Source organism: Thalassospira australica (assembly GCF_000763295.1).
Lineage (GTDB): Bacteria > Pseudomonadota > Alphaproteobacteria > Rhodospirillales > Thalassospiraceae > Thalassospira > Thalassospira australica.
The window spans coordinates 230,686-286,430 of sequence record NZ_JRJE01000006.1; the positions used below are offsets into that span (position 1 = coordinate 230,686).

The 55,745-nt window shown below is 53.5% G+C and carries 52 protein-coding genes and 1 tRNA gene; 32 read left to right on the forward strand and 21 right to left on the reverse strand.

Annotated features, from left to right (window positions below):
- Window positions 1-24: 24 nt before the first annotated feature.
- Entirely contained in the window at window positions 25-510 is a 486-nt protein-coding gene (locus JF44_RS0106480; protein WP_033068124.1) for a F0F1 ATP synthase subunit B family protein, read from the forward strand.
- A 4-nt stretch (window positions 511-514) separates the two neighbouring features.
- A complete protein-coding gene (locus tag JF44_RS0106485; RefSeq protein ID WP_033068125.1) occupies window positions 515-1,018 on the forward strand; it encodes a F0F1 ATP synthase subunit B family protein in 504 nt (167 codons plus the stop codon).
- Window positions 1,019-1,125: 107 nt separating this feature from the next.
- On the opposite strand, the gene JF44_RS0106490 is transcribed toward JF44_RS0106485, so the two are convergent.
- Window positions 1,126-2,076 (reverse strand): glutathione S-transferase family protein, encoded by a 951-nt coding sequence (locus JF44_RS0106490; protein WP_033068126.1) that lies wholly within the window; start codon window positions 2,074-2,076, stop codon window positions 1,126-1,128.
- A gap of 182 nt (window positions 2,077-2,258) precedes the next feature.
- Between JF44_RS0106490 and JF44_RS0106495 the strand changes: the two genes are divergently transcribed.
- The gene (locus JF44_RS0106495; RefSeq protein ID WP_033068127.1) at window positions 2,259-3,224 is read left to right on the forward strand and encodes a LysR family transcriptional regulator; all 966 of its coding nucleotides are present in this window, start codon (window positions 2,259-2,261) and stop codon (window positions 3,222-3,224) included.
- Here JF44_RS0106495 and JF44_RS0106500 read toward each other — a convergent pair whose 3' ends face one another.
- The 4 genes from JF44_RS0106500 to JF44_RS0106515 are packed head-to-tail and all read right to left on the reverse strand — an operon-like array spanning window position 3,225 to window position 10,005.
- Window positions 3,225-5,300, reverse strand: coding sequence for a hypothetical protein (locus tag JF44_RS0106500; protein WP_033068128.1), 2,076 nt, complete (start codon window positions 5,298-5,300; stop codon window positions 3,225-3,227).
- The gene (locus JF44_RS0106505; RefSeq protein WP_033068129.1) at window positions 5,297-8,014 is read right to left on the reverse strand and encodes a DUF4159 domain-containing protein; all 2,718 of its coding nucleotides are present in this window, start codon (window positions 8,012-8,014) and stop codon (window positions 5,297-5,299) included. Before JF44_RS0106505 ends, JF44_RS0106500 begins: the two co-directional genes overlap by 4 nt.
- The gene (locus JF44_RS0106510; protein WP_033068130.1) at window positions 8,011-8,964 is read right to left on the reverse strand and encodes a DUF58 domain-containing protein; all 954 of its coding nucleotides are present in this window, start codon (window positions 8,962-8,964) and stop codon (window positions 8,011-8,013) included. Before JF44_RS0106510 ends, JF44_RS0106505 begins: the two co-directional genes overlap by 4 nt.
- A complete protein-coding gene (locus JF44_RS0106515) occupies window positions 8,965-10,005 on the reverse strand; it encodes an AAA family ATPase (protein ID WP_033068131.1) in 1,041 nt (346 codons plus the stop codon). It lies immediately after the preceding gene.
- Between the two features lie 112 nt (window positions 10,006-10,117).
- Between JF44_RS0106515 and JF44_RS0106520 the strand changes: the two genes are divergently transcribed.
- The 5 genes from JF44_RS0106520 to JF44_RS0106540 all read left to right on the forward strand — a co-directional run bounded on the left by JF44_RS0106520 (window position 10,118) and on the right by JF44_RS0106540 (window position 13,711).
- Window positions 10,118-10,699, forward strand: coding sequence for a DUF1285 domain-containing protein (locus JF44_RS0106520; RefSeq protein ID WP_033068132.1), 582 nt, complete (start codon window positions 10,118-10,120; stop codon window positions 10,697-10,699).
- Window positions 10,696-11,340 (forward strand): CoA pyrophosphatase, encoded by a 645-nt coding sequence (locus JF44_RS0106525; RefSeq protein ID WP_052065520.1) that lies wholly within the window; start codon window positions 10,696-10,698, stop codon window positions 11,338-11,340. The genes JF44_RS0106520 and JF44_RS0106525 overlap by 4 nt, the downstream gene beginning before the upstream one ends.
- 23 nt (window positions 11,341-11,363) lie before the next feature.
- On the forward strand, window positions 11,364-11,651 hold the full coding sequence (locus JF44_RS0106530) for a hypothetical protein (protein ID WP_033068133.1): 288 nt from the start codon (window positions 11,364-11,366) through the stop codon (window positions 11,649-11,651).
- A gap of 69 nt (window positions 11,652-11,720) precedes the next feature.
- Entirely contained in the window at window positions 11,721-13,055 is a 1,335-nt protein-coding gene (locus tag JF44_RS0106535; RefSeq protein WP_033068134.1) for a CCA tRNA nucleotidyltransferase, read from the forward strand.
- Window positions 13,052-13,711 carry a DUF459 domain-containing protein gene (locus JF44_RS0106540; protein WP_033068135.1) on the forward strand — a complete coding sequence of 220 codons (660 nt, stop codon included), beginning with the start codon at window positions 13,052-13,054 and terminating at the stop codon, window positions 13,709-13,711. The genes JF44_RS0106535 and JF44_RS0106540 overlap by 4 nt, the downstream gene beginning before the upstream one ends.
- A gap of 3 nt (window positions 13,712-13,714) precedes the next feature.
- On the opposite strand, the gene JF44_RS0106545 is transcribed toward JF44_RS0106540, so the two are convergent.
- The 5 genes from JF44_RS0106545 to JF44_RS20555 form a co-directional block, all read right to left on the reverse strand.
- The gene (locus tag JF44_RS0106545; protein WP_033068136.1) at window positions 13,715-14,068 is read right to left on the reverse strand and encodes a hypothetical protein; all 354 of its coding nucleotides are present in this window, start codon (window positions 14,066-14,068) and stop codon (window positions 13,715-13,717) included.
- 127 nt (window positions 14,069-14,195) lie between these two features.
- The gene (locus JF44_RS0106550) at window positions 14,196-15,995 is read right to left on the reverse strand and encodes a GGDEF domain-containing protein (RefSeq protein ID WP_238318388.1); all 1,800 of its coding nucleotides are present in this window, start codon (window positions 15,993-15,995) and stop codon (window positions 14,196-14,198) included.
- A gap of 255 nt (window positions 15,996-16,250) precedes the next feature.
- Complete coding sequence (locus JF44_RS0106555; protein ID WP_033068138.1) at window positions 16,251-17,201, reverse strand: site-specific tyrosine recombinase XerD; 951 nt, start codon at window positions 17,199-17,201, stop codon at window positions 16,251-16,253.
- A 12-nt stretch (window positions 17,202-17,213) separates the two neighbouring features.
- Window positions 17,214-19,259 carry a hypothetical protein gene (locus JF44_RS0106560; protein WP_033068139.1) on the reverse strand — a complete coding sequence of 682 codons (2,046 nt, stop codon included), beginning with the start codon at window positions 19,257-19,259 and terminating at the stop codon, window positions 17,214-17,216.
- Between the two features lies 1 nt (window position 19,260).
- Window positions 19,261-19,398, reverse strand: coding sequence for a hypothetical protein (locus JF44_RS20555; RefSeq protein WP_202901484.1), 138 nt, complete (start codon window positions 19,396-19,398; stop codon window positions 19,261-19,263).
- 421 nt (window positions 19,399-19,819) lie between these two features.
- Here JF44_RS20555 and JF44_RS0106565 point away from each other — a divergent pair, with 421 nt between their 5' ends.
- The 6 genes from JF44_RS0106565 to JF44_RS0106590 all read left to right on the forward strand — a co-directional run bounded on the left by JF44_RS0106565 (window position 19,820) and on the right by JF44_RS0106590 (window position 25,864).
- Window positions 19,820-20,431, forward strand: a complete 612-nt coding sequence (locus tag JF44_RS0106565) for a shikimate kinase (RefSeq protein ID WP_052065522.1) — start codon at window positions 19,820-19,822, stop codon at window positions 20,429-20,431.
- A 4-nt stretch (window positions 20,432-20,435) separates the two neighbouring features.
- Entirely contained in the window at window positions 20,436-21,551 is a 1,116-nt protein-coding gene (gene aroB / locus JF44_RS0106570) for a 3-dehydroquinate synthase (RefSeq protein ID WP_033068140.1), read from the forward strand.
- 131 nt (window positions 21,552-21,682) lie between these two features.
- Window positions 21,683-22,957, forward strand: coding sequence for an HlyC/CorC family transporter (locus JF44_RS0106575; protein ID WP_033068141.1), 1,275 nt, complete (start codon window positions 21,683-21,685; stop codon window positions 22,955-22,957).
- Between the two features lie 228 nt (window positions 22,958-23,185).
- Window positions 23,186-23,635: a CBS domain-containing protein gene (locus JF44_RS0106580; protein ID WP_033068142.1), complete on the forward strand. Its 450-nt coding sequence runs from the start codon at window positions 23,186-23,188 to the stop codon at window positions 23,633-23,635.
- A 175-nt stretch (window positions 23,636-23,810) separates the two neighbouring features.
- Window positions 23,811-24,383, forward strand: coding sequence for a DUF2889 domain-containing protein (locus JF44_RS0106585; RefSeq protein ID WP_033068143.1), 573 nt, complete (start codon window positions 23,811-23,813; stop codon window positions 24,381-24,383).
- A gap of 218 nt (window positions 24,384-24,601) precedes the next feature.
- Window positions 24,602-25,864 (forward strand): transporter substrate-binding domain-containing protein, encoded by a 1,263-nt coding sequence (locus JF44_RS0106590; RefSeq protein ID WP_238318389.1) that lies wholly within the window; start codon window positions 24,602-24,604, stop codon window positions 25,862-25,864.
- Window positions 25,865-25,890: 26 nt separating this feature from the next.
- Here the strand turns inward: JF44_RS0106590 and JF44_RS0106595 are convergent, their stop codons facing one another.
- From JF44_RS0106595 to JF44_RS0106605, 3 genes are all read right to left on the reverse strand, one after another.
- Window positions 25,891-26,511, reverse strand: coding sequence for a c-type cytochrome (locus tag JF44_RS0106595; RefSeq protein WP_033068144.1), 621 nt, complete (start codon window positions 26,509-26,511; stop codon window positions 25,891-25,893).
- A complete protein-coding gene (locus tag JF44_RS0106600) occupies window positions 26,511-27,764 on the reverse strand; it encodes a PQQ-dependent sugar dehydrogenase (protein WP_033068217.1) in 1,254 nt (417 codons plus the stop codon). The genes JF44_RS0106595 and JF44_RS0106600 overlap by 1 nt, the downstream gene beginning before the upstream one ends.
- A gap of 140 nt (window positions 27,765-27,904) precedes the next feature.
- Entirely contained in the window at window positions 27,905-28,201 is a 297-nt protein-coding gene (locus JF44_RS0106605; RefSeq protein ID WP_033068145.1) for a BolA family protein, read from the reverse strand.
- A 160-nt stretch (window positions 28,202-28,361) separates the two neighbouring features.
- Between JF44_RS0106605 and JF44_RS0106610 the strand changes: the two genes are divergently transcribed.
- The 5 genes from JF44_RS0106610 (at window position 28,362) to JF44_RS0106630 (ending at window position 35,400) form a co-directional block, all read left to right on the forward strand.
- Complete coding sequence (locus JF44_RS0106610; RefSeq protein WP_033068146.1) at window positions 28,362-29,012, forward strand: DnaJ domain-containing protein; 651 nt, start codon at window positions 28,362-28,364, stop codon at window positions 29,010-29,012.
- 201 nt (window positions 29,013-29,213) lie between these two features.
- The gene (gene cobS, locus JF44_RS0106615) at window positions 29,214-30,221 is read left to right on the forward strand and encodes a cobaltochelatase subunit CobS (RefSeq protein ID WP_033068147.1); all 1,008 of its coding nucleotides are present in this window, start codon (window positions 29,214-29,216) and stop codon (window positions 30,219-30,221) included.
- Between the two features lie 51 nt (window positions 30,222-30,272).
- Complete coding sequence (gene cobT / locus JF44_RS0106620) at window positions 30,273-32,198, forward strand: cobaltochelatase subunit CobT (RefSeq protein WP_033068148.1); 1,926 nt, start codon at window positions 30,273-30,275, stop codon at window positions 32,196-32,198.
- 18 nt (window positions 32,199-32,216) lie between these two features.
- Complete coding sequence (gluQRS, locus tag JF44_RS0106625) at window positions 32,217-33,056, forward strand: tRNA glutamyl-Q(34) synthetase GluQRS (protein WP_033068149.1); 840 nt, start codon at window positions 32,217-32,219, stop codon at window positions 33,054-33,056.
- A gap of 274 nt (window positions 33,057-33,330) precedes the next feature.
- The gene (locus JF44_RS0106630; RefSeq protein ID WP_033068150.1) at window positions 33,331-35,400 is read left to right on the forward strand and encodes a putative bifunctional diguanylate cyclase/phosphodiesterase; all 2,070 of its coding nucleotides are present in this window, start codon (window positions 33,331-33,333) and stop codon (window positions 35,398-35,400) included.
- Between the two features lie 31 nt (window positions 35,401-35,431).
- Here the strand turns inward: JF44_RS0106630 and JF44_RS0106635 are convergent, their stop codons facing one another.
- Window positions 35,432-35,827, reverse strand: coding sequence for a winged helix-turn-helix transcriptional regulator (locus tag JF44_RS0106635; RefSeq protein ID WP_052065523.1), 396 nt, complete (start codon window positions 35,825-35,827; stop codon window positions 35,432-35,434).
- Window positions 35,828-35,949: 122 nt separating this feature from the next.
- Here JF44_RS0106635 and JF44_RS0106640 point away from each other — a divergent pair, with 122 nt between their 5' ends.
- Window positions 35,950-37,035: an NAD(P)H-dependent flavin oxidoreductase gene (locus tag JF44_RS0106640; RefSeq protein ID WP_052065525.1), complete on the forward strand. Its 1,086-nt coding sequence runs from the start codon at window positions 35,950-35,952 to the stop codon at window positions 37,033-37,035.
- A 36-nt stretch (window positions 37,036-37,071) separates the two neighbouring features.
- Entirely contained in the window at window positions 37,072-37,680 is a 609-nt protein-coding gene (gene gstA / locus JF44_RS0106645) for a glutathione transferase GstA (protein WP_033068151.1), read from the forward strand.
- Window positions 37,681-37,769: 89 nt separating this feature from the next.
- On the opposite strand, the gene JF44_RS0106650 is transcribed toward gstA, so the two are convergent.
- The gene (locus tag JF44_RS0106650; RefSeq protein WP_033068152.1) at window positions 37,770-37,958 is read right to left on the reverse strand and encodes a hypothetical protein; all 189 of its coding nucleotides are present in this window, start codon (window positions 37,956-37,958) and stop codon (window positions 37,770-37,772) included.
- A 417-nt stretch (window positions 37,959-38,375) separates the two neighbouring features.
- Here JF44_RS0106650 and rpmB point away from each other — a divergent pair, with 417 nt between their 5' ends.
- Window positions 38,376-38,669, forward strand: a complete 294-nt coding sequence (rpmB, locus tag JF44_RS0106655) for a 50S ribosomal protein L28 (protein ID WP_008889909.1) — start codon at window positions 38,376-38,378, stop codon at window positions 38,667-38,669.
- Window positions 38,670-39,042: 373 nt separating this feature from the next.
- Window positions 39,043-39,609, forward strand: coding sequence for an HNH endonuclease (locus JF44_RS0106660; protein ID WP_033068153.1), 567 nt, complete (start codon window positions 39,043-39,045; stop codon window positions 39,607-39,609).
- Between the two features lie 97 nt (window positions 39,610-39,706).
- Here JF44_RS0106660 and JF44_RS0106665 read toward each other — a convergent pair whose 3' ends face one another.
- A complete protein-coding gene (locus JF44_RS0106665) occupies window positions 39,707-40,624 on the reverse strand; it encodes an MBL fold metallo-hydrolase (RefSeq protein WP_033068220.1) in 918 nt (305 codons plus the stop codon).
- A gap of 219 nt (window positions 40,625-40,843) precedes the next feature.
- On the opposite strand from JF44_RS0106665, the gene JF44_RS0106670 reads away from it, so the two are divergent.
- Window positions 40,844-41,677, forward strand: a complete 834-nt coding sequence (locus tag JF44_RS0106670) for a helix-turn-helix domain-containing protein (protein WP_162181389.1) — start codon at window positions 40,844-40,846, stop codon at window positions 41,675-41,677.
- A gap of 41 nt (window positions 41,678-41,718) precedes the next feature.
- Here JF44_RS0106670 and JF44_RS0106675 read toward each other — a convergent pair whose 3' ends face one another.
- From JF44_RS0106675 to JF44_RS0106690, 4 genes are all read right to left on the reverse strand, one after another.
- Window positions 41,719-43,896, reverse strand: a complete 2,178-nt coding sequence (locus JF44_RS0106675; protein ID WP_033068155.1) for a TonB-dependent siderophore receptor — start codon at window positions 43,894-43,896, stop codon at window positions 41,719-41,721.
- 147 nt (window positions 43,897-44,043) lie between these two features.
- Entirely contained in the window at window positions 44,044-44,931 is an 888-nt protein-coding gene (locus JF44_RS0106680; protein WP_033068156.1) for a helix-turn-helix transcriptional regulator, read from the reverse strand.
- 235 nt (window positions 44,932-45,166) lie between these two features.
- On the reverse strand, window positions 45,167-45,673 hold the full coding sequence (locus JF44_RS0106685; RefSeq protein WP_033068157.1) for a disulfide bond formation protein B: 507 nt from the start codon (window positions 45,671-45,673) through the stop codon (window positions 45,167-45,169).
- Window positions 45,674-45,716: 43 nt separating this feature from the next.
- Window positions 45,717-46,304 (reverse strand): YqaA family protein, encoded by a 588-nt coding sequence (locus tag JF44_RS0106690; RefSeq protein WP_033068158.1) that lies wholly within the window; start codon window positions 46,302-46,304, stop codon window positions 45,717-45,719.
- A gap of 216 nt (window positions 46,305-46,520) precedes the next feature.
- Here JF44_RS0106690 and JF44_RS0106695 point away from each other — a divergent pair.
- Window positions 46,521-46,606, forward strand: a tRNA-Leu gene (locus JF44_RS0106695).
- Between the two features lie 152 nt (window positions 46,607-46,758).
- On the opposite strand, the gene JF44_RS0106700 is transcribed toward JF44_RS0106695, so the two are convergent.
- Window positions 46,759-47,799 (reverse strand): LacI family DNA-binding transcriptional regulator, encoded by a 1,041-nt coding sequence (locus JF44_RS0106700; protein ID WP_033068159.1) that lies wholly within the window; start codon window positions 47,797-47,799, stop codon window positions 46,759-46,761.
- A 184-nt stretch (window positions 47,800-47,983) separates the two neighbouring features.
- On the opposite strand from JF44_RS0106700, the gene JF44_RS0106705 reads away from it, so the two are divergent.
- From JF44_RS0106705 to JF44_RS0106735, 7 genes are all read left to right on the forward strand, one after another.
- Window positions 47,984-49,006 (forward strand): ABC transporter permease, encoded by a 1,023-nt coding sequence (locus JF44_RS0106705; protein ID WP_033068160.1) that lies wholly within the window; start codon window positions 47,984-47,986, stop codon window positions 49,004-49,006.
- A gap of 59 nt (window positions 49,007-49,065) precedes the next feature.
- A complete protein-coding gene (locus tag JF44_RS0106710; RefSeq protein WP_052065528.1) occupies window positions 49,066-50,076 on the forward strand; it encodes a substrate-binding domain-containing protein in 1,011 nt (336 codons plus the stop codon).
- Window positions 50,077-50,175: 99 nt separating this feature from the next.
- A complete protein-coding gene (locus JF44_RS0106715) occupies window positions 50,176-51,723 on the forward strand; it encodes a sugar ABC transporter ATP-binding protein (protein ID WP_033068161.1) in 1,548 nt (515 codons plus the stop codon).
- Window positions 51,720-52,784 (forward strand): ABC transporter permease, encoded by a 1,065-nt coding sequence (locus JF44_RS0106720; RefSeq protein ID WP_202901485.1) that lies wholly within the window; start codon window positions 51,720-51,722, stop codon window positions 52,782-52,784. The genes JF44_RS0106715 and JF44_RS0106720 overlap by 4 nt, the downstream gene beginning before the upstream one ends.
- A 10-nt stretch (window positions 52,785-52,794) precedes the next feature.
- A complete protein-coding gene (locus tag JF44_RS0106725; protein ID WP_033068162.1) occupies window positions 52,795-53,796 on the forward strand; it encodes a dihydroxyacetone kinase subunit DhaK in 1,002 nt (333 codons plus the stop codon).
- A 12-nt stretch (window positions 53,797-53,808) separates the two neighbouring features.
- Entirely contained in the window at window positions 53,809-54,444 is a 636-nt protein-coding gene (locus JF44_RS0106730; protein WP_033068163.1) for a dihydroxyacetone kinase subunit L, read from the forward strand.
- Window positions 54,445-54,545: 101 nt separating this feature from the next.
- Window positions 54,546-55,595 carry an aldo/keto reductase gene (locus JF44_RS0106735; protein ID WP_033068164.1) on the forward strand — a complete coding sequence of 350 codons (1,050 nt, stop codon included), beginning with the start codon at window positions 54,546-54,548 and terminating at the stop codon, window positions 55,593-55,595.
- Window positions 55,596-55,745: the final 150 nt, after the last annotated feature.

Below are 55,745 nucleotides of genomic sequence, written 5' to 3' on the forward strand. Positions count from 1 at the left end.
TGTCGTTGAATTCGGGAGTAGGCTATGCCGCAGTTTGATATTGCGACGTTCTCGGAACAGATCTTCTGGCTGTTCGTTATTTTCACCATCTTGTATTTCTTGATGTCGAAAATTGCGCTGCCGAAGGTCGGTGAAGTTCTCGAACGCCGTCAAAAAAACATCGAAGACAATCTTGGCAAGGCACGGGCGTTGAAAGACGAAACCGATGCCGCCATCGCGAAGTACGAGGCTGCCCTGGCAGAAGCTCGTGATGCCGCTCAGGCTGATATTCGCGAAGCGTCGGAAAAGGCTGCTGCAGAGCAGGCTAAGAAAACCGAAGCAATGGTCAAGAAGCTGTCTAAAAAGACATCTGATGCCGAGAAGGCTATTGCGGATGCAAAAACGGACGCAATGACGGGTGTTGCAGAAGCAGCATCGGAAATCGCCCGCGAAGCAACCGACAAACTTATCGGTGTCAAGGTTCAGGCCAAAACTGCCGACAAGGCTGTTTCGGCAATCGTAGGAGAGTAAGACAATGGCAACCCAAGAGGTTACTTTCCTTACCGATCCATACACCTGGACCACGCTTTCTTTCGTGCTGGTCGTTGGCTTTGGCGGTTTCAAAGCCGTTAAAGGTATCTCCGCTGCGCTTGATAAACGTGCAGAGAAGATTTCCAACGAACTGGACGAAGCACAGCGTCTTCGCGAGGAAGCCCAAGAGCTTCTGGCCAACTATCAGGCCAAACAACGTGAAGCGCTTAAGGAAGCTGACGAAATCCGTGCGCATGCCAAGGCTGAGGCCGACCGTATGCTCGAGAGCGCCCAGGCAGAGTTGAAAGCGGCCCTTAAACGCCGTGAACAACAGGCTCTGGATCGTATCTCCAATCTCGAAAGTCAGGCTATCGCTGAAGTTCGTGCGCATGTCGCCGAAATCGCAGCCAAGGCCACCACCGCTCTTGTTTCTGACAAGGTTTCCGGTGCAAAGGCAGACGAGTTGGTTAACAGCGCGATCGCGGAAATCAAAGTTCGTCTGAACTGATTTTTTCCGGTTTCCGGAAACGCGAAAACCCCGCAGCATTGCTGCGGGGTTTTTGTTTTTCTGTTTAATCGTCGCCCTTGTGGGTGACGGTCTGACGCCAAGTTGCGTTAACCACGATTATGCGCTCCATCCAGATCAAGGTCGGGGCCAACTGGAACAACGCCTGACGGGTTCACCGACGGGTGGCTTTGATAGTAATGGTTCTTGATGTGATCCATGTGGACTGTTTCCTTAACACTAGGGTGTTGATAAAGCGCCTTGGTGTAGTTCCATAAATTGGGATACTCGTGGAGCATCTGCCGATTGCATTTGAAATGCCCGTGATAAACCGGGTCAAAACGGACCAATGTCGGAAACAGCCGCCAGTCGGCCTCTGTGAGCTGATCACCAGCAAGGTAACGTTGCTGGCCAAGGCGGTCTTCAAGCCAGTCTAGCGTGCCAAAAAGGGCCGTAATGGCTTCTTCGTAAGCTTTCTGGCTGGTGGCGAACCCTGATTTATAGACGCCGTTATTGACATCGGTATAAACGCGCGCATTTACGGCATCAATTTCATCGCGCAGATGGTCGGGGTAATAGTCGCCTTCGCCAGCTCCGACACCATCAAATGCACTATTGAACATTCGGATGATTTCAGCGGATTCATTGCTGACCAATTTGTTGGTTTTTTTATCCCACAAGACAGGGACTGTGACCCGACCGGTGTAATCGGCCAAAGCATCGGCATAGACCTGATACAGGAAGTCACGATCAGCAAGATCATCAGCCAGACCAGCGTCACGATCGAACTGCCAACCATTATCCCCCATGTGCCAATGCACGACAGAGACCGATATCATATCGCCAAGCCCCTTAAGCGCCCGGAATATTAAGGTGCGATGTGCCCACGGACAGGCATAGGACACATAAAGATGATAGCGCCCGGCTTCTGCCGGGAACTCTGCCTCCGGGTCGGGTGACAGCCAGTTTCGAAATGCAGAATCCTGACGTTTGAATTTGCCATCACGATTTTTGGCAAGCAGCGCTTCGGTTTGCCATTCGCCGTTTACGAGTTGTCCCATCTTGGTCCTCCGCAGTCCGGTTTGCCAAACGCTGGGATGGGGTTTGGTGGTTGTACCGGACAGTTGAATTTGCTGTTGGGATCATTGTCTTCATTCCCGCATTGAACGCAATCCGCTGTTGTGACATTTATTTGTTTCCTTTTGCGCAACAGTCAGGTTGTGCAGTGATCAGGAGAACAGCGATGTTGATCGGCAATCTGGACGGTATGACGGTTTTCGCCCGCGTGGTCGAAGAACAGAGTTTTTCCGGTGCTGCGCGCAAACTTGGCATGTCCAAATCAGCGGTCAGCAAACATGTGACCAAGCTTGAAGACAGTCTTGGCATTCGCCTTTTAAACCGTACCACTCGTCGGCTGAGCCTGACGGATGCCGGGTCGACGTTCTATCAGCACTGCGCGCGCGTGGTCGAAGAAATCGAAACGGCTGAACATGCATTAACCGACTTGCGCGGCACGCCACGGGGAACGCTGCGCGTGTCTGCACCGCTGACTTTCGGGCAGATGTATATGCCGCAACTGGTCACGGAATTTATGGAAAAATATCCCGGGCTTCATGTCGATATCCATTTGGCAGACCACATGGTTGATCTGGTGGCCGAAGGCATTGATATGGCTGTACGGATTACGCGGCTTAAGGATTCAAGTCTGATTGCGCGCAAACTTGCCGAATTTACCGGCCACGTGGTGGCATCACCGGACTATCTCGCTCAATATGGCGAACCCAAAACTCCGCAGGAATTGACCGAACATAGAACGATTTCCTATACAAACATTCCCAGTCCCAATATCTGGGATTTTGAAGGACCCGAAGGTCAGGTCTCGGTTCGGATCAATCCGGTGATGTCGTGCAATAACGGCGAGTTTACATCAATTGCCGCCATCCGCGGGCTTGGCATCGCGCGCGAACCGGAATTCATCGTTGCAGAAGCACTGCGGGAAGGGCGCCTTGTACCGATCCTGCAAGATTATGATCCGCTTAGTCGTGGCGGGATTTACGCGGTTTATCCCGAACGCCGCCATCTGCCCAGCAAGGTGCGCGTCTTTATTGATTTCCTGGTCGAGAAATTCAAAGGCGGTCTGTGTAACTTTCACAATGACGCCTGTGTTGAATATCGCAAAGGACGGGGGCGTCAGCGCCCGACACCGTGATCACTTGCTTTCAATTCGCCAGCCCAGCAAACAGATCGCCCCGACCAAAAGGGCAATCAACGGAATGGGCAACAAACTGGTAATTCCGCCAATCACGGTCTTGAGGCTGTTGGTTTCAACAAATCCTGCCCAATTGCTGCCATGCCAGACGCGGTCTTTCGGAACGTGGCGGAAGTCCGGAAGACCATCTTCGATCCGCCCGATATATCCGTTATTGTGATCGACCAGACTGCTCAGAAGGTCAGGCGTTGAGTTGGTATTCTGGGTTTCGGCAGTCAACACGTCACGATCAACATGTAAGGCCGACTGGCTGTGGTTGTCCTGATCACGAACCCGAACCCTGATCAGTCCGCGCGTCGAAATCGGAACGGTCGCCTGCCAGGTTTGGTCTGGAAGCTGTTCAAAGGGGGCGTTGATCTGCTGACCGGTTTCAGGGTTGATGACGCTGGCGGTTTCGGGCGGTGCGCCGATTTTGCGCCAATTCAGGATCAGGCTGTCACCATCGGGGCTGCGTTCGGTGCGGACTGTGTTTTCATCAAGGGCCGGTTCCTTCATCAGCCAGTGTGACAGGCGGCGCAACAGTTCTGCCACGGGCCCACCGCCATCATGTCCGCGCTGCCACAGCCACATCTGATCGGAACTCAGCATCGCGACACGGCCTTCTTCCACCCGTTGCATGGTCAAAAGCGGCATGTCGTCGACGCCGGTCAAAAGGGTCATCGCATCCGGATCAGAAACCCGTGTTTCGATTTGGCGATACCAATGCCCCCATTTCGGCGGGGTGCTTGGTGATCCTGCAATCGCAGTTGTGACCGGGTGCAAGCGACCGGCCTGGTTTACGCGTGGCACAAAGGGTTGTTCGACAACGCGCCCGGTGGGAACAGCAGGCATCAAGTCGTTTAGTGCCGTGCTTGAAAGTCCGTCGATACCAACATATTCCGGGCCGGCGACAACAAGTGCAGCCCCACCCCAACGGACGAAATCAACGACCTTTTCAAGGTAGTGCGGCGGCAGAACCCCGCGCATCTGATAGCGGTCAAAAATGATCAGATCAAACTGGCGCAGGCGGACTTCAAACAGATCACGGATTGGAAACGGGATCAGGGCCAGTTCATTGATCGGGGTGTCGTCGCCCTTTTCTGGTGGGCGCAAAATGGTGAAATGGACAAGATCAACACCGGGATCGGCACGCAAAAGGTTACGCCATGCCCGCTCACCTGGATGGGGTTCACCAGACAACAGCAAAACACGCAGACGGTCACGCACGCCCGTGGTTTCAAGGATCAATCGGTTGTTGGCTTTGTCGGTTTCGTCGGCCAGCGTATCCATCCGCAGTTCGGCGAGAACCGAACCCGCATGGGGTACGGGAATGGTGACGCGTTGTTGTTCGTTGGCAGGCAGGATTAGGTTGCTTTCGGTGCCATCTTCCAACAGCATTTGAACCGGGATTGGTGTGCCTTGGGCCAGTTGGGGATCAATGGCCTCGATCATGAAATCGGCATTCTTGCCGACAATGCCATAATCCGCACTTTGGCGGATCACCAGGCGGCGATCACGTTCATCGCGTCCACCACTGATCAGAACATGCAACGGTGCATCAAGATCAAGGCTGTTGGGTACATCGTGAACCTGACCATCGGTGATCATCATAACACCGCCCAGCCGTTCACGCGGCAAACCGCCCAGCAACCGGTCCAGCACGGCAAACATCCGGGTGTCGGCTTCGCCCGATACATCTTCAAACCGCAATTCGACGGATGGATTATCTGCAAACGTGTTGCGCAATTCTTCGATTGCCATGTCGGTTTGCGCGGGGCGATCTGCAATGCGTTGGCTGGCGGATCGGTCGACAAGAACCAGAACGATGTCGCTGAGTTTTTCACTTTCGCGGTCAGTAAATTGTGGCGCCAGAAGAGTCAGTAAAACCAGTACCATCACAACCGCGCGCCAAACCGTGCCGCGCAACTTGAAAATGGTGAACAGGATGACCGAAGCCAAACATGCAACAGCGAGAATTTGCAGGATGCCAACATCCAGCAAAGGCGAAAATTGAAGATTTTGCCATCCCTGATTCATCGCCCCAACCTTTCGAGAATGGCGGGGATATGAACCTGATCGCCCTTGTAACTGCCAGTCAGGGCATACATCACCAGATTGACGCCAAAGCGATAAGCCATTTCGCGTTGACGCGGCGAGATGTCTTCTGAACGCGCTTCATCGCGCCCTTCGGGAATGATCCATGCTGATGCCCAGTCGTTGCCACCAAACAGAACGGATGCAACGCCATCAAGACGCTGACTGGGCCGGGCATCAAGCCACAAGGGTTCGGAAAACCGCCCAAAGGCATGATCAAGCAAATAGAAGCTGCGAAACAGGATGTGATCGCTTGGCGCACGGTCAAGAAGAGGAACCTCAAGACCTGCCAAAAGCCGCCGCAGGCGGGCAGGCTGAACTTCGCGGTCGCGACTGTCGATCAGTATCATCCCGCCATTATTGAGATAGCGGTTCAACCGGTCTTGTGCGCGCTCGGAAAACGGCTGCTGCCCATCGACCAGGGGCCAGTAGATCAGGGGATAGAAACTCAGTTCATCGGTTTCGGGGTTAATGGCATCAACCGTATTTAAATCCGCTGCACTGCGTCGACGCAGGATTTCTGTCAGGCCGGTCATTCCCGCCCGGCTCAGGCGATCGACTGGGGCATTGCCGGTTTCAAGATACGCCAGACGGGGTTGCAAGGCGGCTTCCTGAAGCGTGGCCGCCTGCGCCGGAGAAACCCCTGATAGGGCCGTAAAGGCACCTGCCACCCCGGTAACGGTTGCCACGAACAGGATGGAAGTCAGGGCGTTGCTGCGGCGGTTGCGACGCAATGAAACATGATTGAGCACCAGCAGGATCAACGCATCAAACAACAACAGGATGAAAGCGGCAAAAAGACACAGTGCCGCGAGATCAATCTGGCTTTGCGCCATGATTTCACGGCTGCTGATGCCCGGTGGCCACACGATATCCTTGCCGATGTTTGACAGTGACGGGCCAAGATTCAAGGCAACGGCCTGACCGTTCTGCCCATAAATGCCCGGCGGGTGACGTGGGTTGGGCGTTGGCAACGGGGTTTGAACGGGCAGGATCAGGGCATCGGGCTGATGGGGGCGGCCAAAGCCATCAAGAATGGTTTGGGGCGGCAGGCTGGTGCGCAGTTCCGCATCGCTTCGGTTGCTGGGGCTGGCAAGTGGCAGGATTTGTTGCCACAGCTCCACAAACAGGCCTGACATCGGAAGGTTCGACCAATCAGCCCAGGGCGTAACGTGAAACAGAACAACTCGGCCGGAATTGCGCGGCGTGCTGGTGATAAGCGGCGTGCCATCGGTCAGTCTTGCCCATGTTTTACTGACAATATCCGGGTCTGGTTCTGCCAGTAGTTGGCGGTTGACCGTGATGTCATCAGGCACGGAAATGCCGTGAAACGGGCTGTTTTCGGGGAAATCAAGCAGGCGTTTGGGCTTTTCCCAGGACATTGACCCACCGAAATCCCGGTTGCCCAGGCGCAAGGTGACCGGCAGGAAATCCTTGCCAATCTGGCTTGAACTATCCCCGGCAAACCGAACCAGCATCCCGCCATCATTTACCCAGCGTTCAAGAGCTTTGAATTGGCTGCCCAATCCCGAAATCGCCCCGGCCGAAACCAGAACGTCGACCTTGGTTTCAAGCAAGGTGCCAAGTGGAGCATATGTCACATCGGCATAAGGGGAAATGGCCCGATCCAGAAAGAAATATTGGTCGGATAAAACACCCGGACTGTCGCCGGAACTGACAATCACGCCTACACGGCGTTGCTGCCATCGTGCGCCCGTCTGAAACATCGTCGCGGCACTTTCCATACCCTCTATGCTGACGGATTGAATGGCGTTGGAGATGTCACTGGGCAAAAGGATCGTCGCGGTGCTCTGGTCGGTGTTTGGGGCCAGTTCTACGGTATGGCGCAACAAGACAGTGCCGCGCTCACCACGTGCCAGAAGGTTCACATTGCGCGGCAAATCGGTTTGGTTATGGGCAAGGGTTGCCACCATACCGGTACGTGATCGCCCAAGCGACTGGATGGCAATACGGTCACTTACAAGAGGCCCGATTGTTGTGATGGGGGCGATATCAAGCAATTCTGATGCGATTTCTGCCTTGCCGGGACTGTCCATCTGACCCGTAAGCCACAAAATGCTGCCGATTGCCCGGTTCATTTCGGGACGTTCTGAAATCATATCCGACAGGGCATTATAGTCCGATGGCCAAGGGCGCGGTTGCAGCCGGTCAAACAGGGATTTGGTTTCATTCGGGGATACTGGCCCGATGATATCAGGAAGCTTCCATGTCGATGCACCAGCGGCCTCGGGTGCTGTTTGCGCGACATATACAGTTTGCAGATCAAATCGCGCCTGATTGGCAATCTGTTCCAGCGCGGCACGGTATTGGCGCCAATTGGGGGCACTGTCCCATCCATTATCAGCGATGATCAGGATTGCGCCATCGCTGCTGGCGAAATCATTGCGGTTCATGACCGGGCGTGCAGCAGCAATGATCAACAGGGTGATGATCAAACAGCGCAGGATGGTTTGCCACAGTGGCGCGCGCTGGATATCGCGGCGCTGGCTTTTAAGGCCACGCAACAAACGGGCAGCAGGAAAAACAATGTTCCTGGGCGAACGCGGGGCCGATCTGATCAGCAGCCAGACAATTGGCAGTACCATCAGGCCTGCCAGCATCGCAGGATACAGGAATGTGATGGCCGACAGGCTCATGACATCTCCTGGCTGTTGTGGTGATGCAATGTCGGGCGACCGCGCCCGTTTGATCCGCTTTGATTTTGCCGTTGGCTTAAGTGTTGATACAGCGCAAGCAGGGTCGGGCTGACACTTTCGGATGTGACGTGCCGATCATACAGCCAGTTGTTCTGGCGTGCTGCATCGCGGACGGTTGCACGCCATTTCTGCGCACGTTTCTTGAAACCATCAGCAATGTCTTCAAATTTTTCGCTGCGGAAGATCATCTGGTCGTCCGTATCGAATAGATCAACCCGTCCCTGAAAGGGGGGGGATATTTCCGCAGGGTCAAGAATTTGAACCAGCGCACCGTCGTTCTGATATTGACCAAGACGCCGGATGGCGCGGCCTGTTTTCTCGCCCGCGTCAGAGAGTTCAAGAAAATCGCCAAGGATCAGAACAGAATGTTTTCGGCCGGGGTGAATGTTTGCGCCGTGCTTGGAAATGTTTTGCGGGCTTGCCATCATTGCATGGGCCAGCTTTTCAAGATGTTCTGCCGATGTAATGCGCGTGCGTTCACCATCAAATGTCCCAACCGTCTCTCCATTGCGGATCAGAAGGTCTGCCAGCGCGATGGAAATGATCAGGGTGCGTTCGGCCTTGGATGGCAGGTTGTCATGCGATGCCCAATGCGTGGATGGGGAAAGAACCGGCCAAATCCAGTAATTGTGACTGGCCTGCCATTCTGTCTGGCGAATGAAGGTGTGCTCGCTGCGTGCAGAGCGGCGCCAGTCAATCTGATTGGTCGGGTCGCCTGGAACATAGGGGCGAAACTGCCAGAAATCGCTACCTGGACCAACCTTGCGATTGCCATGCAGGCCGCCTCGCAGACTGATAGCCGTTCTGCGCGACTCGTCAATCAATTGGGGCAGTCGTGCCGCAAGGGCGCGGGCGGCAGCGACATGATCATGCACGCCGGTGGGAACCAATTAGCTGTTCTCCTTAAGGTGGGTAAGCGCATTGGTAATCAGCCCCTTGGCGGTAAAGCCTTCTGCACGTGCCCCGTATGTCAGACCAAAGCGATGGCGCAACACGGGAACTGCAAGTTCTTCGATATCTTCGACAGAGGGGGCGAAACGACCAAATAGCATTGCCCGTGCCCGGCACGCCAGCGACAAGGCCTGTGCGGCACGCGTGCCCGGACCCCAGGCAACATTGTCGCGAATATCAACAAGTGTGGTGCTTTCCGGGCGGCATTCGCGGCACAGGGCGATGATGGTGTCCAGAACCCGGTCAGGCATCGGCAGGCGCCTCACAAAATCCTGTGCTTCGATCAGATCATCGGTCTGAAGAACCTGACGCGGTCGGGCCGGATAGCGACTGGTGGTCTCCGTCACGATTTTGCGTTCTTCATCGGCATCCGGGTAACCAAGACGAACTTCAAGCAGGAAACGGTCAAGCTGGGCTTCGGGTAGCGGATAGGTCCCTTCCTGTTCAAGCGGGTTCTGGGTCGCCAAAACATGGAATGGTTTGGGGAGTTTGTGGCTATAACCTGCGACCGACACTTCGCGTTCCTGCATCGCTTGTAGCAATGCGGACTGGGTACGCGGGCTGGCGCGGTTGATTTCATCGGCCAGAAGCAACTGGCAGAAAACCGGTCCCTTGATAAAGCGAAACGCGCGTTTGCCATCGCCACCTTCTTCTAGCACTTCAGACCCCAGAATGTCGGCAGGCATCAGGTCGGGGGTGAATTGAACACGTTTGTCCAGCAGGCCAAGTACTTTGCCCAAAGTGTGCGCAAGCAATGACTTGCCAAGGCCCGGCGCACCGACCATCAGAACATGCCCACCTGATAAAATACCGATAAGTGTTTGCTCTATGGCATCATTCTGCCCAAATATAATGCTAGAAACCATTTTGCGGGCTTCGCCAAGTCGTGCGACACATTCGTCCAGACGAGTCGCATCGCGTTCCAGACTACTCTCCTGGGAGAAACCCATTTCTTCGGGAAATTTTGGCGCGTTTGTCATGGCTGGGACTGTGCTTCCTATGTTGCAGTGCAGGCACCGACAGGTTGAAGAACGCAGATGAATCTGAGTACGCAAAACGGGAAAACGTCTGTTTCAGGATCAACTCTACAGCATGAATGAAAACCAAAAAACCACCGATCTCGCCGAAAAGTTGTGGACGCGCCTGAGGGGCCAAAAGCCTGATACCGGGCGGCATCCCCAAATCTGTGGCGATATCCCTATGTCTATAGGTCGGGATGGAACCTGGTTCTATCAAGGTGGCCCGATTGGTCGAATTGAATTGGTGAAACTTTTTTCTTCCGTGTTGCAGCGTGACGAGGAAGGCGGGCACTGGTTGGTAACCCCGGCCGAAATGGCCCGGATTGAGGTTGAAGATGTCGCCTTCATTGCTGTCGAGATGCAAAATGACGGCAGCGGCAAGGATCAGAAAATCCGGTTTCGGACCAATATTGACCAGTGGGTCGAGCTTGATAAGGATCATCCGCTGCGTGTTGAACATGATCCCGATACGGATGAACCGTCACCCTATGTCGGGTTGGAACGCGGGCTTGAAGCACGTTTGAATCGTGCGGTTTTCTATCAGCTTGTCGAACTGGCCGATGAAATAAGTGACCCTGATAACAACATGATCCGTATTGGTGTATATAGTCATGGTCATTTCTTTGAGATCGGTCAGATGGAGGCATCTGAATGACACCCGAAGACATCATCGCAGCCCTTGGGGCGCCACGCGGCAATGTCTTGCAACGCCGTGGCGACCATGCTGTCGATTATCCCGGTTCCAAATCCCGCGCGCGTGCCTTCGCCGAAGGTGAACTGGTTTCGCGTCCCGCTGCAGTCCTTGTACCGTTGGTCAAACGTGAAACTGGCTTGCATGTCATCCTGACACGAAGGACAGATCATCTAAGCGATCATGCAGGCCAGATCAGCTTTCCCGGCGGTCGCCAGGAAGACGTGGACGCCACACTTGAAGAAACCGCCCTGCGCGAAACCGAAGAAGAAATCGGTCTTGGACGCCAACACATCGATTTGATTGGCCGGATTGATGATTACTATACGGTGACGGGCTATCAGGTGACGCCGGTAATCGGGCTTGTAACCCCGCCCTTTGACCTGCAACCAGACGACTATGAAGTGGCCGAGGTCTTTGAGGTGCCACTTGGCTTTATTCTTGATCCGCGAAACCAAAAACTTCAAACCGTGACATTTGAAGGGGCGCGCAGACGCTATTTTGCGATCCCTTATCGTGAATATTACATTTGGGGCGCAACAGCCGGAATGCTGGTAAACTTCAGTGAAGTCATCCGCGCCCATGCGCCTTCATTGCAACCTTAATCCGAATATTGGGATAGAGCCTTATGTTGCGACAAATCATCCAGATCGGCCTTCCTTTGATCCTGCCCTTTGTGCTTTATGGGTTGTGGCTGAAATGGGCGCGTCTCAAAGCCATCCGCGAAGGCCATGATATCGTCCCCCCTTGGAATAAGGGCCCGTGGTTGCTGCTGTTTGCGGCCGGGGTCGCGTTAACCGCAGCAATCCTGATCTTCACCGCATTGGGGACTGGTGCACCGCCAGATTCCATTTATCATGCGCCGGTATTGCGCGATGGTGTGGTTGAGCCGGGCTATTTCGAACCCAAGGAATAGCGTCAATCACCGCAATCACGATTGGATAGTAAAGCATGTTGCCTTTCATAGGCGACAATCAGGGCAAGTATGACAGCACTCGAAGCAACCGGTAGATTGCGGCCATACGGGATTATGGTTGCCGATGACACTGCCCGCGTTTTTGACGCCATAGCGCAGCACGGCGGACGCGCGCGTTTTGTCGGCGGTGTGGTGCGCGATGCATTGCTTAAACGTGATCTGATCGACGTTGATATTGCCTGTGATCTTCCCCCCGAACAGACCCAGACAGCACTTGAAAAGGCGGGTGTTCGTGTCATCCCCACCGGGCTGAAACATGGAACCGTCACCGCAATCACCGAGGCAGGGGCCTACGAGATCACCACCTTGCGCGTTGATGTGCTGACCGATGGGCGCCATGCCGAAGTCGCCTTTACCGACAGCTGGCTGGAAGATGCCAAGCGCCGTGACCTGACCTTTAATGCCATTTATTGCGATCTGGACGGCACGGTTTACGATCCGTTTGATGGGGAAACCGACCTGCGTGATGGGCGGGTGCGATTTATCGGGGTTGCCGAAAGCCGGATCGCCGAAGATTTTCTGCGCATTTTGCGGTTTTTCCGGTTTCAGGCGTGGTTTGGACGTCCGCCTATTGATCCAATCGGGGCGGAGGCATGCCGTAATGCCGCGAAGGGCCTTCTGGATATATCGGTTGAGCGCATTCGTGATGAATTGTTCAAGCTACTGGCGTCGCGAAGCCCGGCCAGCACAATTGGCGACATGATCGGCTTTGGGGTTCTGCCGGTTATTCTGCCGCAGCTGACACATACCGATTGTCTGCGCATCATGCAGTGGCTTGATAGCACAGCCTTGGCCGATCCAACGGTCCGGCCCGATCCGCTGCGGCGTTTGGCGGCCCTGTTTTCATCCAACGGTGCAGATGATGACGACAAGGGCCAAGAAGACAATCTGGCAGCCGCAGAGAAATTTGCACGCGGCTTGCGCCTGTCAAACGAAGAAACCGGCCGCTTTGCCGGCATGGTTGCACATGCGCCCTTGATCCACCCGAAAATGCCAGACGATACCATTCGCCGCGATTTGTATCGGATGGGGGCGACAGCATTCCGCGATGCGGTTTTGTTGGCTTGGAGCACGCGGGCCGCCGTTCCGCCGCGCTGTAGTTCAGCGGAAAACGAAAAATGGAAAACTTTGTTGCAAGCTGCAAAAAATTGGCAACCGGTCAAATTGCCCATACAAGGACGCGATATCCTCGATGCGAGGCTTGCCCCGGCAGGTCCGCGTATTGGTGAACTGTTAAAACAGGCTGAGGAATATTGGCTTGATCATGCGTTTGCACCGGATCGGAATGAATTGATGACATATCTGGCACGCCAATCACCGGCGCGCAAAAAGGAGACGAAATGAGCGCAAGCGCAACGGGACATCGGATTTGCTGTTTTGGTGACAGTCTGGTTAATGGCGTTCGCGATCAGGAAAAGGGCGGCTGGCCTATGCGTTTGGCACGACGTCTGTTGGCTGACGCCGGGCGCGAAACCACGATTTATAACCTTGGTATCCGGGCTGAAACGTCAGAAGGGCTCAAGACCCGCTGGCTGGAAGAAGCAGAACGGCGCATGGTTGCTGATTTCCCGACCGTTTTGATGTTCAGTTTTGGCGTAAATGATGCCAATCATGCTGAAGACCGCGGCGAAGAAACCACCATGCGGGTATCACCGGCGAAATCTGCGGCCAATGCCGCAGAGATTATTGGCGCGGCTTCCAAACTTGCGCCAACCCTTTGGATTGGACCTCAAGCCGTGATTGATGGCAGCAAATCCAGTCAGGAAATCAATCAGCGCCTGGAAGGGATAAACCAGATTTATCTGGAAACCGCACGCGGCTTTGATGTGCCCTATCTTGATCTTCATGCGACGACACTGGCCGATGAAACATGGCAGCGCGCATTGCGGCGCGGCGATGGTTATCACCCCGACAAGGCGGGTTATGATCGTGTGGCCGAACTGATTTGGGATTGGGATGGTTGGCAAAATGCCCTTGGTCTGAATGATCCGTCGTCCTGATACTCAGGCAAGGAAATCCACGACCTGTCCACGGCCCCCGGCGGTATTGCTTGCGGTCGCGTTTGCCGATCCGTTTGCGCCATAACCAACCGGGTCGAACTGTTCAACATAGTTTTCCAGAACCGTTTCTTGCGTCCCGTCACTGATGAACTGGCGCTGTTCATTGCGGTCACGTTCAAAGGCGCGGACAGCCCGTTCCGCTTCCTGATCTGATGTCTGGCGCGCACGACTGTTGCCGTCAACATACTGGTCCTGCTGGACCTGTTGTTGTTCAGATTGCTGTCGCTGGGCAATTGGGCTTGTCGGGCGAACAGGAAGCGTGTTTTGAAGATCGGATGATGAGGTCAGGTTGACCATTGACGGGACTGCTCAGTTGGAACCGTAAGGACAAAATTCTTTTGTCAAAATATAACCGGCACGACGAGAAAATGAAGCGCTAATTTGTACTCGCGCCGACAAATTTTCCAAGTTGTTGAAAACCTGTTTAAAGCAGCTTGGGTTCTGCTGCATCGTTGCTGCTGGCGTCATAGACGCCGCTTGCAAATCGGCTTGGGCTGGTCTTGGCAAGCGCCTTGAGCTTGGCAGCTTCGATTGAAATGTGATCAAGGGTAATGTCGGTACGTTCGGCCGGAAGCCGAACCATGGCCGCACTTACACTCATCAAATCAAAACGAACCTGTTGGCCGTCACGCCCCTTGCCCAGAAGATAGCCGCGTTCACGGGTTTCCGGATCATAGAAACTTTTGATCTGTGCGTCGAACATTGCTTGCGCGCGCTGGACGGCATCGACGGCATCTTCAAAATCAATCGACTGAACATAGGCAAAGAAATCATCACCGCCGATATGGCCGACAAACCAGTCATTCTGACTAAGGGCTTTGCCAAGAATATCCTTGAAAAGCAGGATCGCACGATCCCCTTGGCGAAAACCATAGCGGTCGTTAAACGGTTTGAAGTTGTCAAAGTCGAAATAGACAGCAAAACGCCGCCGCCTTGGTTCCGCAAGCGCACGCGCAGCATAGCGGTAAATCGCGCTGTTACCCGGAAGCCGCGTGAGCGGGTTTTCATCGCGGGCGTTCAAAGTGTTGCGTTCATTCACTGCGCGCAAAAGTGCACTTTGATCCAGAACACCCAGATACTGCCCATTTTCCGTCAGGATCACACCGTCCAATGCCTCTGTCGCGACAAAGGTTTCCAGCAGTTCTGAAAGACTGGTGCGAATATCGGCGACTGGGCATCGACGCAGAAAACGTTTGGTGTTGGCCCGGTTTGCTGGGTTTTGCAGCAGTTCACGGCCAAACGGCGTGTAAATAAAGGCCTTGAATTCCGAATCTCTGACAATGCCCAGTGGTTCGCCCCGCTGGTTGACCACCGGAACAAGCGAGATATCCGGATTTTGTTGGAAATAGCTCAGGATATCGACCGGATTGATGTCGCTTGGCAGTGCCGGGGTTTCAAGCAGATAGGATCTGACAACATCGTCGTCCTGATCTGATTGGCGGCGCGAGTCCGCAGCAATATCCGCAGCAACCGGTACAAGGTCGGTTTGCTGTGGAAGGTCAAGCGAAGGTCGGGCGATAAAGAAACCCTGCACAAGATCGCAGCCAAGACGGCGGCAACATAGAAACTCTTCGCGGGTTTCGACCCCTTCGGCGACGACCTGCGCGGCGATCATATGGGCAAAGGCGGTGATTTGTGTGACGAACAGTTCCTTGCGCCGGTCACGGTCAATGCCGTCGATAAAGAACCGGTCGATCTTGATGATGTCGGGTTCGCATTCATAAAGGGCGCGCAACTGGGCAAAGCCGCTGCCGTAGTCGTCAATGGCGATTTTGAAGCCCTGACTGCGATAGCGCAGCAGGATATCCTGCAGGTATCCGGCATTGCTGATGTCGTGGCGTTCAGAAATCTCAAGGAAAATGGTGTCGCGTTCCAAACCCGCATCTGCCAGAAGGGCAGCCGTCTGACCGGGTTGGTAATCCTCGGTCTTGATCACGCGGTTGTCGAAATTATAAAAAAGCTTCAGGCGCTTGGCGCTGGGAAGTTTTGCGAATTTTTCAATCGCCTTGGCACGCAACAGCATATCGACTGTGTGCAGGTTGCCGGTATCCCATGCGGTATCAAACAGTGCTTGGATGGAGTTGAACCCGGCCTCGTCCCAGCGGCGCAGCAACGCCTCATAGCCAAACACATGGCCTGTGTGCGGACTGACAATGGGTTGGAAAGCGAAGTCGACTTTCTCAACCACCTGCTGCCAGTTGCGCAGCATGACCGGCTGGGTCATGGGCCTGTTGGATATCCACTGTTCATCTGCATCAAACGTCAAATGCAGTTCCCCGATGTTTAAAATAGCCTGAATTCCCGGAAGTTAAGGACGACAATTGTTTCCGGTGTTGCTGGTATCCCAGATATGACAACAAGTTCATGACAGTGGGGTTACGAATATGTGACATCCGCAGAAAACATCCGTTTTTCTGCAAACTTATCGACATTTTCCTATACGAAGTGGTTAGACAAATTTTAAAAACCAATACCGGTTCTACTTTCCGATCTGCCGCGCAAGCGGGTGATGTTCCTGAACCAGACCGCGCAGGCGTGACTCGAGAACATGGGTATAAATCTGGGTGGTCGAGATATCGGAATGCCCCAGCATCTTTTGCAAGGAACGCAAGTCAGCACCATTGGCCAGAAGGTGACTGGCAAAGGAATGACGCAGAACATGCGGTGAGACTTTCGAGGGTGGCACGCCTGCATTAATCGCCAGATCCTTGATCATTTTCAAAAACATCTGTCGGGTGAGGTGCCCGGTTTTTCCCCGTGACGGGAAAAGGTATGAGGATTGCCCGGGTTGGGCCATATGACCATCTGATTTGTCTGATGGAATGAAGGCATCACGCACTTCAAGATAATCACGCAGCGTATCGCGGGCCGGATCAGACAGGGGCACTAGTCGTTCCTTGCTGCCTTTGCCACGCACAATCAGCATTTGCGGATCGCGTGCTGCTGCGGCAAAAGGCAGTTCCACCAGTTCGGAAACACGCATACCTGTCGCATACATTAATTCAACCATCGCCAGCAGCCGCTTGCCCTTGATACCCGGGTGGTTGGTGGCGGCAATGATCAGACGGTCGATTTCTTCGATCGACAAAAACTTTGGCAAGGTCTGGCCTTGCTGTGGGCTGTCGATATTTGAAGACGGGTCATCGTTACGATAGCCGTCGGAATACAGAAACTTGTGAAACTGCCGCAGGGCCGAAAGGCGTCTGGCCTGCGTGCGTGGGGCAAGCCCGGCAGATCCAAGTTCTGCCATATACCGGCGCACATCGACATCGGTAGCGGTAACCGGGTCGGATTTTCCCGCTGTTAGCGAAGATGCATAATCCTCAAGATCACGGCGATAGGCATCAAGCGTATGGGCACTTGCCCCGCGTTCAGCAGCCATCATTTCCAGAAATGCGGAAATCAATGAACTTGTCAGTGGCTTGGCCATTGCCGTGTACCGTTACTGATCAAAGGACAAAAGCAACTCTGTCGCCAAACGTTGGGCATCACTTTGCAACCCGACCACCTCAAGCGCTGTGACGGTATCGCTAAGCACCTTGGGATCGGCATTGTCTGCGGTGGCAATTTGTTGGGCCTGAATGGCCATCGCCACAGCTTTTGCCTTTTGCCGGGACGCTGCCGCGGTCGCAAGGTGGTAGGAAACCGAACTGCTCGTCGTCATGCGTGCTTCGGCATAGGGCGGGGTTAACAGGCCATTCCAAAGTTCATTCGGAACTTCGATCCCAGAGCCATCAAACAGGTTAAAGATCAATTCAGCATAGCGTTTTGCCGCAGCTTGATCGCTACGTGCGGCCTGCATTTCCTGCCATTCGATCATGCGGGCACGATGACGGGCAAGGGCTGCTGCACGGTCACTTGCGCGTTGCACATCATCCTCAGATGCCGAATTTGGCATCACCGTTGCCGATGCCATGCCCCCGCTTGAGGTGGGGGCATCCAAAACAACGGCACCACCAAGGCCAAAGTTTTGCTGTGGTGCGGATTGTAGATCGCTACCGGATGTCTGAGCTGAGCGACCCGCCGTGTTGTTTTCAGGCTTTATCGCACCGGTTTCTTCAAGCCCGGAAATGGCAAGGACCGGATAAAGCAGGCTCAGGCGGGATGCGATATCATTGGTGGCATTGGCCGAAGACCGGGCGACCTGAAGCCAGTTTGCCGCACGTTCAAAGTTGTTGGCGGCAATGGATGCCCGCAGTGCTGGTATGGCAAACCATGAAAAGTCCCCATTCACCGGAATATCAGCAAGCAAAGGCGCGCTCAGCCGTGCAGCTTGCATGAAGTCACCTTCAAAACCGGCCGTTTCGAAAAGTGCGGCCAGAATTTCTGCACGTGCTGCAGGCACATCGCTTTGAGCAGCTGCCTGATAAAGCTTCGCATACTGACGGGCCTGAATGCCTTCGCTGGCATCGTCAAGGACACCGTCAAGTGCAGCTTGTTCAAAGTTCACCGACTGATAGATGTCAGCCAACCGGTCTGCACTGATCAGGCCAAGGTTTTCGGCCTTGCGTGCGGCTTCAAGGCGGACATCAGATGCCGTGGCATCGGCGTTAATGATGCCGATGATGCCTGCGGCATTGCCGTTTTCAAGTTGTGCGGTCGGAATGGATTGTTTGGCAATTGCCAAAAGCGCAACATCAAGCGGGCGCAGTTCGCTGAGCAATTCGGGATCAGCGGCACTGCCGCTTTGGATGGCTCTGACCAACCCAAAGAAGGTGGCATCGCCTTCGCCGCCCATTTCACGCACAAGATCTACCGAAAAAGCAGCCGATGTCGGGTCGTTGGCGAAAAACGCGCACATGGCTGCTGCCTTTAACCAGAACAGCTCGTCGTAACTTGCCCCATAGCTTTCAATGGCGCTGCAGGCTTCGTCGATTTTTGCGCCAATCAAAAGCGCGTTGATTTCTGCCTGGGCCAGCATCGAGCCGCGTGATCCTTGCGGGGCGGCCCGGATAAGATCTATCGCAGCGTCAAGGGCGCCCATTTCGATCAGCTTTGCAACGCGTGTCTCAAGCAGACTGATTTCTTTTGAATCCTGCGGCAGGGCCGCCGCAGACAAAAGCAACCGTTCCTGCAGGTCACGTGCGGCATGGGTGGCAGGCATCGCAGGCAATTCTGAAATCAGTTGTGCTGCTGTTCTGCGTGTAGTGCCGTTCCACATATCAATTCCAAGCCCGCCGCGTGAACGGTCAATCGTACCAACGGCTTCGGCATCCACAGCGCCAAGCGACAAGGATTGAACCGCATTCGGATCAGACGGAAACGCTTCCGGTTGGGGGGAATTGGTTGGCACGCTGCCAAACCCGCCCGTTGACGGGGTGGTCGTGCCCGGCTCTGACTGGCGTTCCGCGTCCTGTTCGGCTTCCTGTTTTAAAAACAGTGGAACAGGTGCGGATGTCTGCGCAAACGCAGGTGCACCTACAAGCCCCGTTCCCGTCATTACTGTCAGCAAGCACGTTTGGATCAACAGGCGGGAACGCAACTTCATCTTAGTTAAACCTCGAATTCGGGATGGTTTCTTCGATTTGGGCGGTGGGTGCCGGGATGTCCCAGGTCACAAGGAACGTGGCACCGCCTGCAATCACGGCGAGAACCAGCAACAGAATGATGCGCGATAAGATCTTCATTTTAATCCAGACTTCGAAGCGTTTAAGCGAATGACGCGGATACCAGTATGCTGACGAAAATCAAAGATGCAAGAACCGGAACAGGCAGTTTGACCAATCGTTTCCCATAGTCAGTCAACTCCCGGTCAAGCGGTTCGGTTTGCACATCCGACCTTGGCGTTTCAAGGGGGTGATCGCATCCCAATTCGGCAACTTGATGGCAGTATAGGTGCCTGATACTCACAGAGCGTTAATAACAATCCACAGAAGTAAGGTTGATCGATCCTGTGGTGCACCATAACGAATGTTACCGATATGGGCGCATTGGCGCAGTTTTTTGTGGTGATTTCGGTCCGGTTTGCTTGCGTTCAGGGGCAAGCTGCCCTAAAGAATTGGGTAATTTGTATATCAATTGAATGAACCACAGGACTGCAAACCGAACATGGACAGCAACATTGCCGAGTCGGGTTTGCACGAAGACGTGATCGCCAGAATCCGCAATGGCCTTAAGGGTCAGACATTGGTGTTCATTGGCCTGATGGGTGCAGGTAAAAGCTGCATCGGCCGGATGGTTGCCAAGGAACTCAATCTGGATTTTGTCGATGCCGACCGCGAAATTGAAGAAGCCGCTGGCTGCTCGATTGCTGATATCTTCAAGCTGTATGGTGAAGAGGCATTTCGCGACGGCGAGGAACGTGTAATAGCCCGTTTGCTTGATGGCGAACAGATTGTGTTGGCTACAGGCGGGGGTGCGTTTATTCGCGAACGTACCAGAGACCTTATTCTCGAAAAATCCTTATCGGTCTGGCTGCGCGCCGACCTTGACCTGCTTTTGCAGCGCACCAGCGGTCGGACGCATCGTCCGTTGCTGAACAAAGGTGACCCCAAGCAGGTTTTGGCCGAGCTGATCGATGCGCGTTATCCGGTCTATGCCGGTGCAGACATTATTTTCGACTGTGACGAGTCCTCAAAGGAAGACACCCGTGATGCAGTTCTTGAATTGCTTGCGAATTCCTTTGATGACGACGGCCAGTTGATCAAGACAGGAACCTGACAGAGTGAGCAATCACGACACCCTTCGCGTTGACCTCGGTGCACGCAGCTATGACATCCTTGTTGGCAGCAACCTTTTGGCCGATACCGCCAAATATATTGCGCCGTTCGTCAAAAAGGCCGGCGTGATCGTAATCAGTGATGCGGCCCTTTCGAAGAACCATCTGCCGACAGTGTTAGGTTCTCTTGACGCGGCAGGGATTGGGCATCGTGAAATCGTTGTGCCGTCGGGTGAAAAATCCAAAAGCTTTGCCGTGTTTGAGGATGTTGTCGAACAAATCCTGGCGATGGGCATTGAACGGTCCACATTGATCGTTGCCCTTGGTGGCGGGGTTGTTGGCGATCTGGCCGGTTACGTTGCGGCGTCGCTTTTGCGTGGTCTTGATTTCGTACAAATCCCGACCACCTTGCTTTCGCAGGTCGATAGCTCGGTCGGGGGTAAAACCGGGATCAATTCGAAATCGGGTAAAAATCTTGTCGGGGCGTTTCACCAGCCGCGACTGGTTCTGGCCGATACGTCTGTTCTTGATACCTTGCCGGCCCGGGAATTGCGTTCGGGTTACGCAGAGGTAGCGAAATATGGCCTCATCGACGATCCCGAGTTCTTTTCATGGCTTGAAGAAAATGGTCAGGCCGTTCTCGATACGGATGGCCCCGAGCGCCGTCAGGCCGTCATCAAAAGCTGTGCGGCCAAGGCACGTATTGTTTCCGAGGATGAACGCGAGGGCGGCAAACGTGCCTTGCTTAACCTTGGTCATACCTTTGGTCACGCGCTGGAAGCGGAAACCGGTTATGGTGAAAAACTTCTGCACGGCGAAGCGGTGGCAATGGGAATGGTTATTGCCCATGATGTTTGCGGTGCGATGGGGATGGCCCCTGCCGGGGACAAAGACCGGATCGTTGCGCACCTGAAATCGGTTGGTCTTCCGGTGACTGCGTCGGAAGTGGCGGGTATGCACTGGGATATCGACAAGGTGATTTCCCATATGTCACGTGACAAAAAAGTCAGGGACGGCGAAATTACCTTTGTCATGACACGCGGCATCGGCAAGGCTTTCACATCCAAGGCAATGGATGTAGGAAAGATGCGTGCTGCGATCACGCGTTCCTGCCGTGGCTGATTGAATATTGTTGTCTGCGGTCTACTTTAATCGCAGACACATTTTCCTAACTTGTTTAACGACAATTGATTTTATAGGTGAACACAGGACAAAATGTTTCTGTTGCGATCACCCTTTGGAGACGACCCTGAATGACGATCACGATTGTCGTGATTTTTTTCCTGCTGATGTTGTCGGCGTTCTTCTCTGGCTCGGAAACCGCGCTGACGGCGGCGTCGCGTCCGGTCATGCACCACAAGGAACAGGACGGCGACCTGCGGGCCGGGATCGTCAACAGGTTGCGCCGTTATCAGGAACGGTTGCTTGGCGCAATTTTGCTGGGCAACAATATGGTCAATATCCTGGCATCGGCCCTTGCAACATCGGTGATGATTGAACTGTTTGGTGAAAATGGCGTGGTCTATGCGACTGCGGTCATGACTGCCCTTGTTCTGATCTTTTCGGAAATCCTGCCAAAGACATATGCGCTGCAGCATGCCGATACCATGGCATTGCGGGTTGCGCGCCCGATGAGCATTCTGGTTGTTCTGTTTGCGCCGGTTACCCAAACCATTCAGGTGCTTGTGCAGGCAACCTTGCGCCTGTTTGGCAGTGGCGAAGGGCCGGGCCTGGACAGCGAACGCGAATTACGTGGCGCGATTGAACTTCATGCCGATGACGTGGTTGTCGGCGATCATCATGCCGAACGCACAATGCTGCATGGTGTGCTTGATCTTGAAGATGTCGGCGTCTGGGAAATCATGGTGCATCGTCGCAAGGTGCAAATGATCGATATTTCACGTCCGATGGAAGAAATCCTTGATACCGTCCTCGCCAGCCCGCACACCCGTATTCCGATCTATGAAAAAGACCCTGACAACATTGTTGGTGTCTTGCATGCGCGGGAAGTCCTTAAGGCGATTGTGCGCGGGGCAAAACCCGCAACAGCCGAAGATGTCCGTGAACTGAGCGCCGAGCCATGGTTTATCCCGGATTCAACAACGCTTGCTGATCAGCTTAAGGCCTTCAAGGAACGCCACGAACATTTTGCCATTGTCGTTGACGAATATGGTGCGTTCGAAGGCGTTGTATCGCTTGAGGATATTCTCGAAGAAATCGTTGGCGACATTTCCGATGAAACCGACGTTGAAGTCGTTGGTGTTCATCCACAGTCGGATGGTTCGGTCATTGTGCGCGGTGATGTCACCATCCGTGATTTGAATCGCCGCTTTGGCTGGCGACTGCCCGACGAGGAAGCCGCCACGGTTGCCGGGCTTTTATTGTATGAAACCCGGCGGATTCCCGATGTCGGGCAGCAGTTCCGGTTCCATGGGTTTGAATTCGAAGTCCTGCGGCGTATTCGCAATCAGATCACCCGTGTACGCCTGCGCGCGGTGGTTGATCCCGCCGTTGAAGCTCAAGAATAACGCCCATATTTCCAACTGCTGGAATGCACCGGCCTCACACCATGGTCGCGTAAAAAGTTTCAGGTTTATCTACTTATGGGTTAAACTTCTGTCACGAGGTCTTGACCCAAAGGATTGCAGGGCCACTTGCAAATAAGGGCCCATCGCGCTGATAGTTGATGCAGTGCGCGACCAGACGATCTGATCGGGTTTGGGCATGTGGCAATAGCAACCTGCAGAGAGAGATGCATGGATACGAAAATTGTACCGGGTGTGGTTCAGGAACAATCCATCGCGACACTTAATCCTGCCGACTCAGTGATGGACGCTGTCAATATGATGTCCGAGCGCAAAATTGGCGCCGTCGTTATCGTTGACAACAATGCAAAGCTGGCGGGAATCTTTACTGAGCGTGATCTTGTGAACCGTGTCGTTGCAAAGGGTCTCGATGCGGCGTCTGTTCCCCTGTCAAAAGTGATGACGGCTGATCCAGACACGCTTGGCCCGAACGATAATGCAATGAGCGCACTTGATTTGATGAGCGCGCGGCGATACCGCCACTTGCCTGTCGTTGATGGCGACAAGGTCGTGGGGATGGTGTCGATCCGTGATTTGTTCAATGTGGTGAAAAAGCAGCTTGAAGAAGACGTCCGCGAGCGCGAAAAATTCATCTTCGGTTCCGATTACGGCGTGGCCTGAACAAGCAGGACCCTACCAAATCAGGTGATGGCGAACTCTTGTGAGATGCCTGCACGCATGTTTGCCGTGCGGGCATTCTTGCGTTTGGCGCCATCTTACAGAGTGGAATATAATTTTTGCAGCTTGACAGCGTGTAGGTGAATGTCTTTACGTTTACGTAAAGGAGAGATTCCCAATGCCATTGTCCAGCCCCACGGATCGCGAACATATTCACACCCGCACGGTGACCTGTCAGGGATTTCGCCGCAAGGATGACTTGTGGGATATCGAAGGTCACATCACCGATATCAAAACCTATGGGTTTGAAAATCACGATCGCGGTGAAATTCCGGCAGGTGTTCCTGTCCATGAAATGTGGATACGGGTCACCATTGGCAATGATCTTGTGATCCGGGCAGTCGAGGCGGTGACGGACTATGCTCCATTTGCCGCATGTGATGCGATTGCGCCCGATTATGAAAAACTCGTCGGTCTGAAGCTGGGGCCGGGTTTGCGCAAACAAATCCGTGAGCGGGTCGGTGGGGTTCATGGCTGTACCCACTTAAATGAACTGATAGGGCCTGTTGCAACAACCGCGTTTCAGACCGTGTTCCCAATTCTTGCCAAGGAATCGCTCCAGGCGCAGTCAAATGCATCACCCAAAGGGGCTGCAAGGCGAAATCCGTTGATCAATACCTGCCATGGATGGCGCAGTGACGGTGCCGCCGTGAAGCGCATTTCGCCAGATTCATATACCGGGGATGAATAGGGTTCTGAGCTCAAATCCTGTCTTGTAAGTGAAGATGTGCGGACCAATATCACCAATATCAAAAGTGCTCGTAGAACGTGTTAGGCGGGTTTTGTGTGACCATGTTGCACCGGGTTTGGGAACTTAAAAGGCATTTTGGAAAAACCGCGCGCGGGACCGTTTTGTGCCGTAATTGGCCCTCAGCCTTATGTGTGGGGGCATTTTTTGCGTGGTGCGGTGTGGCCGTTGCGCCAGTTCAGGCCAATGACCTACAGTTATCTGGCCCACAGGTTGCGCAGCTGGAAACCGAGGGTACGGAAGATTTCCTGATCCTTCAGACCAACCTGCACCCCCCTTATCAGGAACTGCAAAACGGTTTGCTCAGAGGCTATTCCGTGGCTGTCCTCAATTGCGTTTTTGAACGTATTAGCGTTGGCTATGGTCTTGCCATCGCCCCACGTCAACGCAATCGGCAGATGGTTCAAAGCGGTCAGGCGGATGGCTTCTTTTTGGCGCGCATCAGCGATGCAATGGATGAATATGCGGTGGCATCAAAGCCGCTTGCGCTGGAAAAGTGGGTATGGGTTTCACTGTATGGTAGCGCAGATGATCCGCATATAAGCCAAGCACCCGATCCAGATGGTTTTGCGACCGTTGGTGCCATTCTTGGGTCAAACGAGGCTGAATGGCTTGAAGAACAAGGTTTCAAGGATCTCATGCGTGTCCCGTCACTTGCGTCATTGGTCGCGCAGGTGGCTGCGGGGCGCGTTGACTATGCGCTGGTCGACAAAAAAAGCTTCGAGATTGCGCGCAACGAGCTGTCACTTGGGGCTGATAAGTTCATGCTGCAGTTTGAACGTTATGCGCCGCTTGTTGTGTATTTTTCCAAACGATATGTGGCCGCGCATCCCGATCTGTTGGGTAAACTGAATGGCGTTCTGGAGTTTTGTGAAACGCGCCCAATGCACCTTGAACCGTGGGAACGCGATTCAATCGAACGTCTTCAGTTGCCCACCGTGCGTCAGTTCGCCAAAACCCCAGAACTGCTAACCATTGTTGAAACGCTCATTCGTGATGCAAAACGCCCCTCAAGCGATCAAAAACGGCTGACCGATGCCGAATGGACGGCCTTGGCCCGCATCGGGCAATCCAGCCCAAAAGCCATCGAAATTTCTGAGAATGCCTTGTCGGAATATCTTCGCGCGTTCCAGATCAGTTCTGACGCGCAGATCGCCGAAGCATTCGTCTTTGATGTTCATGGTCAGATTTTGGGCATGAGCCGGCTGACATCAGACTACGATCAAAGCGACGAGGCGCAATTCCAGATGACAGAAAGCATCAATCAGGATCACGCGCTAATCACCGACATCCGTTTTGATGCCTCAACCAAAACTTTCCTGTCGCAGATAACGGTGCCGATTGTTGATCCCCAAAGCGGCAGAACGCTTGCGGCACTCACAGTAGGGTTGAATGTTTCAGCAGCCCTGCGCCCGGAAAGTTAGGATATCTTGCCAAGCAAGCGTCTGGCCTACTTGTCTGGCGGCTTGGATATTTTAATTGCGATATCGTTGTACCAGTCAGCAGCTGCCTGCATTTCCGCATCAGACAGTTCCTTTGCGATCGGTGTCATGATGTCATGAACCCGCTTGCCGGTTCGAAACGCCTTGAGTTGCGTTTCAATATAGATATTGGCCTCGCCCGCCAGATTGGGGGCATCTTCAAGGGTTGAAATGCCATTTGCGCTATGACAACCAACGCAAAGTTCCGGTGCATCATCTTCTGATGTGCCAGCGGGCAGGGTGCCTGATGCTTCAAAATGACTAAACCAAAGCGCAACCTTGTTGATCTGATCATCAGACAGGCTGCTTGCGACAACGGTCATCATTTCATGTTCGCGTGCCCCGGTCTTGAAGGCCTTGAGTTGCGCAATCAGGTAATCAACCGGTTCGCCGCCGATATGCGGGGCAATCGGAATGCGCGCCAGGCCATCAAGCCCATGACAGGTGCGGCACATGCCGGCCACCTTGCGGCCATCTTTAAGGGCCTGCGGATCAGGTGCAGTCGCTTCCTGTGCGGAAACCGACGAGGCTGTCGGAAGCACCCCGGCGGACAAAAGCCCGCCGAGGAGTGTTATCACGAGTTTACGCATCAATTGCCCTCGTACCAGATGCGATAAAGCGCACCGGCCAGATCGTCGGAAACAATGATCGAACCATCACGCAATTGGGCAACATCGACCGGGCGACCAAGATATTCTTCGTTCTCGTCAATCCAGCCTTCGGCAAACGGTTCGGTGGTGGCGTTGCCTTCATCATCGATGAAGGTCACCATCACCCGCGCACCGACCGGTGTTGTGCGGTTCCACGATCCGTGCTGGGCCGAGAAGATCGCGTTCTTGTATTTGGCCGGGAACATCTTGCCGGTATAGAAGCTCATGCCAAGGTCGGCAGCATGGGCGACGGTTTCCACCGCAGGCATGACCACATCATAAGGCACTTCCTGACCGGCATATTCATTCGTGCGGACGTCACCGCCGCCATACCATGGATGGCCGAAATGCTGTCCCATTGCTGTTTGCCGGTTGATTTCACCGGGCGGGATGTCATCGCCCATTCCATCGACCTGGTTGTCCGTCCACCACAGTTCGCCTGTTTCCGGATGGAAGTCATGACCAACGGAGTTACGCACCCCATAGGTGTAGACTTCACGGTCGGTGCCGTCGGTATTGATGCGGATGATGCCGCCAATCCCGAATTCGCGGTACAGTTCAAGTTTGTCTTCCGGCGCAACATTAAACGGCTGACCAAGCGAGATATAAAGCTTACCGTCCGGGCCGATTTTGCAAACACGTGCGGTGTGATTATAGCTTTCCTCTGCTGGCGGGACCAGATCGCCTTGCTTGACCACGTTAAAGGCCGCAACATCCGGGCTCTCATAGAAAAACTCGGCTGCCGGGAAAACCAGAACGCGATTCTGTTCAGCGATATAAAGGAACCCGTCAGAGGAGAAACACGGACCATTGGGAATGGCAAAGCGCAGCGACGGGGCGAAGTCCTTGACCTCGTCGGCGACCCGGTCCTTGTTGCGGTCGGTCACGGCCCAGACTTTATCCTTGCGTGTGCCGACAAAGGTTACAACCCCCTGTGGTCCTACAGCAATATGGCGGGCATCAGGGACGACGGCATAAAGACCGATCTTAAATCCAGCAGGAAGCGTGATGCGTTCCAGGGTCTTTTTGATCCCTTCGGCGTAATTCCCGCCCTGTTCAATAACAGTGAATTCTGTCGTCCCGGTTGATTGGAAGTTTGAAAGTTTTTCAAGATTGTCCGGCGCAGGTGCTTGCGCATAGGCGGTTCCGGACATGGCAAGCGCAATACTCGCCATTAGAAGGCGTTTCGTCATTACGTAGTCCTCCCGATTGTTGCGGATGCCATTTACCGGCATCCGAGCCGAGCGAACTTCGATATTCGCACGACTTGTCTATAAGCATTGCGCCCAATCGGGATTAACGTCTAGGTTGATTTCACTATATGGAATTGTGTTTAATTGTTTTTATTCGCCAGCGCGGTTTCATATTCTGCGGGTGTCATGGTTTTCAGTGCCAACGCATGAACCCGGTCCTTGAGCAAGGCATCAAGCGCGCCATAAACAAGGCGCTGGCGATTAACCCGATTCTCACCTTCGAATTTTTCAGACACCACAAGAACAGAAAAATGGGACTCGCCACGCGGGTCTGCACCGGCATGACCGGCATGTTTTGACGAATCGTCATTGATCTGAAGTTCAGTCGGGGCGAATTGTTCGCTCAGGATGTCGCGGATCTGATTGGCTACCTGCATGGTAAGGGCCTCTGTTCTCTTGGGATGTTTGCAAATCACTGCAAAAACGAATCTGCCTTGCACGTTCTGGCAGGTGAAGGCCGTTTTTCAAGCCTTTTATCGCACTTAAAGCGACCGTATGATATTGCGCATATCGAATTTTCAGAACATATAGACGCAAATGAACCGAGGACACCGCAACAAGCGCAAGACGCTCAACCATGAAGAACCCATCCTGCCCGATTGCGATTGGCCGGGATGTGAGGGGCATGGCGAGTTCCGTGCGCCCAAGGATCGCAAGTTGCGGGACTATTATCAGTTCTGTCTTGAACATGTCCGTGAATACAATAAATCCTGGAACTACTATGAAGGCATGAAAGCCGAGGATATCGAAAGCGACGTACGCCGCGATACCCATTGGCAACGCCCGACCTGGCAGTTCGGTCATATTCGCGGATCAAAAAAGCCGTTCAATTTCAAATTCAAAGACGGGTTTGGCTTCTTTAACGAAGATGGTGATCAAACCCATCACGGACCCGGTGCCGAAGACAAGGCCAGGGCAGAACGCAAACGCAAAAGCGAAGAGGCCCAACGCCGTGCCGGTGCCCTTGGCATGCCAAGCGAACAGCAACAGGCGATGGCGACCCTTGATCTCGGCTGGCCGTTTACGCGTGATGAACTAAAAGCGAAATACAAGGCACTTTCCAAGAAGTACCATCCCGATGCCAATGGCGGGGATAAGGCGGCCGAGGAGCGATTTAAAAAGATCAGTGCCGCCTATACGTCGCTCACACGCTATATCCGCGACCTTGAGTCGCGGGTTTCGCTCTGAATTTTCTGCGAATTTCAGGAAATTTTGGTCAAACTGGTTGCAGTTTGCGTATCTGGGTTGTCTTATCGGGCAAACCTTTTGCGATAATAGATATTTTTTGCGCATCTTCCCTTTGTGTGATGCGCCATAACCGCTATTAATGAGCAAGTTTAACGAAACGACCGCGCCACCAGCGCCGGTCCGAAAAATGCGCGAGTACTTATGAGCCAAGGTTACGAAGCAAGCGGCGTTGCAGCCGAGCATCCGCTTGATACACCGGATACGATGATCTCTGTGCGTGATACGTTCGGGATCGACGTTGATATGGAAGTCCCGGCCTTTAGCCAGGGCAGCGAACATGTGCCGGTCGCCGATCCGACCTATCGTTTTGATCGCGACACCACGCTGGCAATTCTTGCAGGCTTTGCCCATAACCGCCGCGTGATGATCCAGGGTTATCACGGCACGGGGAAATCGACCCATATCGAACAGGTGGCGTCGCGCCTGAATTGGCCGTGTGTGCGTGTCAACCTTGATAGCCACATTAGCCGTATCGATCTGATCGGCAAGGATGCAATTGTTCTGCGCGATGGCAAACAGGTGACTGAATTCCGCGAAGGCATTTTGCCGTGGGCATTGAAACGCCCGGTAGCGATGGTCTTTGATGAATATGATGCCGGTCGTCCGGACGTCATGTTCGTGATCCAGCGTGTGCTTGAAGTCGATGGCAAACTGACGCTTCTTGATCAGAATAAGGTCATCCACCCGCATTCGCATTTCCGCCTGTTTGCGACCTCGAACACGGTTGGTCTTGGCGATACCACGGGCCTGTATCACGGTACTCAGCAGATCAACCAGGCCCAGATGGACCGCTGGTCGATCATTGCAACGCTGAACTATCTGTCGGTTGCGGATGAAACCAACATCATCGCCGCCAAGGTTCCGGCCTTTGATGATGCCGAAGGCCGTGAGAAGATCGAAGCCATGGTGGCCCTTGCCAATCTGACCCGTCAGGGGTTTGTTGCCGGGGATATTTCGACCGTGATGAGCCCGCGTACGGTGATCACGCTTGCGGAAAACGCCAAGATTTTCGGTGATATTTCCTATGCCTTCCGCGTGACGTTCCTAAACCGTTGCGATGAAGTCGAACGTCCGATCCTGGCGGAATATTACCAGCGTTGCTTTGGCGATGAACTGCCTGAGGAAGCCATCAATGTGATGGTCCGCTAAGGCGTGGCCTTAAAGCAGATTGGTGAACTGGTTCCACAAGCGAGTAGTGCAATGAAGAATGATGAGGCTCTTTCCGGCTTCTTGCGCGGTACGGCAGCGACGTTTCGTGCGCTTGCCGGGCGCAATGACCTGGAAGTCGGCTTTGTCAAAGGCGGGCGTCCGGGGGGATACGGCGAACATGTGCGTTTGCCAATGCCCAAACAGGCCATGCCCAAGGAAGAAGTCGCTGATCTTCGCGGTGTTGCCGATGGTTGGGCGCTTAAAATGCGCCACCATGACGCGGCCCTGCATACCAAACGCATGCCGGAAACAGCCGAAGCACAGGCAGTTTATGATGCGCTTGAAACCGCACGGGTTGAGGCGGTTGGATCACGGTATTTTCCAGGGGTTCGCAAGAACCTTCGCGAACATGCCGAACAGGATTGCCACGCCAAAAACTATCACCGTGTAACATCGCGTGATGATGCACCGTTCGCCGATGCGATCGGGATGCTGGCGCGTGAAGTTTTTACCGGTGAAAGGGCACCTGAATCAGCCCGTCCGCTGATTGATCTGTGGCGGTCCCACATCGAAGAAAATGCCGGTGCTGATCTGACCGATCTGCGTGATGTGATGGACGATCAGGATGCTTTTGCGCGCGGTATGCGCCGTTTGCTTGATCACCTTTCGCTGGAAGAAGACCTTGATGACGCCCCGCCTGAACAGGAAGGCGAGGATGACGAACAAAAGGACGGCGAAACTGATCCAGAGCAGGAAGACATGGAAAGTCAGGGCGGCCAGCAAGGCCAGAATGACGATTCTGAACCTGATGGCGGTGATGATCAGCAAGACGCCGGCTCCGAAGAAGCCGAAGCAGGCGAAGGTGATATAGACGATCAGCAGCTCGAAGCCATGTCGCAGGAAGAAAAACCTGCCGGGCCCGGCGAACAACCGGAATTTGATGGCCGTAACGAGCCGGTTGAACGTGGTTACGAGCCCTTTACCCGCGAATTTGACGAGGTCGTCACCGCAGACGATCTGTGTGAGAACCTTGAACTTTCGCGCCTGCGGGCGATGCTTGATAAGCAGCTTGCCAATCTTCAGAACGTGGTCTCCAAGCTTGCCAACCGTTTGCAGCGCCGCCTGATGGCTCAACAAAACCGTGGTTGGGATTTTGACCTTGAAGAAGGCATTCTTGATGCCGCCAAACTTGCGCGCATTGTTTCGACCCCATCGACGTCCCTGTCGTTCAAGCAGGAACAGGATACCGATTTCCGCGATACGGTTGTGACGCTTTTGATCGATAATTCCGGATCCATGCGCGGACGCCCGATCACGATTGCCGCCCTCTCGGCTGATATTCTGGCGCGCACGCTGGAACGCTGCGGGGTAAAGGTCGAAATTCTTGGCTTTACCACGCGTCAGTGGAAAGGTGGTCAATCACGCGAAAACTGGGTCGAGGCCGGAAAACCGCCAAAACCCGGTCGCCTGAATGATTTGCGTCATATCGTCTACAAGGCGGCCGATACGCCGTGGCGTCGGGCGCGCAAAAACCTTGGTCTGATGCTGCGCGAAGGATTGCTTAAGGAAAACATCGACGGCGAAGCACTGCTTTGGGCGCATGAACGTCTTTTGGGCCGAAGTGAACAACGCCGGATCATGATGGTGATTTCCGATGGTGCGCCGGTTGATGATTCGACCTTGTCAGTGAACTCCGGAAATTATCTGGAACGTCACCTGCGTGAAGTCATTGAATGGATCGAAACCAAATCGCCGGTCGAACTTCTGGCGATTGGTATCGGCCACGATGTGACACGCTATTACCGCCGTGCGGTGACGATCAATGATCCGGAAGAACTGGGCGGTACGATGCTTCGCGAATTGTCTGACCTGTTTGATGAACAAGGCGCGCGGCAACCCAAACGCCCGATGCGCCATGTGCCGGCCGATAATGCGCAGGCCCGTGATCGCGCTGCGGGTGACCGCGACCGCTGGTAAAGCCAAGGTGTATCGAGGATGACCACCATCACCCGCTTTGCACCCAGCCCGACCGGATATCTTCATCTCGGCCATGCGGCCTCGGCATTGTTTTCAGTGAAACAGGCTGGGCCGGATGGCCGTTTTCTTTTGCGGATCGAAGATATCGACCAAACCCGCTGCCGTCCGGAATATCTTGAAGCGATCTACGAAGACCTCGCGTGGCTTGGTCTTGAATGGGAAAAGCCGGTCCGGGTGCAGTCCGATCATTTTGCAGATTATCAGACGGTTCTGGATCGGTTGTCGGACATGGAATTGCTTTATCCGTGTTTTTGCACCCGCAAGGACATTCAGGCCGAAATTGCCCGCATTGGCAATGCGCCACACGGGCCTGATGGCGCGCTTTATCCCGGTACCTGTCGGCATTGTTCGCCAACCGAACGCCGTGACCGTATCGCAGCAGGTGAAAGTTATGCCCTGCGCCTTGATATGACAGCTGCCATCAAACGGGTGGGCAAGGAACTGACATGGTTTGATCGGGCAGCGGGCAAACAAATCGCCACACCGGAAATCTTTGGTGATGTGGTGCTCGCACGCAAGGACACACCTACAAGCTACCATGTATCGGTTACCCATGATGACCACCTTCAGGGCATCACGCTTGTTACCCGTGGGCAGGATCTGTTTTTTGCCAGTCATCTGCACCGGTTGTTGCAAGAATTACTGGGCTATGATGTGCCCGAATATCATCACCACGGGCTTCTGACCGGCCCGGATGGCAAACGCTTTGCCAAGCGTGACAAATCCCAAACCTTGCGCGCCATGCGCGCAGAAGGGCTGAGCCCGGATGCAGTGATCAGGCAAGCAGCACTGTCCTGATCAAACCTGATCGAAAGTGGGATTGCGCGGCAGCCGCCATCCTTAAAAAACGAACGACGAGAACCAAATGAATAAAACGTACTTCCTGCTTCCGTGGGAACAGTCGACCGTGCTGCATGGGTTATTCGTTTTCAATGTGCCTTTGTATTTGCATGTGGTTTTGACAGCAATTTTTTATCGTTGTTTTGGTTTCGGTGATATTCTCGTTGGCGTTGCATAGTACGTTTGTATAGGATTGAAGTGGAATGGGAAGAAGTCAGGGGCGCTAGACCAGATGGAAAACAACGCCAATTTGGTCAGCAGGATCGGGAAACGTGTTTTGGGTCCTGGCATCGGGGGGGCACTGATCAGCGATGAGCTGATTGGCCGGGTGCAGCGTGACCTTCTTGATTTGGCCTATAGCAACAATTGGGCGAATGTTCTGGTGAACCTTGCCGCGAGTGCCAGTCTGGTTGGGGCACTGTGGGTTTTGGGTGCCCTGAACCTGATGAACGTAATCTGGTTGCTGGTTGTCGCCATGGTATGTGTCGTGCGTCTTTGGGGCGGGTACCTTTTTCATCGGGCACGCGCCGTCGTCGACGAGATGAAGGACGAAGAATTCCGCAGGTGGCGGTTGCGTTATCGGATGAGTGCCATTTCAAACGCCCTGATGTGGTCAGTGATCGCACTTCTTGAAATTCCAACAGAGAACAATGAAACCCAGTTTCTGACCATGATCGTTCTCGCCGGCATGGCAGGTGGTGCAACAGGTATTCTTGCGCCAGCCTTTCTGGTTGGTCGGGTTTATCTTGTTTGCCTGATTTTGCCGCCTGCGATCATCCTTGCCGTCATGGCGGAACCGAACCTTATTCTTTCGGGATTGGCGTTGGTGTTTTTGATGGTGATGTTGGTGACCCACAGAAACAACCATGCTGTTCTTTTCAGATCATTCGTCCTGAAGCATCAAAATCAGGCACTGGTCGAAGATCTGACACAGAAAAACCGCATCACCGAAAACTGGAACGCAACGCTTGAAACCAGGGTTGCGCAACGTACCGAAGAACTCCGAAACCTGGTCGAACATGATGCCTTGACCGGTATCTTGAACCGCGACGGGATTGTCGCGTGGTTTGAAGAGAAGAAACGGTTGGATGCAACGCTTGAATATGCGGTGCTGTTTATCGATCTGGACCGGTTCAAGCAGATTAATGACGGCCTTAGTCACGCGATCGGGGATGAGGTCCTGCGTGTTGTCAGCACACGCCTTGGCAGCTTTGCCGATGATCGCCATGCCTTGGGGCGCTGGGGTGGGGATGAATTCCTGATGGTGCTGGCTGCACCGCATGAAGAACTTCACGATCTGGTCGAAATCACCATCACGCAGGCCCAGAAAGCCGTGAGCGCGCCGATCAATATCGTTGGTCATACCTTGCACGTCGGGTTTAGCACCGGGGTTGCTTTCGCATCTGGTCATAATCCCGGGATTTCAGAACTGATCCATTGGGCGGATCTTGCCGCTGCAGAAGTCAAAAGATCAGGGCGTGGCAGTGTCCATAACTATGACAGGATGCTTTTGCTCGAACAGGAGCGCCGCCTAAGCGTCACGCAGGCCCTGCGGCGTGCCCTGGATGCTGATGAGTTTCACATCGAATATCAGCCGGTCATTGATGCGCAAACAGGGCGTATTATTGTCTATGAAGCGCTTTTGCGCTGGCAAAGTGCCCTTCTGGGTTCCGTGCCCCCTGATGAATTCATTCCGATTGCCGAGGAAAGTGCCCTGATTGTGGAAATCGGAGAATGGTGTATGGGTGCCGCCTGTAAGACCATACAGGAATGCGGTGAAGTATCTGACGATACCAAAATCGCAATTAACGTATCAATACGTCAAATCGTCATGCCGAACTTTGCCGAAATGGTTGCGCGCGTTCTTGCCGATACGGGGCTTGCCGCTGATCGGCTGGTGCTGGAGGTCACAGAGTCTATCTTTGAAAAGCGTCAGATGAACCAGATCGCCAAAGTGCTGGGAAAGCTTCATGGCATGGGTGTTGAAATCTATATCGATGATTTCGGAACCGGCTATTCATCGCTATCACGGCTTCATGAAATCAGAATGGATGCCGTTAAAATCGACAAATCCTTCATTCTGGCGATGGATGACAATGCCCGCGTGGTGATCGAAGCCGCAATCCAGATTGCACACCGTTTCGGATTAAGGGTCATTGCCGAAGGTATCGAAACGAAAGACCACCGGTGCGAGCTTGAAGCAATGGGGGTTGATGCCTATCAGGGGTACTTCTTTGCCCGTCCGGGCGTCTTGCCCTGCGAAGATCAGCATTGGCAGATCAGCGAAGTTTCCAACACATAAGCAGCAAGCTCCGGTTGGAGGGCGAGATGCGTCAGGTCGCTTCCATCACTTCACAGGCAAGCTGTTGCTGATTTTGTTCTGCTGCCTTGCGTTTCTTAAGGCGTTTGCTGACGCTGATAATGGCTTCAAGGATCGGGATCAGTTCACGGCCCAGATCACTCAGTGAATATTCAACCGAAGGCGGGGATGTCGGCATGACCTTGCGTACGACAACGCCTTTGGCCTCAAGATCGCGAAGCCGGGTGCTCAGAACCTTGGCCGATACGCCGGGCAAGTCGACCTTGAGTTCGTTAAACCGCCGGGGGCCTCCGCTCAGATACCAGATCACACCGGGTGTCCATGCCCCTTCAATCAGGGGCAGGCATTCCGCAAGCGGGCAGTTTTCCGGCGGATTATTCGACTGGTTTTTGCGGACTTTTAAGGGCACCGTTCGCTCACATGGTTACTGTTTGGTAATCTCAAACGAAAGGTTACCTAAAGTTATCTACTATGCAAAGGTAATTTTCTGCGTTTAAGTCTCTTCAATCGTTCCTAGAACAGGAGACAAAAATGCAGATGACATCAAATGTCGTTGACATACTTGGAATAGATCTTCCGATCATACAGGGGCCGTTTGGTGGTGGCATATCGACCATTGAACTGGTTTCTGCGGTGTCCAATCGCGGTGGTATGGGATCATTCGGTGCTCATATCATAGCGCCTGATGACTTCGACCGCCTGACCACCGAAATCCGCAGTAAAACCGACAAGACCTTTGCCCTGAACCTTTGGGTATCGGATCACGATCCGGGGGGACGCGAAGTAAGTGCAGATGAGTTCGACCGAATTTCAGAAGTCTTTGCGCCCTATTACCAGGAAATGGGCGTTGCGCTTCCGACCATGCCGGAAAAATACCATCAACGGTTTGATGATCAGGTCGATGCATTGATCGAAGCAGCTCCACCGGCGTTTAGTTTTGTTTTTGGTGTGCCGTCCAAGGCGATCATTGCCAAATGCAAACAGCAAAACATCATCACCATTGGCACCGCCACCAATATTGCCGAGGGTGAGGCCCTTGATGCAGCCGGTGTGGACCTGATCGTTGCGACCGGCTTTGAGGCCGGTGGTCATCGGGTCTCGTTTCTCAAACGTGCAGAAGACAGTCTGATTGGCACAATGGCATTGGTCCCATTGATTGCCGACCGGGTGAGTGTACCAGTCATTGCCGCAGGTGGCATTGCTGATGCGCGTGGGGTGGCGGCGGCCTTGCATTTGGGGGCAGGGGCAGCACAGCTTGGGTCTGCCTTTTTGGCCTGTGCAGAATCAGGCACCAATGATCAGCACCGATCCATGCTGCTTTCTGGTGACATTCACGACACGGTGTTGACCCGCTCCTATACCGGACGGTTGGCGCGCGGTGTGCGCAACAGGCTGATTGATGAAATGGAGGCCCGCGTGGCGGAACTCCCGCCATTTCCAATTCAGGCCTTTTTTATTGCCGGTCTCAAAGCGGCCAGCATTGCGCGCGATCAAACTGATTTCACATCCATTTATGCCGGTCAGGCCAGTGCAAATCTGCGGCACGGCACGGTCGCAAGCCTGATGGATGCCCTTCAAACAGGATTGGGCGAGCATGGCTTTAACGCTGCTGCCTGATCCGTTCCCAAACAAGACATACAAGGATAAAAGACAATGAAGCTTTATTACGCACCGGGTGCATGTTCACTTTCGCCGCATATCGTTCTGAGCGAACTGGGCAACCAATTTGACCTTGAAAAGGTTGATCTTGCGTCCAAGCAAACCGAACGTCAGGTCGATTTCACGTCCGTGAACCCCAAGGGCTATGTCCCGGCCCTTGATATCGGAAATGATACGGTTTTGACCGAGGGTGTCGCGATTATCCAGTACCTTGCCGATCAGGCCCCGGAAAGCGCATTGGTGCCCAAGGTCGGAACGGTGTCGCGTGGTTTGTTGCAGGGGCATCTGAATTACCTCTCGGCAGAACTTCACAAATCCTTTGGGCCGCTGTTTAACCCCAACAGTTCGGAACATGATCGCGCACAGGCGCGCAAGAATGTCTTGGGTCGTTATGACTATTTGGAAACGGTTTTGGCTGCGACCGGGAATTGGTTGCTCAAAGACGGGTTTTCAGTCGCCGACATTTATATGTTCGTTCTGGTGAATTGGTCGGCTCATTGTGAGATTGATCTGGCAAACCACCCGGAAATTGCCCGTCATCACGCACAGGTGCTGGCGCGCCCGGCAACGCAGGCTGCACTTAAGGCCGAAGGGCTGATTTAAGTCACGGTTTGATACGCCTGAAAAAGAACGGCCTGACCGCAAGTGCGGCAGGCCGTTTTAATTTGCTAGTCTGCAATGGGGCAGCAGACCTAGCGGCTGAAATCGATCAGGACAAGGAAGCAAACCGGAACAAGTGCCAGCGCGACATAAATCCAGATGGACGCGACAGGAATGCCCAGAACTGCCAAAACATACCCTGCAAGGTACAGAGCCAGCCCTACAACTGCGACCAGAAGAATTCCGATTAGCGGCAGAGATACTTTGCTGTCTGTCTTCATGTCCCGTCATGCTCCCGAAACAGGTTTCATAATGTGTGATGATCAATTTACCATTATTGGTGGAGGTGGGGTTTGATCCGTGTCAATAAACGCACCTTATAATTCGGGACTTGATCTGTGGCCGGGGGAATCGGGTGTATCCTGATGCAAAACAGGCGAAATTGTCTGTCATGGGGGCTTCTGATATTGTCGCCCCGGTTTGGCAAGTCACAGATTCCGTGCGGTTGAGTTGGGTGAATTGTGTGCCAATCCAAGGATTATTGCCAAAACAGCAGGGATAAGCGTTTTTGTCGCAGATTTCGGTTGATGAAGGCTTGACGGCATGGGTCATAGGCAGTATTAACCCGGCTCCAAGCGCGGGCCTGCATGTTCAGGCCAAGCGTCCTTTTGCGAATTTATAGACCAGGAGATCAGGTCATGGCACGTCGCTGCCCGGTATCCGGCAAAGGCGTTTTGGTCGGCATGAATGTGAGCCACGCCCACAATCGTACCAAACGTCGTTTCCTCCCGAACCTGCAGCCGACCTCGCTGCTTAGTGAGTCGCTCGGTCGTTCGGTGCGTCTGCGTCTGACCACCAATGCTGTCCGCACCATCGAAAAGCGTGGTGGTCTGGATGCATATCTGCTCAGCACTGCAAATGCAAAGCTGCCGGCAGATTTGGTGAAAATCAAACGCCAGGTCGCCAAAGCTGTTGAAGCAAAAGCTGCCTAATTCAGGCTTCTGCTTTACAGAAAAATATTACGAAGGCTCGCTTCTGGCGGGCCTTTCGTTTTTTCAGGCTATTTGATCTGTTTTCAGATCACAAGACAGGCCGCCGGGTACGTTCGGGCGGCCTGTCTTGTGCCATGCAGCGGATTGTTTGCCTTGGGCTTTCTTGGGTTGCGGGGATGTTCAGCGAAAGAAACGCGACTCGGCAGAACAGGCGCTTTGCGCTTTGGGGAAATTGTTCTATACTTTGCTCTATCAGTGGTTTACGTCGCCGCGTCGCCCGGTTTGGTGAAACGTCATGATATGTTCATCACCAGCGATTCCCGGACCTGCTAAACAAGGCAAGCGACTCGGTAAACACGGTGGAGCGGATGGTATGCATTTATCGCCTAATGCGTGTCCGGCACTTGTTCTTAACGCCGACTTTCGGCCGTTGAGCTACTTCCCGCTGTCTCTTTGGTCATGGCAGGATACGCTCAAGGCGGTCTTTCTTGAACGCGTCGATGTTCTTTCCGAATATGACCGCGAAGTACACTCTCCCTCTTTTAAAATGCGCCTGCCCAGCGTGATTTCTCTTAAGGAATATGTCTCGCTCAAAAGCAGTCCGGCTTTCACGCGTTTTAACGTGTTTCTGCGCGATCAGTTTTCCTGTCAGTATTGCGGTGACCGTCTGCCAACCAACGAACTGACCTTTGATCATGTGATCCCGCGTGCCCGCGGGGGGCGGACCAACTGGGAAAACATCGTCACGGCCTGTTCTGACTGCAACCTCTATAAAGGCAGTCGATCGGTGCGCGAGGCGGGCCTGCGACTGCGCAGGACGCCGGGACAGCCCACCATGCACGAACTGCAAAGCTCAGGACGCCGTTTCCCGCCAAACTATCTCCACGAAAGTTGGCGGGATTTTTTATACTGGGATACGGAACTGGAATACGACTTCTGATCCGCGATATCAGGCCACCCAAAACACAGTAAGCCGCCGGGTATGCCCGGCGGCTTACTGTTCAAAACGCAATGGCGCTTCCTGAAAAGTTTACTTCTCAATAAACATCCAGGTCATTTGCAAGCACAACGTCCCCGTCATATTCGGCACGGATTTCGTTCAGAGTGCTTCCGATTGGCGCGCGGTAATGCAGCACATGATACAGCACCAGCAGCTTGGGCCGGGTTTCATTTGCCAATCTGGCCAGGTCGGTCGAAATAGTGTGTGCTGCGGCATGATAGTCCTGCCAGTTCTCGGGAAGGCCACTCCAGCCTTCGTGACTGATCGCTTCGTGGATCAACAGATCGGCGCTTTTTGCGATGTCGCGCAGCTTTTCATTATAGGTAGTATCCCCGGAAATCACGATCACCCGGTCTGGTGTCGTTACCCGATAGGCAAAGGCGCTGTCCCAACTGCCATGGCTAACGGCAAAGGCTTCAATGGTGACGTCAGCATCCTTTAGAATGATACCATCTTTGGAAAACTCGGTAACATCAGCATAAGCCGCATCCGGGTTCACAATCGGCTGATTTCCACCCAGACGGGTTTTGGTGTCGTCGGCAAGCATCTTATAGATGCCTTCGCTCATGCCTTTGGTACCAGCAGGGCCAAATACCTTGATCGGATTGTCACGACGCCACCAGTAGGTTGCAAGCAGTTCCGGATAGTCAAGTACATGATCGCTGTGCAGGTGGGTGAAAAACAGATGATTGATCTTGGTGGGGTAAAGGGCATCAATCCCATTTTTCTGGGCCGCAGCAATGGCGTTTTGGACAGTGCCGCCACCGGCATCAAAGACATAGGCTTCGTCGTTATAAATAACGGCAATGCCAGCGCCAGCGCGATCGGCGTCGGGAACGGGCGTGCCGGTTCCGAGCATGACAACCTTGGTTTCGGCCATGGCGTAGGATGCGCTGGCAAAGATAAGGCAGGCGCCAGCAATGGCTGCGCCAAGCTGTTTGATGGAATTATGCATTGTTTCCTCCAGATGCATCTTGATCGCATTCTTGGTTTTGTTTGCGATTGCTTGAAACGCTAAGGTGGAAATGCTGGAATGATCCAGAAACGAGCGGAAAATTGGCTTTGAAATATTAAAAATGGGCCACTAGGCGGCCCAAAATTCACTTGTCTTGGCCTTGGTGATCCGGTTTCCTGCATATGAGAAACCATGAAAAGATCCGAGGATATGATCCCAGTGCAACCAGAAAAACCCACACAGTTGGCCAATCGCGCTTTGGCCCGCGGGTTGGAGGTTGTTCGCGTTCTTGATCAACAGGGCGGTTTGCGGCTGGCTGATCTGATGCGTTCTAGCAATCTTCCGAAAACTACCTTACGGCGTCTGCTGGCAGTTTTGATCGAACACGGTTTTGTGCGCCGCAGTCTGGGAGACGGGCGGTATAGATCCAATATCAGTTGGTCGCAGCTGCCAAGCACGTCGGCAGGTCTGAACACTGTGGTTTTCCTGGATGCTGCCTGCGATGTGTTGCGGGAGCTGACCGATGAGGTGCAATGGCCATCAGATATTCTGGTACGCGACGGGACCAGGATGAGGGTGGTTGAAAGTACCCGCGCACTCAGTCCGCTTTTTGTTACGCCCGGAAGGTTGGAGGTCGGCGTGGACATGTTGCGTTCGGCTGCCGGGCCTGCCTATCTGGCGCATTGCAAAACAGCGGAACGTAATACGGTTTTATCAGCCTATGATCTTACCGTCGATGAAAGACGAAAACTGGATGACCGGCTGGCCGTCATCCGGCGACGGGGGTATGCCCTGCGTGACCCGGACTATTGGGGCGACAGTGTTGCAAATGATCGGTTGCGCGCGATTGCCAAGGCTGTCTGTTCGAAGGAAACCGTATTAGGGGTCGTCAATCTGGTTTGGCCGGTTGGTATGATAACAGAAACGGCTTTTGCCGACCGCTATGCGGGCATGCTTGGGGATGCCGTAAAGTTAATCGAACAGCGCTATGAAAAGATGGTTCAGGGGGATGAAGAGGTTTCTCAGTCAAGCAAACACCACCCGCGGGGATGACCGCGGATGGTGCTTGATGTTTTTACGCGTCTAAGGTCTTGTTACCAGCGGTACTTGACGGTCGCTAGAACGGTTCGACCCTGCCCATAGTAGCAGGCGTTTGCACCTGAACAGGTTGAAACCCACCGTTCATCCATCAGGTTCGTTGCATTCAGACCCAAAAGATATCCATCTATTTCATAGTGAATGCCGGCATCAAACAGGGTCGTTGCAGGAACCTTGAAGCTGTTGGAGCTATCCCCGTACTGGCTGCCCAGATATCGTGCCCCGGCATTAAAGCCCAAGCCCTTCATCGTGCCGGACTGAAGGGTGTAATCCGCCCAGAGTGATGCGGTATGTTCCGGGACGCCGGTCGGTGTTTTGCCCTGATTCCCGTCATTGTTCTTGGTGATTTCAACATCGTTAAAGCTGTATGCAGCTTTGGTCACCAGACCTTCGATCGGTTCAAAGGTTCCTTCCAGTTCGAAGCCGCGTGAGCGGACCTCACCTGTCTGGACCTTGAGGTTTGCATCGTCAGGGTCTTCGGTTGTCACATTTTGGCGGCGTAAATCAAACAGTGCGACGGACAGCAGCCCATCAAAGCCATGCGGTTCATACTTCGCGCCGACCTCCATCTGTTGACCTGTTTCAGGCTCAAAGTTCTGGCTGCCTTGGCTCGCGACCGGGGTGAAGGACTCCGAGTAGCTGATATAGGGAACCAGACCAAAGTCCGTTTTATAGACCAAGCCGGCCTGCCCCGAAAAGGCATGATCGTTCGTGCTGCTTTTGGCGCCGCTATTGTTGTTGTCTTGTTTTTTCTCGTCTGACCAATCCTGACGGCCACCAAGCGTCAGCGTCCAGTTCTCGTCGAAGTCAATCTGGTCTTGTGCATACAGCCCCAACTGACGAAGTGTAATGTCGTCATCGTACCAGGTCGTAAGTGCGCCGATGGCCCCACCATAGCTTGGGTTATAGATATCAAGATTGGGTCCCGTCCCATATGCAGCGTAACGGTCATAAAGGTAGTGTTGATAGTCTAGGCCGGTCAGAAGCGTATGTTGAACATTGCCGGTGTCAAACTGCGTTTCAAGTTGATTATCAATCGTGATCGCATGTGCGTTTTGGTCTGTCCGCAACAGGCTGCGTTTCAGGGTGCCTGCATTTACGTCTGCCCATCCGCTGCCATAGACCGTCTTGTAATCAACATCGACAAACGCATAGCGTGCGTTCTGCCGGAAGGTCACATCATTGGTGAAATCGTGACTCAGTTCGTAGCCAAAGGAGGTCTGAACACGCTTGTAACCCTCAAAGGCCGGTTCCCCGGTGAAAACATCAACCGGGATGTAACCGTTCGGCGCAGCAGAGATGGTGCCGACGGCCGGCAGCCAGTTGTTGGCTGAGCCGGTGGTGTCTTCCTGATAGTGGGTCAGGATCGTCAGGGACGTATCATCGTTTTCCCATTTCAGGGATGGGGCAATGTAAATCCGGTCATCATCAACCATATTGGTTTGCGTTCCGGAATCCTGCACAAGACCGGTCAGGCGGTAAAGAACGCTGCCATCTTCAACAAGTTGCCCGCCAACATCAAAGGCCCCCTGTTTGTGGTCGAAACTTCCTGCTTCCAGGGCAATTTCGTTCACCATGTCTTCGTGGGGGCGTTTGGTGACCACATTGATCAATCCACCCGGGGAGTTTTGTCCATACATCACAGAAGTTGGGCCGCGCAGCAATTCCACGCGTTCTGCTCCATATGCTTCCTGACGGAAAGATGCGTAGCCCGATGAACGAAGCTGAAGGCCATCCCGATACAGTCCAACATCCTGCTGCGCGAAGCCGCGAACCTTAAACCAGTCATATCGTGTGTCGTAACCGAACTGGTCAGGTTGAACACCAGCAGAGTATTTAAGCGCTTCCATAATCGTCTGCGCCTGACGTGCCTCAATCTCGGTCGCCCCAACCACAGAAATCGAACGCGGTGTTTCGGCCAGGGGGGTGCTTGTTTTCGTTGCGGTGCCACTTTGGGTGGCGACAAAGCCATTAACCGGAGATGTCGCAGATTCAAGCTGTTGTTCCGCCTCGATCACAATCGTCGGTGTTTCGGTTACCCCGGTTTTGTCCGTTTCTGCTGTCGCGCTATCCTCGCTTGTCTGCGCCAGCGCGTAATTTGGGGCGGCAAAACTCAATGCGAAAGCTGTGCCCAGCAATAGGGTCGAAGACAATTTCTGTCTGATCGATATCATTTGGATTCCCTGTCTTGGTTGTCTTTGGCGACGACCAGCTTGGCGGGAACCTGCGGGCCATCTTTCATGATGGCCTTGTGGATATCACGCGCACGGGGACGGAATATTGAACCGGATTTGGGTGTATTGAACGGATTTTGGCTTAAGTTACGCAAACTGTTCCTTGCGCCAGGCACCGGGGGTTGTGCCTGCGATCTTGCGAAACACACGTGTCAAATGTGCTTGATCGGCAAAGCCAACCCGAAGGGCAACAGTGGCCAATGGTGTGTCAGCATCTTTCAGCAAACTCTTGGCGCGTTCCACACGCGCTTTCATCTGCCATTGCTGCGGCGGCATACCTGTCGTTTCCCGGAATGCCGAACAGAAATAGGATTGCGACAGTCCAGTGAGTTGGGCCAGTTCATCAAGGCGGATGGTGCGACCGCAATTCTGTTCAATATAGTCGACCGTCTTACGCAAATGATGCGGAGATAACTTTCCGCGCTTGCGTTGCGGCTCGTTTGTTGGGGCCGGTTGCAGAAGGGCTGCGGTAAGGGCTGTCACCAAACCTTCGCCATACATCTGAGAGCCCGTCATGCCGTGCTCAAGGTCATCGGCAAGCAGACGAACAATTGAATTGATGCGCGGGTCGCAAAATCCAAGACGCGGTGTTTCAAGGATCTGGCGATCAAACGTATTTTCCATGCTGTTCTCAAGCGCGCTGACATCCAGATGAATATCAAGATGACGTAACCGGCATTCGCCAAGAATTTCAGAAGAAAATTCCATCCCCGCCGGAATGTAATATAGGCAGCCCTGTTTACGCTCTGTTGCTGTCAGGCAGTTGCCAGGTGTGCGGACATTGACGCGTGTATTGCCGATGCAATCAAGGATCGCCACCAGAAGCGGCGCGCGCGATACATATGTTCCCCCGGCGGACTGTTCGCATTCGACATGCCACAGATCGGTAATGGCAGTGTTCCAGCGGCGAAAACGCAATTCATCCAGAAGGGAAATGCCTTCGATGTTGCTGATCATTTGCGGATGGAATGTCATATCGGTCAAAGGGGCTGGGCCTAAGATGATCTGGTTGTGCACAGTTTGAATGTTGCCCTAATATACCCCGGATAAATTTGCAAACAATAACAATTCTCATTATCAGGCGGCATGTGCCCGCATGGTGAAGAATTACGCGTCTTCTAAGCCGGGGGAGGATATGAAAAATCCCCGCCTGACATATCGGGCGGGGATTTTATGTTTATGCAGGTGTTTAGGTGAAGCCTGGGCCTGTTTACTTTTTCATCCAGCGCGATGGTGCGATCAGGCAAAGCACCGTCAAGGCGGCAGAGAAGAAGACATTTACCGTCGGCATGGTGATGCCAAACAACGTCCAGTCAATTTTATCGCAGCGAATGATTGGCTGGGCCATCAGTTGTGCTTTGAGGTCGGCAACCGATCCGGCACCACTTTGCACCCCACCACACATGGCTGGGCCCTCCCACCAAAGTTCTTGCACCCCGACATGATAAAACGCAATCGCGGTTCCGACGCCGAAGGTCGCCGCACACAGATATATGATCACCCGTGCGGCAGCGGGAAACCGAACCAGCATCAGTGCAACAATCGATAACCCGGCAACCACATAAAACGGTACGCGCTGATACAGGCACAAAACACACGGCAACAGTTTTTGGACATATTGCGCATACAGCGCAAAGCCGATGCTGCCGGCTGATATCAGAAACAGTGCGATCGCGGGCGCAGCCGGGATATATCGGGGGCGAAGAAGTTTGAACATCAACAAATCCGTGTGTCGTCTTCCATAAATATCTGGCATCGGCTTATCCGTGCGGAATCAATTTGATTGCGGCAAACCCACCGACAAGAACCACGATAAATATGGTGAAAACGAGGCCCAGTCGTTTTTCAATGAAATCGCGAATGACCGGGCCAAACTTCCAGATCAGGGCAGCAATGACAAAGAAGCGCAAACCACGCGCAAGGATTGATGCGACGGTAAACACAATCGGATCAAGGGCCGTAACCCCCGACAGGATCGTTATGACCTTATAGGGGAACGGCGTCACACCGGCGATAAAGACAGCCCATGCGCCCCATTCATTATAATAGTCGCGGAACTGATCAAACTTCGCGCCATAGCCATAAAGCTCCAGCACCGGACGCCCGACCGTTTCAAATAGGAAGAACCCGATCCCATAGCCGATAAGCCCGCCCAGCACCGATCCGACAAGACAAATAAGCGCATAGCGCCAGGCTTTGGTCGGGGCGGCAATGATCATCGGGATCAGCAGGATGTCTGGTGGAATCGGAAAGACAGAGCTTTCAATCGCGGCAATGAAAAACAAGGCCCAGCCCGCATGGCGGTGCCCGGCAAGGTTCATGGTCCAGTCATAGAGGCTGCGGATCACGGCAATTGCGCCTTATCAAGGTTGGGGTCATGTGCGAAGCGGCGCTTGGCCTTGAAAACGGGGCAGATCAAAGCGCATTTTGACGTTAATCGCAACGCTGCAGTTTACTTGTGCACAAACAGACGCATTTTTGCACAAACCCCCATTGACCCGACGAAATTTACAGCTATTATCCCGCCCGTCGATGGCGGGTGCGCACACGCACCCAAATAGCCTGCCCCTGTGGCGGAATTGGTAGACGCGGCAGACTCAAAATCTGTTTCACTTAGTGAGTGGGAGTTCGATTCTCCCCGGGGGCACCATCGCTTTTCAAACCCAGCCGTAATTGGTTGGGTTTTGTTGTTTCAAGCTTCCGCTCATCTTTTCCAGACGTTGCCTATTGATCGATATGTGCCGTGTTGGGATGTGCGTTGCTTAAACGCAGTGTTGGCAATGGCGATCGAACATTGTGTTATCAGCCGGTTTTCTTCGGGGCGGTGCTTGCGCGGACAACAAGCTCTGCGCCGACCTGTACCTTGACCGCAGGCAGCGATCCTTCTGCGTTTAAGAGTTCATCAAGTACCGTAACAGCCATGCTTCCGATTTTGCGTTTCGAAACATCTATCGTCGTTAAGGATGGATCAAGAGTGGCGCTCATTGGAAGGTTATCAAACCCGACAATCGAGACGTCCTGTGGGATTTTGTATCCCTTTTCTTTCAGCGCTTTGGTAAAGCCATATGCCATGATGTCGTTCGCGCAAAAATAAGCTTCGGCAACGCTTTTGTGATTGGAAAGCGCCTTGAAGCTATCCTCATATGCCGAGGCGATGGTGGACCCGATTGACAGGATGTGATTGCTGTTCACTGTCAGTCCGAGATGGTCCATGTTTTTCAGGAAGGCTTTCTTGCGCAGAGCAAAGTTTCGGGTCTGCGTTTCACTGCCGACAAAGCCAATTTTACTAAAACCAAGATCTTTTAAGTGCGAAAGCACGGTGTAAACCGCATCGCCATTGTTCATGTCGACGAAATTTGCATCAATCAGATCATAAAAAGAATCAATAAAAACAGTTGGTAATCTGAAGTCCTGGATTTTCTGAATATCTTCACGCGTTAGCTCGGTGCCAAGTATGATGGCGGCCGTCGCATCCGAATTTGCCAGAATGTCTGTGATGTCATTTGCTGTGACATTTTCATAGCTTAAAACCTGCAATTTATAACCACGACTCGTTGCTTCTGATGACATGCCGTCAATGTAATCAGAAATGAAATGGCTGTGGTCACGGTTCACAGTATGACCGTGCTTGGCGATCTTGAGAAACTTGATGGTTTTCGCCGTCTTTTCACGGTTTTTGGGGGCGCGCGGCAGGTAGTTCAAAGAAGAAACAACTTCAAGGACCCGTGAACGGGTAACGCCGGAAATTTCACCCTTGCCATTCAGGACAAGCGACACCGTCGAAGGGGAGACGCCCGCCCGTTCGGCAATCTGTTTGATCGTCGGTTTGTTATTTTTTTTCATGTACTTAACCCTGGTGCTCTTCCCTGATTCTTCTTTGTTTATGTTTTTTAGTAAACATCCTGTCGGACATCAATGCAACTGCGACGTAACAGTTTGTGTCAAACAGGTGCTTGCCAATATAAAAATGAATTGATAGTTTTTAGTCAACAAACATAAAAATTTACTAAAAGTATGGGGAGGATCCATGCGCTTTTTTGACGGGCACCTGACCGTTCTAATCGGACTGATCGTAACGTTGATGACGGCGGGCGCGATTGTTTCTGATGGAAACTATCTTTCGCTGTTTAATCTTCAGTCGATGGCGGGCCAAGTGCCTGAAATCGGGTTGTTGGCGATCGGTGTTTTGCTGGCGATGTGTGTCGGCAATGGCGGCATCGAATTGTCGGGGATCGCGCTGGCCAATCTTTCGGGCGTCGTCGCTGCGACCATTGCGGCAAGTTTTTTCTCGGCCTCTCAGGACCCGGAGATTTTCTCGCTCATCTTTATCGTGGTGGCGTTGGCAACCGGGTTTCTTGGTGGTTTGCTGAACGGCCTGTTGATTGCCTATCTTAAAATCACGGCGATCCTTTGCACGCTGGGCACGCAAATGCTGTTTATCGGGCTTGCCGTTGCGATTTCCGATGGCCGTTCGGTAAGGGTTGGTGCACCAGGCCCGCTTTATGAAATCGGCAACGGATTGTTGTTTGAAATCCCGATCAGTTTCCTTTTGTTCATCGGGGTTGCCTGCATCATCGGGTTTGTTCTGCGCTATACGCCGTTTGGCATGTGGCTGATGCTCAATGGGTCAAACCCCAAGGCCGCTGAATATGCCGGGTTTCCAAAAAACAAAGTGATCATTTCGACCTATACCGTAAGCGGCATTCTGTCGTCGCTGGCCGGGGTCATAATTGCTGCGCGGACCATCAACGTGAAGTGGGATTACGGCACATCATACCTTCTGGTGGCGATCCTGATTGCGGTGATGGCCGGTGTTAAACCCGAAGGTGGCTATGGGCGGGTGATCTGCGTCGTTTTGTCGGCAATCACGCTGCAGATGATGTCGAGCATGCTCAACTTCATGGGTCTTTCAAACTTTATTCGCGATTTTGCTTGGGGGGCCCTGTTGCTTGGGTTCCTCGCGATCGGGCGGTTCAGATTGCTTGATCTGATCAACCTGCAAAAGCATGCGATCTCTGCCTCTGTGCGCAGCCCTCACGTACAGAAGTAATCAAAAATCAGAGGGAAACATCTGGCCAAACAGAATATTTCCAATTGGGAGGAAACATTATGAAAATTGCCAACCTTATGAAAACCACAGCTTTCGCACTGGCTGCGATGTCTGTTCTTGGTTTTGCTGCCCCGTCTTCGGCGCAGGACACAAAATCCATTACGACTGTCGTTAAAATTAGCGGTATTCCATGGTTCGATCGTATGGAAACCGGTGTTACCAAGTTTGCCGAACAAAACCCAGAAATGGATATTCGTCAGGTCGGTCCGGCAACTGCGGATTCCGCCCAGCAGCTTCAGATCGTCAATGATCTTGTGGCAACTGGCGTAGACGCACTGGCTGTTGTGCCGATGGATCCCGATATTCTCGAGGGTATCCTTGGCCGCGCGATGGATCGTGGCACAATCGTTGTGACACACGAAGCCGATAACCAGACCAACACCCATGCCGATATCGAAGCATTCGATAACAACGACTATGGTGCGGCCCTGAACGAACGTTTGGCGCAGTGCATGGGCGAAAAAGGCAAGTGGACAACGTTTGTCGGATCTCTGGGAAGCCGTACGCACATGCAGTGGGTTGGTGCCGGCGAAGAAAATGCCAAAAAATATCCGGGTATGGAATTGGTCGATCCGAACAATGAATCGTTCGATGATGCCAATGGCACCTATGAAAAAGCCAAGGAAATCCTTCGTAAACATCCTGACATCAAGGGCTTCCAGACTTCGGCTGGTAACGACGTTCTTGGTGTTGGACGTGCGATCGAAGAAGCTGGTCTTGCCGGCAAGGTCTGCCTGGTGGGTACCGGTCTTCCGAACCCGTCAACGGCCTATCTGGAATCTGGTGCGATCACAGCAATTGGTTTCTGGGATCCGCAGAAAGCTGGCATGGCTATGAATGCCGTTGCCAAGCTGATGCTTGAAGGCAAAGAAGTCACCGATGGCATGGATCTTGGTGTTGAAGGCTACGAAAGCGTAACCGTCACACCGGGTGCAGGCAAAGGTCTTCTGATTGTTGGCAATGGCATGGTCCTTGTCGATAAGGAAACCTACAAAGATTACCTTTTCTAAGCGAACCCGGTTGAGGCAGCCCGGAATGTGTCTTGGCATGTTTCGGGCTGCCCGGCCTCGCCAAAGGCCGGGACATGTCAGCAGGAAAGGGTCTGACTGGTGACGCAAAACACGCAGAAAAATCGCTGTTTTCTTGAGCTAAGAAACATTCACAAACGTTTTGGCGGTGTCCATGCCCTGCGCGGTGTTGACCTGTCACTTGAAGCCGGGGAGGTATACCACCTGCTGGGCGAAAACGGTTGTGGCAAAAGCACCGTGATCAAGATCATGGCCGGGGCACATCCGCCCAGCGAAGGCCAGATCGTTCTTGATGGCGAGGTGTTTAACGAACTTACCCCCATTCAATCTCTCGATTTCGGGATTGAGACCGTCTATCAGGACCTGTCTTTGATCCCCAATCTGAGCGTGATGGAAAATGTTGCCCTTGGGGAGCAACTGGTCGAAGGCCACGGCAGGCTTCTGCGCCGTATTGACCGGGCGCGGATGCAGGAAACGGCAACCAAAGCCCTGTCGCAAGTGGGCCTGGACGTAACATCCGAACTGATGTCGACGATTGTCTCGGAACTGCCTTTGGCAACGCGTCAGCTTGTGGCAATTGCCCGTGCGATTGCCTGTGAAGCCCGCCTTGTCATCATGGATGAACCGACAACGTCGCTGACCCGTCGCGAGGTGGAAAACCTTATTGATGTGGTCTCGCGTCTGCGGTCGCAAAATGTCGCGGTACTGTTTGTCACCCACAAACTCGAAGAATGCTATCGTATTGGCGGGCATGCGATCGTGTTTCGTGACGGGCAATGCGTGGCACAAGGACCGATTGAAAGTTACAGCCGGGCCGATTTGGCCGAATTGATGACAGGCCGTCAAATCAGCGAAAAGCGATACCGCGAGGGAAGCCCCTCGGAAGATACGCTGATGTCGCTTGCGAATTTCAGCATGCCCGGTCGTTTCCATAATGTCGGATTTAACCTTCGCAAAGGCGAGGTGCTTGGCATTACCGGGCTGTCGGATTCCGGTCGAAACGAACTTGCGTTGGCGATTGCCGGTATCCGGCCCGCTGCAAGTGGCACGATTTCTATCAATGACAAGAACATCCGCATTGCAACAGCATCGGATTCAATCGATGCCGGAATTGCCTATGTCCCGGAAGACCGACTGTCTGAAGGCCTGTTTTTAAGCAAATCGATCTATCAAAACGAGGTGGCTCTGATCCTGCGCAAACTTGCGGGTTTCATGGGCATTCTCGACATGAAGAAGGGTAAGGAAATTGCCCGCGAAATTTCGGCCGACATGCGTCTGAATACCGCAGATATCGAATTGCCGGTTTCATCGCTTTCGGGCGGGAACCAGCAACGCGTTCTGATTGGTCGCTGGTTAAGCATCAATCCGGAAATTCTCGTGTTGCATGGCCCGACTGTTGGTGTCGATGTCGGGTCAAAGGACGCGATCTATCAGACAATTCAGAAAATGGCTGAAGACGGCATGGGGCTGATCATCGTCAGCGACGATTTGCCGGAACTTCTTCAAAACTGTGACCGCATACTTGTGATGAATGCAGGCGAGGTCGTCTCAGACCTCAATGGGGCATCCGCAAGTGAAGACGATATTTACCAGGCGATGCTTGGTTCAGTACAGGAAGGTGCAGCATGAGTTCGGCTGGAACCTCAAACAAACCTGCTTCGGGCCATGTATCGGCATCCGGGCAATTGCAGCAGCGCCGGGGGTTGGGTGATCTGATTGCCAAGAAACCGGAATTGGTGACCCTGGGTCTTCTGATTGCCATTTGCATTGCCGTCGCCATTGCAAACCCGGCCTTTTTGCAGCCATCCACCCTGATTGATATTGGCCGCGCCAGTGTCGTGACCGGCCTGTTTGCATTGGGTGTTTTTGTGATCCTGGCAGCAGGCGGCATTGATGTGTCGTTTACGGCCATCGCAGCACTGACGATGTATTCGATCACACTGCTGGCAATCAATCATTCACCGAACATGCCGATCTATGTCGTGTTTCTGATCGCGGTTGCCGGTGGCATTGCGCTGGGTGTTCTCAATGGCTTTCTGGTTTATACGCTTCGTGTGCCGTCTCTGATTGTCACGATTGGGACGCAGTACCTGTTTCGGGGCGGCTTGCTGGCCTTTGTTGGCACGACCTGGATCATGGAGTTGCCCGGTCAGATGGGCACGTTCGGGCGTATTTCCCTGCTGGAATTTGAAACGGCAAATGGCGCAACGGTCAGTTTGCCTGTTTACTTCCTGATCCTGCCAGCAGCAGCCATCCTGACCTGGTGGATCATGCGCCGTACCCTGATGGGACGCGCCATCTTCTCGCTTGGTGGAAGTCCGGATGTCACGGCACGTCTGGGGTACAACGTCAAGATCGTCCATCTTTTCGTGTTTGGTTATGCCGGTGCTTTGGCCGGTCTGGCAGGCATCGTTCATGTGACGGCCAACCGTTTGGCGAACCCGTTTGATCTTGTCGGAACCGAAATTGCGGTGATTGCGGCGGTTGTTCTGGGCGGGGCCCGGATCACCGGCGGGACCGGGTCGGTCATTGGCACCATGCTGGGCGTTTTGCTTGTCGTTGTGGTCGATAATGTTCTTGTGATGGTTGGAATTCCAAGCACATGGCAACGGGTGTTCGTCGGCGCGTTCATTTTGCTTGCCGCGGCGTTCTTCGTGACCCGTCAGCGCAAATTCAAACCTGCGAAATAAAGAGAAAATCATGAAAAAATTTATGAATGATCCGAAGAATTTCGTCGATGAAATGCTTGAAGGCATCTATCTGGCGAACAAAGAGGTCACCTATGTTGCCGATGACAAGCGTTGCTATGTCAAAGCCGAGCCGGTCAAAGGCAAGGTTGGCATTGCCACCGGTGGTGGTTCGGGGCATTTGCCGTTGTTCCTGGGTTATGTCGGTGAAGGCATGCTCGATGGTGCGGCTGTTGGCGGCGTGTTTCAGTCACCCAGTGCCGAACAGATGCTTGAAGTGACCAAGCATATCGATCAGGGGGCAGGTGTCCTTTACATTTACGGCAATTATACCGGGGATATCATCAATTTCGATATGGCGACTGAACTGGCCGACCTTGAAGACATCAAGGTGATGTCGGTTGTCGGTAATGACGATGTGGCGTCCTCTGTCGTAGGTGAAGAACACAAGCGCCGTGGCGTTGCCGGGATCTTCTTCCTTTACAAGGCTGCCGGTGCGGCCGCACAGGAAGGCATGTCGCTTGAAGACGTTGTCCGCGTTGCCGAAAAGGCCAAAGACCGCACACGTACTATTGGTGTCGCGCTGAGCAGCTGCATCATTCCCGAAGTTGGCAAGCCATCCTTTGAAATCGGCGATGACGAAATGGAAATCGGCATGGGCATCCATGGCGAAAACGGCATTACCCGTAAAAACCTGACCGCCGCTGATCCGCTCGTCGACGAGATGATGGCGAAAATATTCGCTGAGCAGGATTACAAAAAAGGCGACGATGTTGCCATTCTGGTCAACGGTCTTGGCGCGACACCGCTCGAAGAACTTTACATCATGTTCCGTCGTGTTTCCCAACTGATGGGCGAACGCGATATCAACGTGAAGCATGTTTGGGTTGGTGAATTCGCGACATCGATGGAAATGGCCGGTGCATCTGTTTCGGTTCTGCATCTTGACGAAGAACTTGACCGTCTGATGGCCGCCAAAGCCGACACGCCATTCTTCAAACATTTCGCACAGTAGTCGGAGGCCAGGATGGACACGATTAATACTGGCAATATTGCCGCCCTGTTCGAAGCCTTTCATGCGACGTTTCGCGACAAGCGTGATGAGCTGATCGCCCTTGATGCAAAGGTCGGTGACAGTGATCTTGGCATCACAATGAATTCTGCGTTTGAGGCTGCATCGAAAACGGTCTCTGACATGGATGGCGAACCACTGGGCAAGCAGTTCAAAATGGCCGGTGCCGCAATGGCAAAGGCAGCACCCTCGACAATGGGGACGTTGACAGCAACCGGATTTATGCGCGGTGGTAAGGCTGTTGACGATGCTGACGCGATTGGCACCAAGGAAATGACGGCCTTCTGGCGGGCGTATGCCGACGGGATTGCCGAACGCGGCAAAGCCAAACTTGGCGATAAAACTGTCTTGGATGTGCTTGAGCCCATCGCCCAAAGCCTTGAACAATCTGCCGACCAAAACGCCCCGTTGGTCGATGCGGTTGCTGAAGCCTCACGTGCCGGGCAGGCCGCGCTGGAAGCAACCAAGGATATGGTCGCCCAGCACGGCAAGGCTGCGGCGTTTGCCGATAAAAGCAAAGGTCTTCAGGATGCGGGGGGCACGGTTGCCTTCCTGTTGATTGAAACGCTCGCACGCTTTGTAAAAGGCTGATTTTCTATGTCTCAGCATGATTGCGCCTTGCTTGGGCGGCATGCTGAGGCCTTTTCCTCCTTGCGCCACACCGCAATGACTTGCATCGAAAGGACCGGGTTATGGAATATAGAACACTAGGCAGATCAGGGTTGAAAGTCTCAGCCCTTTCGATGGGGACATTTACGTTTGGCGGCGACGGACCGTTCGCGATGGTCGGTTCGCAACAGGTGCCCGAGGCACGCCGTCTTGTTGATTGCTGCATCGATCACGGGGTGAACCTGTTTGATACCGCCAATATGTATTCGACTGGTCTGTCCGAGCAAATCCTTGGTGAAGTTCTTGACGGCCGACGTGATCAGGTTCTTGTCACATCCAAGGCCCGCATGCGGATTGGCGATGGCCCGAATGATGAGGGGGTAAGTCGCTATCACCTGATCCGGGAATGCGAAAAGACGCTCAAGAATCTTCGCACCGATCACATCGACATCTATTACATGCACGAATGGGATGGTGTCACCCCGGTCGAAGAAAAGATGGCCGCTCTTGATACTTTGGTCACACAGGGCAAGGTGCGCTATGTCGGTTGCTCAAACTATTCGGGCTGGCACATCATGAAATCTTTGCAGGCATCCGAACGGGATCGCCGTGTGCGGTTCGTGACGCAGCAAATTCATTACACCCTTGAAGCCCGCGAAGCAGAATATGAACTTCTGCCGATTTCGGTGGACCAAGGGCTTGGAGTTTTGGTCTGGAGCCCATTGGCGGCGGGATTGCTTTCGGGCAAGCATCGCCGCAGTCAGCCTGTTGCGGAAGGGTCCCGGCAGGCTGCGGGCTGGACCGAACCACCCATCCGGGATCAGGATCGTTTGTGGGACATAGTTGACGTCCTGATCTCGGTGGGTGAAAAACATGGCGTTGAAGCTGCGCAGGTTGCGTTGGCATGGCTACTTACGCGGCCTGCTGTTTCGTCACTGGTGGTCGGCGGAAGCAACGTCGATCAGTTTAAGGCCAACTTCCGGGCACTTGATGTGAAGCTTGATCAGGACGATCTCAAACGCCTTGATGACGTCAGCGCCCCTCCGATGATTTATCCCTATTGGCATCAGGGGCAGTTTGCCCGTGATCGGTTTGCCGAAGGTGACTGGGCATTGCATTCACGCCCGGATTGACCGCGGGTGAAAAGCCACCAGGTTTAAAAAAACGGTGCCTCAATCAAGGCACCCAGATTGCTGACAAAGTCCTCGCCAATGGCGGGGACTTTTGATTCAATGGGGCATGCTTAAGAAAAAGACCTCCCACCAGGAAGAACTTGAGATGGT

Coding starts and splice junctions, on each gene's coding strand:
- JF44_RS0106490 (WP_033068126.1), bottom strand. CDS start 2,076: ATGGGACAACTCGTAAACGGCGAATGGCAAACCGAAGCGCTGCTTGCC.
- JF44_RS0106660 (WP_033068153.1), top strand. CDS start 39,043: ATGCATTTATCGCCTAATGCGTGTCCGGCACTTGTTCTTAACGCCGAC.
- cobS (WP_033068147.1), top strand. CDS start 29,214: ATGAGCCAAGGTTACGAAGCAAGCGGCGTTGCAGCCGAGCATCCGCTT.
- gstA (WP_033068151.1), top strand. CDS start 37,072: ATGAAGCTTTATTACGCACCGGGTGCATGTTCACTTTCGCCGCATATC.
- JF44_RS0106585 (WP_033068143.1), top strand. CDS start 23,811: ATGCCATTGTCCAGCCCCACGGATCGCGAACATATTCACACCCGCACG.
- JF44_RS0106565 (WP_052065522.1), top strand. CDS start 19,820: ATGGACAGCAACATTGCCGAGTCGGGTTTGCACGAAGACGTGATCGCC.
- JF44_RS0106710 (WP_052065528.1), top strand. CDS start 49,066: ATGAAAATTGCCAACCTTATGAAAACCACAGCTTTCGCACTGGCTGCG.
- JF44_RS0106700 (WP_033068159.1), bottom strand. CDS start 47,799: ATGAAAAAAAATAACAAACCGACGATCAAACAGATTGCCGAACGGGCG.
- JF44_RS0106480 (WP_033068124.1), top strand. CDS start 25: ATGCCGCAGTTTGATATTGCGACGTTCTCGGAACAGATCTTCTGGCTG.
- JF44_RS0106725 (WP_033068162.1), top strand. CDS start 52,795: ATGAAAAAATTTATGAATGATCCGAAGAATTTCGTCGATGAAATGCTT.
- JF44_RS0106555 (WP_033068138.1), bottom strand. CDS start 17,201: ATGGCCAAGCCACTGACAAGTTCATTGATTTCCGCATTTCTGGAAATG.
- JF44_RS0106580 (WP_033068142.1), top strand. CDS start 23,186: ATGGATACGAAAATTGTACCGGGTGTGGTTCAGGAACAATCCATCGCG.
- JF44_RS0106500 (WP_033068128.1), bottom strand. CDS start 5,300: ATGAATCAGGGATGGCAAAATCTTCAATTTTCGCCTTTGCTGGATGTT.
- JF44_RS0106650 (WP_033068152.1), bottom strand. CDS start 37,958: ATGAAGACAGACAGCAAAGTATCTCTGCCGCTAATCGGAATTCTTCTG.
- JF44_RS0106495 (WP_033068127.1), top strand. CDS start 2,259: ATGTTGATCGGCAATCTGGACGGTATGACGGTTTTCGCCCGCGTGGTC.
- JF44_RS0106720 (WP_202901485.1), top strand. CDS start 51,720: ATGAGTTCGGCTGGAACCTCAAACAAACCTGCTTCGGGCCATGTATCG.
- gluQRS (WP_033068149.1), top strand. CDS start 32,217: ATGACCACCATCACCCGCTTTGCACCCAGCCCGACCGGATATCTTCAT.
- JF44_RS0106605 (WP_033068145.1), bottom strand. CDS start 28,201: ATGCAGGTAGCCAATCAGATCCGCGACATCCTGAGCGAACAATTCGCC.
- JF44_RS0106630 (WP_033068150.1), top strand. CDS start 33,331: ATGGAAAACAACGCCAATTTGGTCAGCAGGATCGGGAAACGTGTTTTG.
- JF44_RS0106730 (WP_033068163.1), top strand. CDS start 53,809: ATGGACACGATTAATACTGGCAATATTGCCGCCCTGTTCGAAGCCTTT.
- JF44_RS0106575 (WP_033068141.1), top strand. CDS start 21,683: ATGACGATCACGATTGTCGTGATTTTTTTCCTGCTGATGTTGTCGGCG.
- JF44_RS0106705 (WP_033068160.1), top strand. CDS start 47,984: ATGCGCTTTTTTGACGGGCACCTGACCGTTCTAATCGGACTGATCGTA.
- JF44_RS0106610 (WP_033068146.1), top strand. CDS start 28,362: ATGAACCGAGGACACCGCAACAAGCGCAAGACGCTCAACCATGAAGAA.
- cobT (WP_033068148.1), top strand. CDS start 30,273: ATGAAGAATGATGAGGCTCTTTCCGGCTTCTTGCGCGGTACGGCAGCG.
- JF44_RS0106550 (WP_238318388.1), bottom strand. CDS start 15,995: ATGACCCAGCCGGTCATGCTGCGCAACTGGCAGCAGGTGGTTGAGAAA.
- JF44_RS0106525 (WP_052065520.1), top strand. CDS start 10,696: ATGACACCCGAAGACATCATCGCAGCCCTTGGGGCGCCACGCGGCAAT.
- rpmB (WP_008889909.1), top strand. CDS start 38,376: ATGGCACGTCGCTGCCCGGTATCCGGCAAAGGCGTTTTGGTCGGCATG.
- JF44_RS0106665 (WP_033068220.1), bottom strand. CDS start 40,624: ATGCATAATTCCATCAAACAGCTTGGCGCAGCCATTGCTGGCGCCTGC.
- JF44_RS0106505 (WP_033068129.1), bottom strand. CDS start 8,014: ATGAGCCTGTCGGCCATCACATTCCTGTATCCTGCGATGCTGGCAGGC.
- JF44_RS0106545 (WP_033068136.1), bottom strand. CDS start 14,068: ATGGTCAACCTGACCTCATCATCCGATCTTCAAAACACGCTTCCTGTT.
- JF44_RS0106520 (WP_033068132.1), top strand. CDS start 10,118: ATGAATGAAAACCAAAAAACCACCGATCTCGCCGAAAAGTTGTGGACG.
- JF44_RS20555 (WP_202901484.1), bottom strand. CDS start 19,398: ATGAAGATCTTATCGCGCATCATTCTGTTGCTGGTTCTCGCCGTGATT.
- JF44_RS0106560 (WP_033068139.1), bottom strand. CDS start 19,259: ATGAAGTTGCGTTCCCGCCTGTTGATCCAAACGTGCTTGCTGACAGTA.
- JF44_RS0106530 (WP_033068133.1), top strand. CDS start 11,364: ATGTTGCGACAAATCATCCAGATCGGCCTTCCTTTGATCCTGCCCTTT.
- JF44_RS0106685 (WP_033068157.1), bottom strand. CDS start 45,673: ATGTTCAAACTTCTTCGCCCCCGATATATCCCGGCTGCGCCCGCGATC.
- JF44_RS0106680 (WP_033068156.1), bottom strand. CDS start 44,931: ATGACATTCCATCCGCAAATGATCAGCAACATCGAAGGCATTTCCCTT.
- JF44_RS0106485 (WP_033068125.1), top strand. CDS start 515: ATGGCAACCCAAGAGGTTACTTTCCTTACCGATCCATACACCTGGACC.
- JF44_RS0106600 (WP_033068217.1), bottom strand. CDS start 27,764: ATGACGAAACGCCTTCTAATGGCGAGTATTGCGCTTGCCATGTCCGGA.
- JF44_RS0106640 (WP_052065525.1), top strand. CDS start 35,950: ATGCAGATGACATCAAATGTCGTTGACATACTTGGAATAGATCTTCCG.
- JF44_RS0106515 (WP_033068131.1), bottom strand. CDS start 10,005: ATGACAAACGCGCCAAAATTTCCCGAAGAAATGGGTTTCTCCCAGGAG.
- JF44_RS0106595 (WP_033068144.1), bottom strand. CDS start 26,511: ATGCGTAAACTCGTGATAACACTCCTCGGCGGGCTTTTGTCCGCCGGG.
- JF44_RS0106735 (WP_033068164.1), top strand. CDS start 54,546: ATGGAATATAGAACACTAGGCAGATCAGGGTTGAAAGTCTCAGCCCTT.
- JF44_RS0106535 (WP_033068134.1), top strand. CDS start 11,721: ATGACAGCACTCGAAGCAACCGGTAGATTGCGGCCATACGGGATTATG.
- JF44_RS0106540 (WP_033068135.1), top strand. CDS start 13,052: ATGAGCGCAAGCGCAACGGGACATCGGATTTGCTGTTTTGGTGACAGT.
- JF44_RS0106675 (WP_033068155.1), bottom strand. CDS start 43,896: ATGATATCGATCAGACAGAAATTGTCTTCGACCCTATTGCTGGGCACA.